Source organism: Halomonas heilongjiangensis (genome assembly GCF_002879645.1).
Classification (GTDB): domain Bacteria; phylum Pseudomonadota; class Gammaproteobacteria; order Pseudomonadales; family Halomonadaceae; genus Halomonas; species Halomonas heilongjiangensis.
This window is the reverse complement of the sequence record NZ_PNRE01000090.1, coordinates 83,318-139,201: the sequence shown is the minus strand read 5'-3', so window position 1 is coordinate 139,201 and position 55,884 is coordinate 83,318. Positions and strand designations below refer to the sequence as shown.

53 protein-coding genes (1 of these 53 running past the window's edge) are annotated in these 55,884 nt (G+C 66.7%); 31 read left to right on the top strand and 22 right to left on the bottom strand.

Annotated features, from left to right (window positions below; translation table 11 throughout):
* Both glnE and C1H66_RS19545 read left to right on the top strand, forming a co-directional pair.
* Positions 1–2,903, top strand: the 3' portion of a protein-coding gene (gene glnE / locus C1H66_RS19550) for a bifunctional [glutamate--ammonia ligase]-adenylyl-L-tyrosine phosphorylase/[glutamate--ammonia-ligase] adenylyltransferase (RefSeq protein ID WP_102629573.1). It extends 85 nt beyond the left edge of the window; the window shows 2,903 of its 2,988 coding nt (coding positions 86–2,988); its start codon lies beyond the left edge, outside the window; it ends in the stop codon at positions 2,901–2,903.
* Between the two features lie 87 nt (positions 2,904–2,990).
* Positions 2,991–3,914, top strand: a complete 924-nt coding sequence (locus C1H66_RS19545) for a branched-chain amino acid transaminase (protein WP_102629543.1) — start codon at positions 2,991–2,993, stop codon at positions 3,912–3,914.
* Between the two features lie 95 nt (positions 3,915–4,009).
* On the opposite strand, the gene C1H66_RS19540 is transcribed toward C1H66_RS19545, so the two are convergent.
* The 4 genes from C1H66_RS19540 to C1H66_RS19525 form a co-directional block, all read right to left on the bottom strand.
* The gene (locus C1H66_RS19540; RefSeq protein WP_102629542.1) at positions 4,010–4,672 is read right to left on the bottom strand and encodes an HAD family hydrolase; all 663 of its coding nucleotides are present in this window, start codon (positions 4,670–4,672) and stop codon (positions 4,010–4,012) included.
* 73 nt (positions 4,673–4,745) lie between these two features.
* Positions 4,746–6,248 (bottom strand): tripartite tricarboxylate transporter permease, encoded by a 1,503-nt coding sequence (locus tag C1H66_RS19535; RefSeq protein WP_102629541.1) that lies wholly within the window; start codon positions 6,246–6,248, stop codon positions 4,746–4,748.
* 15 nt (positions 6,249–6,263) lie between these two features.
* Positions 6,264–6,740: a tripartite tricarboxylate transporter TctB family protein gene (locus C1H66_RS19530; protein WP_102629540.1), complete on the bottom strand. Its 477-nt coding sequence runs from the start codon at positions 6,738–6,740 to the stop codon at positions 6,264–6,266.
* Between the two features lie 58 nt (positions 6,741–6,798).
* Positions 6,799–7,806, bottom strand: coding sequence for a tripartite tricarboxylate transporter substrate binding protein (locus C1H66_RS19525; RefSeq protein ID WP_102629539.1), 1,008 nt, complete (start codon positions 7,804–7,806; stop codon positions 6,799–6,801).
* A 441-nt stretch (positions 7,807–8,247) separates the two neighbouring features.
* On the opposite strand from C1H66_RS19525, the gene C1H66_RS19520 reads away from it, so the two are divergent.
* The 9 genes from C1H66_RS19520 (at position 8,248) to C1H66_RS19480 (ending at position 16,207) form a co-directional block, all read left to right on the top strand.
* Positions 8,248–10,092, top strand: a complete 1,845-nt coding sequence (locus C1H66_RS19520) for a bifunctional sugar phosphate isomerase/epimerase/4-hydroxyphenylpyruvate dioxygenase family protein (RefSeq protein ID WP_102629538.1) — start codon at positions 8,248–8,250, stop codon at positions 10,090–10,092.
* Between the two features lie 21 nt (positions 10,093–10,113).
* Positions 10,114–10,980 (top strand): shikimate dehydrogenase family protein, encoded by an 867-nt coding sequence (locus C1H66_RS19515; RefSeq protein ID WP_102629537.1) that lies wholly within the window; start codon positions 10,114–10,116, stop codon positions 10,978–10,980.
* On the top strand, positions 10,977–11,426 hold the full coding sequence (aroQ, locus tag C1H66_RS19510) for a type II 3-dehydroquinate dehydratase (RefSeq protein ID WP_102629536.1): 450 nt from the start codon (positions 10,977–10,979) through the stop codon (positions 11,424–11,426). The genes C1H66_RS19515 and aroQ overlap by 4 nt, the downstream gene beginning before the upstream one ends.
* A gap of 156 nt (positions 11,427–11,582) precedes the next feature.
* On the top strand, positions 11,583–11,756 hold the full coding sequence (gene napE / locus C1H66_RS19505; protein ID WP_102629535.1) for a periplasmic nitrate reductase, NapE protein: 174 nt from the start codon (positions 11,583–11,585) through the stop codon (positions 11,754–11,756).
* 12 nt (positions 11,757–11,768) lie between these two features.
* Positions 11,769–12,287 (top strand): ferredoxin-type protein NapF, encoded by a 519-nt coding sequence (napF, locus tag C1H66_RS19500; RefSeq protein WP_102629534.1) that lies wholly within the window; start codon positions 11,769–11,771, stop codon positions 12,285–12,287.
* Positions 12,277–12,558 (top strand): chaperone NapD, encoded by a 282-nt coding sequence (locus tag C1H66_RS19495; protein WP_102629533.1) that lies wholly within the window; start codon positions 12,277–12,279, stop codon positions 12,556–12,558. Before napF ends, C1H66_RS19495 begins: the two co-directional genes overlap by 11 nt.
* Entirely contained in the window at positions 12,555–15,059 is a 2,505-nt protein-coding gene (gene napA / locus C1H66_RS19490) for a nitrate reductase catalytic subunit NapA (protein ID WP_102629532.1), read from the top strand. The genes C1H66_RS19495 and napA overlap by 4 nt, the downstream gene beginning before the upstream one ends.
* A gap of 24 nt (positions 15,060–15,083) precedes the next feature.
* Positions 15,084–15,569, top strand: coding sequence for a nitrate reductase cytochrome c-type subunit (locus tag C1H66_RS19485; RefSeq protein WP_102629531.1), 486 nt, complete (start codon positions 15,084–15,086; stop codon positions 15,567–15,569).
* Positions 15,566–16,207, top strand: coding sequence for a NapC/NirT family cytochrome c (locus tag C1H66_RS19480; protein WP_102629530.1), 642 nt, complete (start codon positions 15,566–15,568; stop codon positions 16,205–16,207). The genes C1H66_RS19485 and C1H66_RS19480 overlap by 4 nt, the downstream gene beginning before the upstream one ends.
* Positions 16,208–16,380: 173 nt before the next feature.
* Here the strand turns inward: C1H66_RS19480 and C1H66_RS19475 are convergent, their stop codons facing one another.
* Both C1H66_RS19475 and C1H66_RS19470 read right to left on the bottom strand, forming a co-directional pair.
* A complete protein-coding gene (locus tag C1H66_RS19475; RefSeq protein ID WP_240618405.1) occupies positions 16,381–17,397 on the bottom strand; it encodes a Bug family tripartite tricarboxylate transporter substrate binding protein in 1,017 nt (338 codons plus the stop codon).
* Between the two features lie 21 nt (positions 17,398–17,418).
* Positions 17,419–18,219 (bottom strand): shikimate dehydrogenase family protein, encoded by an 801-nt coding sequence (locus C1H66_RS19470; RefSeq protein WP_102629529.1) that lies wholly within the window; start codon positions 18,217–18,219, stop codon positions 17,419–17,421.
* Positions 18,220–18,391: 172 nt separating this feature from the next.
* Between C1H66_RS19470 and C1H66_RS19465 the strand changes: the two genes are divergently transcribed.
* The 4 genes from C1H66_RS19465 to C1H66_RS19450 are packed head-to-tail and all read left to right on the top strand — an operon-like array spanning position 18,392 to position 22,658.
* Complete coding sequence (locus C1H66_RS19465) at positions 18,392–19,195, top strand: IclR family transcriptional regulator (protein ID WP_102629528.1); 804 nt, start codon at positions 18,392–18,394, stop codon at positions 19,193–19,195.
* A 28-nt stretch (positions 19,196–19,223) separates the two neighbouring features.
* Positions 19,224–20,999, top strand: a complete 1,776-nt coding sequence (locus tag C1H66_RS19460; protein ID WP_102629527.1) for an FAD-dependent oxidoreductase — start codon at positions 19,224–19,226, stop codon at positions 20,997–20,999.
* 15 nt (positions 21,000–21,014) lie between these two features.
* A complete protein-coding gene (locus tag C1H66_RS19455) occupies positions 21,015–21,845 on the top strand; it encodes a sugar phosphate isomerase/epimerase family protein (RefSeq protein WP_102629526.1) in 831 nt (276 codons plus the stop codon).
* Positions 21,846–21,869: 24 nt separating this feature from the next.
* The gene (locus C1H66_RS19450; RefSeq protein WP_102629525.1) at positions 21,870–22,658 is read left to right on the top strand and encodes an SDR family NAD(P)-dependent oxidoreductase; all 789 of its coding nucleotides are present in this window, start codon (positions 21,870–21,872) and stop codon (positions 22,656–22,658) included.
* A 110-nt stretch (positions 22,659–22,768) separates the two neighbouring features.
* On the opposite strand, the gene C1H66_RS19445 is transcribed toward C1H66_RS19450, so the two are convergent.
* From C1H66_RS19445 to C1H66_RS19435, 3 genes are all read right to left on the bottom strand, one after another.
* A complete protein-coding gene (locus C1H66_RS19445) occupies positions 22,769–24,517 on the bottom strand; it encodes an FAD-binding protein (RefSeq protein ID WP_102629524.1) in 1,749 nt (582 codons plus the stop codon).
* A 135-nt stretch (positions 24,518–24,652) separates the two neighbouring features.
* Positions 24,653–25,693, bottom strand: a complete 1,041-nt coding sequence (locus tag C1H66_RS19440) for a Gfo/Idh/MocA family protein (RefSeq protein WP_102629523.1) — start codon at positions 25,691–25,693, stop codon at positions 24,653–24,655.
* A 29-nt stretch (positions 25,694–25,722) separates the two neighbouring features.
* Positions 25,723–26,577 (bottom strand): sugar phosphate isomerase/epimerase family protein, encoded by an 855-nt coding sequence (locus tag C1H66_RS19435; RefSeq protein ID WP_102629522.1) that lies wholly within the window; start codon positions 26,575–26,577, stop codon positions 25,723–25,725.
* Between the two features lie 190 nt (positions 26,578–26,767).
* On the opposite strand from C1H66_RS19435, the gene C1H66_RS19430 reads away from it, so the two are divergent.
* Complete coding sequence (locus C1H66_RS19430) at positions 26,768–27,775, top strand: tripartite tricarboxylate transporter substrate binding protein (protein ID WP_102629521.1); 1,008 nt, start codon at positions 26,768–26,770, stop codon at positions 27,773–27,775.
* 76 nt (positions 27,776–27,851) lie between these two features.
* Here C1H66_RS19430 and C1H66_RS19425 read toward each other — a convergent pair whose 3' ends face one another.
* Positions 27,852–28,736, bottom strand: a complete 885-nt coding sequence (locus C1H66_RS19425) for a helix-turn-helix domain-containing protein (protein ID WP_102629520.1) — start codon at positions 28,734–28,736, stop codon at positions 27,852–27,854.
* A gap of 188 nt (positions 28,737–28,924) precedes the next feature.
* Between C1H66_RS19425 and C1H66_RS19420 the strand changes: the two genes are divergently transcribed.
* The 10 genes from C1H66_RS19420 to C1H66_RS19375 all read left to right on the top strand — a co-directional run bounded on the left by C1H66_RS19420 (position 28,925) and on the right by C1H66_RS19375 (position 38,683).
* Positions 28,925–29,746 (top strand): SDR family NAD(P)-dependent oxidoreductase, encoded by an 822-nt coding sequence (locus C1H66_RS19420; RefSeq protein WP_102629519.1) that lies wholly within the window; start codon positions 28,925–28,927, stop codon positions 29,744–29,746.
* Positions 29,747–29,779: 33 nt separating this feature from the next.
* Positions 29,780–31,567: an FAD-dependent oxidoreductase gene (locus C1H66_RS19415; RefSeq protein ID WP_102629518.1), complete on the top strand. Its 1,788-nt coding sequence runs from the start codon at positions 29,780–29,782 to the stop codon at positions 31,565–31,567.
* Positions 31,545–31,880: an NIPSNAP family protein gene (locus C1H66_RS19410; protein WP_102629517.1), complete on the top strand. Its 336-nt coding sequence runs from the start codon at positions 31,545–31,547 to the stop codon at positions 31,878–31,880. The genes C1H66_RS19415 and C1H66_RS19410 overlap by 23 nt, the downstream gene beginning before the upstream one ends.
* Positions 31,877–32,641 carry an SDR family NAD(P)-dependent oxidoreductase gene (locus tag C1H66_RS19405; RefSeq protein WP_102629516.1) on the top strand — a complete coding sequence of 255 codons (765 nt, stop codon included), beginning with the start codon at positions 31,877–31,879 and terminating at the stop codon, positions 32,639–32,641. The genes C1H66_RS19410 and C1H66_RS19405 overlap by 4 nt, the downstream gene beginning before the upstream one ends.
* A gap of 129 nt (positions 32,642–32,770) precedes the next feature.
* On the top strand, positions 32,771–33,772 hold the full coding sequence (locus tag C1H66_RS19400) for a tripartite tricarboxylate transporter substrate binding protein (RefSeq protein WP_240618404.1): 1,002 nt from the start codon (positions 32,771–32,773) through the stop codon (positions 33,770–33,772).
* Positions 33,773–33,931: 159 nt separating this feature from the next.
* Positions 33,932–35,014 (top strand): TRAP transporter substrate-binding protein, encoded by a 1,083-nt coding sequence (locus tag C1H66_RS19395; protein WP_102629515.1) that lies wholly within the window; start codon positions 33,932–33,934, stop codon positions 35,012–35,014.
* A gap of 114 nt (positions 35,015–35,128) precedes the next feature.
* Positions 35,129–35,638 carry a TRAP transporter small permease subunit gene (locus C1H66_RS19390; RefSeq protein ID WP_102629514.1) on the top strand — a complete coding sequence of 170 codons (510 nt, stop codon included), beginning with the start codon at positions 35,129–35,131 and terminating at the stop codon, positions 35,636–35,638.
* A complete protein-coding gene (locus C1H66_RS19385; RefSeq protein ID WP_102629513.1) occupies positions 35,631–36,947 on the top strand; it encodes a TRAP transporter large permease in 1,317 nt (438 codons plus the stop codon). Before C1H66_RS19390 ends, C1H66_RS19385 begins: the two co-directional genes overlap by 8 nt.
* A 23-nt stretch (positions 36,948–36,970) precedes the next feature.
* Positions 36,971–37,714 (top strand): SDR family NAD(P)-dependent oxidoreductase, encoded by a 744-nt coding sequence (locus C1H66_RS19380; RefSeq protein WP_102629512.1) that lies wholly within the window; start codon positions 36,971–36,973, stop codon positions 37,712–37,714.
* Positions 37,715–38,683: an NAD-dependent epimerase/dehydratase family protein gene (locus tag C1H66_RS19375; RefSeq protein WP_338066470.1), complete on the top strand. Its 969-nt coding sequence runs from the start codon at positions 37,715–37,717 to the stop codon at positions 38,681–38,683.
* Positions 38,684–38,727: 44 nt separating this feature from the next.
* Here the strand turns inward: C1H66_RS19375 and C1H66_RS19370 are convergent, their stop codons facing one another.
* The 9 genes from C1H66_RS19370 to dctP form a co-directional block, all read right to left on the bottom strand.
* The gene (locus C1H66_RS19370; protein WP_102629511.1) at positions 38,728–39,612 is read right to left on the bottom strand and encodes a DMT family transporter; all 885 of its coding nucleotides are present in this window, start codon (positions 39,610–39,612) and stop codon (positions 38,728–38,730) included.
* Positions 39,613–39,755: 143 nt separating this feature from the next.
* Positions 39,756–40,580 carry a sugar phosphate isomerase/epimerase family protein gene (locus C1H66_RS19365; protein WP_102629510.1) on the bottom strand — a complete coding sequence of 275 codons (825 nt, stop codon included), beginning with the start codon at positions 40,578–40,580 and terminating at the stop codon, positions 39,756–39,758.
* A 22-nt stretch (positions 40,581–40,602) separates the two neighbouring features.
* On the bottom strand, positions 40,603–41,226 hold the full coding sequence (locus C1H66_RS19360) for an NIPSNAP family protein (RefSeq protein WP_102629509.1): 624 nt from the start codon (positions 41,224–41,226) through the stop codon (positions 40,603–40,605).
* The gene (locus C1H66_RS19355; RefSeq protein ID WP_102629508.1) at positions 41,223–42,983 is read right to left on the bottom strand and encodes an FAD-dependent oxidoreductase; all 1,761 of its coding nucleotides are present in this window, start codon (positions 42,981–42,983) and stop codon (positions 41,223–41,225) included. The genes C1H66_RS19360 and C1H66_RS19355 overlap by 4 nt, the downstream gene beginning before the upstream one ends.
* Positions 42,984–43,122: 139 nt before the next feature.
* Positions 43,123–43,272, bottom strand: a complete 150-nt coding sequence (locus C1H66_RS19350) for a hypothetical protein (protein WP_240618403.1) — start codon at positions 43,270–43,272, stop codon at positions 43,123–43,125.
* A 319-nt stretch (positions 43,273–43,591) separates the two neighbouring features.
* Positions 43,592–44,038, bottom strand: a complete 447-nt coding sequence (locus tag C1H66_RS19345; RefSeq protein ID WP_102629569.1) for a type II 3-dehydroquinate dehydratase — start codon at positions 44,036–44,038, stop codon at positions 43,592–43,594.
* Positions 44,039–44,060: 22 nt separating this feature from the next.
* Complete coding sequence (locus tag C1H66_RS19340) at positions 44,061–45,353, bottom strand: TRAP transporter large permease (RefSeq protein ID WP_102629507.1); 1,293 nt, start codon at positions 45,351–45,353, stop codon at positions 44,061–44,063.
* Positions 45,354–45,355: 2 nt separating this feature from the next.
* Positions 45,356–45,877 (bottom strand): TRAP transporter small permease, encoded by a 522-nt coding sequence (locus C1H66_RS19335; protein ID WP_102629506.1) that lies wholly within the window; start codon positions 45,875–45,877, stop codon positions 45,356–45,358.
* Between the two features lie 56 nt (positions 45,878–45,933).
* Positions 45,934–46,923: a TRAP transporter substrate-binding protein DctP gene (gene dctP, locus C1H66_RS19330; protein WP_102629505.1), complete on the bottom strand. Its 990-nt coding sequence runs from the start codon at positions 46,921–46,923 to the stop codon at positions 45,934–45,936.
* 215 nt (positions 46,924–47,138) lie between these two features.
* Here dctP and C1H66_RS23080 point away from each other — a divergent pair, with 215 nt between their 5' ends.
* Positions 47,139–48,512 (top strand): GntR family transcriptional regulator, encoded by a 1,374-nt coding sequence (locus C1H66_RS23080; protein ID WP_205738700.1) that lies wholly within the window; start codon positions 47,139–47,141, stop codon positions 48,510–48,512.
* Between the two features lie 83 nt (positions 48,513–48,595).
* Here C1H66_RS23080 and C1H66_RS19315 read toward each other — a convergent pair whose 3' ends face one another.
* From C1H66_RS19315 to C1H66_RS19305, 3 genes are all read right to left on the bottom strand, one after another.
* Complete coding sequence (locus C1H66_RS19315) at positions 48,596–49,552, bottom strand: AEC family transporter (protein WP_102629504.1); 957 nt, start codon at positions 49,550–49,552, stop codon at positions 48,596–48,598.
* An 80-nt stretch (positions 49,553–49,632) separates the two neighbouring features.
* The gene (locus tag C1H66_RS19310; RefSeq protein ID WP_102629503.1) at positions 49,633–50,412 is read right to left on the bottom strand and encodes an IclR family transcriptional regulator; all 780 of its coding nucleotides are present in this window, start codon (positions 50,410–50,412) and stop codon (positions 49,633–49,635) included.
* Between the two features lie 72 nt (positions 50,413–50,484).
* Complete coding sequence (locus C1H66_RS19305) at positions 50,485–51,273, bottom strand: IclR family transcriptional regulator domain-containing protein (RefSeq protein WP_102629502.1); 789 nt, start codon at positions 51,271–51,273, stop codon at positions 50,485–50,487.
* Positions 51,274–51,402: 129 nt separating this feature from the next.
* Here C1H66_RS19305 and C1H66_RS19300 point away from each other — a divergent pair, with 129 nt between their 5' ends.
* The 4 genes from C1H66_RS19300 to pcaF all read left to right on the top strand — a co-directional run bounded on the left by C1H66_RS19300 (position 51,403) and on the right by pcaF (position 55,760).
* The gene (locus C1H66_RS19300) at positions 51,403–52,740 is read left to right on the top strand and encodes a class-II fumarase/aspartase family protein (RefSeq protein WP_102629501.1); all 1,338 of its coding nucleotides are present in this window, start codon (positions 51,403–51,405) and stop codon (positions 52,738–52,740) included.
* A gap of 185 nt (positions 52,741–52,925) precedes the next feature.
* Positions 52,926–53,771, top strand: a complete 846-nt coding sequence (locus C1H66_RS19295) for a CoA transferase subunit A (protein WP_102629500.1) — start codon at positions 52,926–52,928, stop codon at positions 53,769–53,771.
* Entirely contained in the window at positions 53,771–54,544 is a 774-nt protein-coding gene (locus C1H66_RS19290) for a CoA-transferase subunit beta (protein WP_102629499.1), read from the top strand. Before C1H66_RS19295 ends, C1H66_RS19290 begins: the two co-directional genes overlap by 1 nt.
* Positions 54,545–54,557: 13 nt before the next feature.
* Positions 54,558–55,760, top strand: coding sequence for a 3-oxoadipyl-CoA thiolase (pcaF, locus tag C1H66_RS19285; protein WP_102629498.1), 1,203 nt, complete (start codon positions 54,558–54,560; stop codon positions 55,758–55,760).
* Positions 55,761–55,884 lie beyond the last annotated feature (124 nt).

Here is a 55,884-nt window from a genome sequence, read left to right as displayed (position 1 = left end):
CGGCGTCGCTCGAGCAGGCCGACAACCTGGCCGGCATGAGCGACGGCGACTCGCCGCTGGAGGACTGGCTGGCGCTCTCGGCGTCCCGGCGCGAGCAGCTGGCCCGGGTACTGGCGATCTCCAGCTTCGTCGCCGAGACCCTGGTGCGCCACCCCGAGTGGTTGCTCCATCTCGATGCCAGCGGCGAGCTGGAGGTCGCCCCCGATGCCGAGACCCTGCGTGAGTGGCTCGGTGAACGGCTCGAGGCCGTCGAGGACGAGCCGGCCCTGCAGTCCGTCATGCGCCGCTTCCGGCGCGCCCGGATGCTGGGCATCGTCTGGCGCGACCTGACCCGCCCGCCGGGCATCGACATGTGGGCCACCGCCGGGGCGGTCTCGCGGCTCGCCGAGACCTGCCTGGAAGGCGCCCTGGGGTGGCTCGAGCGCCATCTCGAGCCGCGCTGGGGGCGTCCCGCGCGGCGCCGCGACGGCGGCGAGCAGCGCCTGGTGGTGCTCGGCATGGGCAAGCTGGGGGCCGGCGAGCTCAACCTCTCCTCCGATATCGACCTGATCTTCGCCTTCCCCGAGAAGGGCGAGACCGAAGGCGGTCGCAAGTCCCTCGAACATCAGGAGTACTTCACCAAGCTGGGCCAGAAGCTGATCGCCGCGCTCGACCCGGTGACCGCCGACGGCTTCGCCTTCCGCGTCGACATGCGCCTGCGCCCGCTGGGCGACGGCGGGCCGCTGGTGGGCAGCTTCTCGTCGCTGGCCGGCTACTACCAGGACCAGGGCCGTGAGTGGGAGCGCTATGCCATGCTCAAGGCGCGGCCCGTCGCCGGCGACCGCGAGGCCGGGGCCGAGCTGCTGGCCGGCCTGCGCCCGTTCGTCTATCGCCGCTACCTGGATTTCGGTGCCATCGAGTCGCTGCGCGAGCTGAAGGCGCTGATCAATCGCGAGGTGCGCCGCAAGGGCATGCAGAGCAACATCAAGCTGGGCCCCGGCGGTATCCGCGAAGTGGAGTTCGTGGTCCAGGCCTTCCAGTTGATCCGCGGCGGGCGCGACACCGAACTTCAGGTGACCTCGCTGAAGACCGCCCTGGAGCGCCTGCCCGAGCTCGGCCTGCTGCCCCGGGAGGTGGTCGACGAACTGCTGCCCGACTACCTCTTCCTGCGGGACCTGGAGCACGTCCTGCAGGCGCTGGAGGATCGCCAGACCCAGCGCCTGCCCGACGACGACCTGGATCGGGAGCGCGTGGCGCTGGCGCTGGACATGGAGGACTGGCCGGCGGTGATGGGGCGGCTCGACGAGGTGCGTGGGCGGGTGCGCCAGCACTTCGATGCGGTGATCGCCGATCCGGAAGAGGAGGTGGAAGAGGCCGACGACGGCGCCGCGGCCGCGGTCAGCCTCGAGGAGTGGCGCGCACTCTGGCGTGGCGAGCTGGAGGACGACGAGGGCCAGGCGCTGCTGGGTGACGCCGGGTTCGGTGACCCGGCCACCGCCGGCCGGCGGCTGCACTCCCTGCGTCACTCCCGCCAGGTCCAGACCATGCAGCGCATCGGCTACGAACGCCTCGAGGCCCTGATGCCATTGCTGCTCGATGCCGTGGCCGCCAGCGAGCAGCCGGATACCGCCCTGGAACGCGTGTTGCCGCTGATCGAGGCGGTGTTGCGGCGCACCGCCTACCTGGCGTTGTTGCGCGAGAATCCCGATGCCCTGGGACACCTGATGCGACTCAGTGGTGCCAGCCCCTGGATCGCCGAGCAGCTCGCCCGCTATCCGATCCTGCTCGACGAGCTGCTGACCCCCGACACCCTCTACACCCCGGCCGACAAGGCGCGGCTCTCCGACGAACTGCGCCAGGCGCTGGGGCGGCTGCCCGAGGACGACGAGGAGGCCCAGCTCGAGGCGCTGCGGGTGTTCAAGCACGCCCAGACGCTGCACGTGGCGGCCTCGGACATCGTCGGTACCCGACACCTGATGAAGGTCAGCGACTACCTCACCTACATCGCCGAGGTGATCCTCGAGGCGGTGCTGGCCATGGCCTGGAAGCACCTCACCCGCAAGCACGGTTTCCCGCAGCGCGGCGACGGCGAGCGGGCCGGCGTCGACCCGGAGTTCCTGATCGTCGGCTATGGCAAGCTCGGCGGGATCGAGCTCGGCTACGGCTCCGACCTGGACCTGGTATTCATTCACGACGGCGCGCCCCAGGGCAGCACCGACGGCGAGCGGCCGCTGGACAACGCCGTCTTCTTCACCCGCCTCGGCCAGCGGATCATCCATCTGCTCACCGCGGTGACCCCGGCCGGCTCGCTCTACGAGGTGGACATGCGCCTGCGTCCCTCGGGCAATTCGGGGCTGCTGGTCAGTTCGCTCGGTGCCTTCGCCGACTATCAGCGCGACCAGGCCTGGACCTGGGAGCACCAGGCGCTGGTGAGGGCCAGGGTGGTGGCCGGCCATGAGCGGCTGGCCGAGCGGTTCCAGGCGATCCGCAGCGAGATCCTCGGGCGCTCGCGTGACGGCGGGGTGCTGCGCGACGAGGTGGTGAAGATGCGCCACAAGATGCGCGAGCACCTGGCCAGCAAGAGCGAAGGCGAGGACTTCGACCTCAAGCACGACCCCGGTGGCATGGTCGACATCGAGTTCCTCTGCCAGTATGCGGTGCTCTCCATGGCCGGCGACACGCCCGATCTATTGGCGTGGAGCGACAATATTCGTATTCTGGAGACCTTGGAAGCGACCGGCCGCCTGCCGGGGCGCGACTGCCAGCGCCTGCGAGACGCCTACCTCGCCTATCGCAGTGCGGCGCACCGGGCCTCGCTGACCCGCGCGGCGGGGCGCGGCCGGAATGCGGATTTCCATGCGCACCGTCAGGCCGTCATCGAGCTCTGGCAGCGACTGCTCGAGCCGCAGGACGACCCGCAATGATCCCGTCCCGAGTGTGGCGCCACGAGGCGCCGCGTCGCCGGCAGGTTCTCTGATTCAACACGACTAGAAGACGAAAGGACGTAGATTATGTCGATGGCTGACCGTGACGGTCTCATCTGGTTCGACGGCGAACTGGTTCCCTGGCGCGATGCCCAGGTGCACGTGCTGACCCATACCCTGCACTACGGCATGGGTTGCTTCGAGGGGGTGCGTGCCTACGCCACCGACAGGGGCACCGCCATCTTCCGCCTCAAGGAGCACACCGACCGCCTGTTCGACTCCGCCAAGATCCTCGGCATGGAGATGCCGTTCGACAAGGAGACGATCAACGAGGCCCAGCGTGCCGCGGTGCGCGAGAACGGTCTCGAGGAGGCCTACCTGCGCCCCATGGTGTTCTTCGGCAGCGAGGGCATGGGGCTGCGTGCCGACAACCTCAGGACCCATGTGATCGTGGCCGCCTGGGAGTGGCCGTCGTACATGGCGCCGGAGGCCCGCGAACTGGGCATCAAGGTGCAGACCTCCTCCTTCACCCGCCATCACGTCAACATCTCCGTGACCCGGGCCAAGGCCAACGGCCAGTACATCAACTCGATGATGGCACTGGCCGAGGCGCAGCGCGGCGGCTACGACGAGGCGCTGCTGCTCGACCCCCAGGGCTATGCCGCCGAAGGCTCCGGCGAGAACCTCTTCGTGGTCAAGAACGGCGTCATCTACACCCCGATGCTGACCTCCTGCCTCAACGGCATCACCCGCAACACCGTGCTGCACATGGCCGAGCACCTGGGCTATGAACTGCGCGAGAAGCTGATCACCCGCGACGAGATCTACATCGCCGACGAGGCCTTCTTCACCGGCACCGCCGCCGAGGTGCTGCCGATCCGCGAACTCGACGGCCGTGCCATCGGGGCGGGCCGGCGTGGCCCGATCACCGAGAAGATCCAGTCGCTCTACTTCGACCTGGTGCGCGGCAAGCAGACGCTCGACGACAACTGGCTGACGCCGGTGGCCTGAAGTCCCGGCCCGGCTCGCCCGGGAGCGTGATCACGGCGCCCCGCCTGTCGACGACAGGCGGGGCGCTTGCATGGTGGGGAGCCCTCGGTGCAGGACTAGAGCCTTCCCAACGCCTCTTCCAGGCCGTGCAGGTCGACGGTGGTGACGACATCGTTCGGGAAGGGGGAGCTGGCCGGGTCGGCGGTCACGCCGACGAAGAGCGTGGCGTTGGAGCGGGCCGCGCGGTAGTCATTGTAGGAGTCGCCGATCATCACCGTGTCGCGGGCGGCGTGCTGGCGCCGGGCCAGCAGGTTGCGCAGGCCGGTGACCTTGTCCGGCGGCGCCCCGATCACCTCGAGGAAGTGGCCGGCCAGCCCCCGGCGCTCGACGATCGCCCGGAGCTCGGGCTCGGGTGTGGCGGAGAGCAGGTAGAGCGGCAGCCGTCCCTGCCAGCGGTTCAGGAACTCGAGCGCGCCGGGAATCGCCGGGGCGTCCAGCAGGCGCTGCTCCACGCTGGCCTTGAAGCGTCGGCAGAGCGCCTGGATACGGGCCTCGCCGGCCTCGCGACCCAGGATATGCCCCTCGATGTGGCGGAACTTGACCTCCCGCGGCTGGCCGCCGCGGCGGTTGAGGTAGGCGGCCACGGCACGCCGGCTCTCCTCCGGCTCGTCGTCGTAGAGATCGGCGAAGGCCTGGCGCTTGAGACGGGCCGAGTCGAGGATGACCCCGTCGAAGTCGAAGACCAGAACCCGGTGGTGTCGGGAACAGCAAGCACTCAATGGGCGTTCTCCGCATCCTGCCTGAAGCGAGAACGCGGCCCCGGGGGCCGCGTCGTTGCCTGTGGCCTCGAATTCAGTTTCTCGCGAACCTGGCCATGATCCAACCCTTGAGCGGGGTGTTGCCGAGCAGCACCAGGGTGATCACCGTGGTCAGCGCGAGCGACAGCGGGTTGGCCACCAGCGCCAGCAGGAAGTCGCTACTGCTGTCGCCCACCGAGGACATCGCCTGGCGATAGGTCTCGTCGAGCAGCGGCCCGAGGATCACCCCGAGGATGATCGGTCCCATCTGGAAGCCGTACACCTTGAGCCAGTAGCCCAGGATGCCGAAGCCGAGCATCCAGTAGACCTCCATCATGTTGCTGTTGATCGAGTAGGTGCCGACCACGCAGAGCACCAGGATCAGGGGAATCAGGATGGCCTTGGGGATCTCGACCACCTTGGAGAAGACCTTGATGCCGGTCATGCCGAAGATCAGCAGGAAGATGTTGGCCAGCGCGAGGTTACCGACGGTGAACCAGAAGATGTGGGGAGTCTCGATCATCAGCATCGGCCCCGGATTGAGGCCGTGGATGACCAGGGCGCCGATGATCACCGCGGTCACGGCATCGCCCGGCATGCCCAGCGTCAGCATGGGCACGTAGGCGCCGCCGACCGCGGCGTTGTTGGCGGTCTCCGGCGCCACCAGCCCCTCGTAGGCACCCTCGCCAAACGGGCTCGAGGGATTCTTGACGGTGCGCTTGGCGTGGTCATAGGCGAACAGCGAGGCGATGTCGCCGCCGGTGCCGGGCAGGGCGCCGACCACGACGCCGATGATGGAGGTGCGGATCGACAGTGGCAGGAACTTCAGCACCATGTTCAGCGGCGGAATGATCTTGTCGACGTTCTGCTTGACCGGCACCTTGGCCATGTTGTGCAGCTGATAGAAGGCCTCGGCGACGCCGAACAGGCCGATCATCACCACGACGTAGTGGATGCCGCCGAGCAGCTCCATGCTGCCCATGGTCAGGCGCGGCTGGGCGGTGACCATGTCCATGCCCACCAGGCCGATGGTGGATCCCAGCGCCACGGAGAAGATGCCCCGCGCCAACGACTTGCCGGAGAGCGTGCTGACCAGCAGCAGGCCCATGATGGCAATCAGGAAATAGTCGCGGGGGGCGAACTGCAAGGCCAGGTCGGAGAGATAGGGGGCGGTGCCGGCCAGTACGGCCACACCGATGAAGCCACCGATCACCGACATCACGGTGCTCAGGCCGATGGCGCGACCGGCTTCACCGCGCTGGGCCAGGGGATAGCCGTCGAAGGCGGTGACCACCGCCGAGGGTGCACCGGGAATGTTGAGCAGGATGGCCGTGCGCGAGCCACCGTAGACGCCACCCACGTAGATGCCCACCATCAGCGCCAGGGCATTGTTGATGTCCCAGGAGAAGGTGAAGGAGATCAGGATCGACACCGCCATGGTCACGGAGAGACCGGGGATGGCGCCGATATAGATGCCGGCCAGGACGCCCAGGGCGGTCAGGCTCAGCAGGCCCGGGTCCAGCCAGGCCATGAGCAGAAAGGAAAACGTATCACTCATCGGGAGCCTCGAGGATCAGGGGAGGTAGACGCGGAAAACCATGGTGAACAGCCCATAGATCACGGCGATGGCCGCGGAGGTGATGATCAGCGAGCTGATGAACTTGCCCTGGCGGAAGTAGATGAACAGTGCCGCGAGGAAGACGAAGGTGCTGACGTAGAAGCTCGCCCAGACGATGGCGGCCAGGTAGAGCACGGCGACGACCGAGAAGATCACGATATGCGGCTGGAAGTGTTCGTGCAGGAACACCTCGGCCTCGTGTCGGGCGCTGCGGATGCGCGGATCGCGCCGCTTGCGGCGGTGGCTGAAGAGGATGGCCACGGAAGAGGCCAGCATCACCAGGGCCAGACCGACAGGAAACGAGCCGGCGGAATTGAGGCGAATCTCGCCATCGATCCGGAAGGCTTCGATCAGCACGCCGATGCTGAACAACAGCAGCAGCCAGTCGAAGGCCTTCTCGCCTGCCTGGACCCTTTCGAATTGCTTGCTCATGACAAGACTCCAAGGGGTGAAGGGCCATGCCCTTCACCCCCTGCTGCGGTGGGTGGAGTTACGGGCGCGGAATACCGAGCTCTTCCGGCGACACCTTGACCGTTTCTGCCTCGGCCTCATGCATGGACCAGGCGGTGACGGACTGCCAGTTGTCGAGGTACGCCTGGGCCTCGTCGCCGCTCAGGTTGAGGGTCGCACCACCGAAGTTGGTGAGGAACTCCTGGAACTCGTCGCCGGCCACGGCCTGCTCATAGGCGTCTTCCAGGGTGCTCTTGATGTCGTCCGGGGTGTCCTGATGGACGAAGACGCCCCAGAACGGGCCCCAGGGCAGGAAGGCCTCGATATCCGGGAGTGCCTGGGTGATGGGCGGCACCCCCGGCAGCGACTCGAGCTCCTCGCTGGTCAGCACGGCGAGGCCCTTGAGACGGCCGCCACGGATCTGCTCGGCCACGGCCGAGAGGCTCAGCGGCATGAAGTCGATATGCTCGCCGAGCAGCGCCGTCACGCCGGGGCCATCGCCACCGAAGGTCACGTCGCGCACGTCGAGCTCGTCCACGGCATTGATCATGGCATGCACGGTGCTGGGCAGGCCGCCGGCGCCGGTGCCGCCCATGCGCAGCTCGCCTGGATTCTCCCTGGCGTACTCCATCAGCTCGGCGAAGGTGTCGAAGGGGCTGTTCGGGTGGGCGGCGATCACCACCAGGCCCTGGCCGATGATGTTGACGGCATGCATGTCGTCATAGGTGAAGTCGGCCAGGCCCATCAGCGGGTAGAGCTGCGGGTTCTCGGCACCATAGAGCAGGTTGTAGCCGTCGGCACGCTGGCGCATCACGTGGTTCATGCCGATCACGCCGGTGCCGCCGGGGCGATTGGTCAGCACGATGGTGGTGTCGAGGATCTCCTCGACATGGGGCGTCAGGCTGCGGGCGACGTTGTCGGTGGCGCCGCCGGCCCCCCACTGGATGGTGCCCTGGATGTTGCGCTCGGGGTAATCGGCCAAGGCGCTACCGGCCACGGCCAGTGAACCGACGGCCACGGCGAGGCTGGTGAGCAGTGGTTTGAACATGCTGGATCCTCCGGAGTGCTTGTTGTGATCGCTGCCCGGGTCGGGCAGCGGCCCCTCTCTGGTGGAGGGGCTGTTGGGCAAGCGATGTTCGCTTGTCGAACGTAAGTGCTAGTAGCGAACACTAGAACTCCCTTCCAGTAGTGTCAATGGGGATGTGGCCATCTACGACGAAGGTTGAAGGCCTGGAAAGGGCGAGCCCGGGTGCCGGCGGGCGCGGCGGCCTTCCGGGCGGGGCAGGACCAGCGTGTCCTTCTATAGTAGTCGTCAGTGACCGTGATGGCCGTCATCGTGCATCTTGCGAACTAGCGGTCGCTATGCGAACATCGAAACCGAGTTCTAGATAATGTGGCCCAGGTCCGGATGCCGGTCGCCACGTCACAAGAGGAGACCCGGGTCGGCCAGGTTGGCTGACCGGTCCCGCGGTACCTTGGGAGAATGAGGATGCGTGCCATTGCGACGGTCTGCCTGAGCGGCGACCTCAGGACCAAGCTGGAAGCCATCGCCCGTGCCGGCTTCGATGGCGTGGAGATCTTCGAGAACGACCTGCTCTCCTTCGACGGCTCCCCGGAGGAGGTGCGTGAGCTGTGCGAACGGTTGCAGCTGAAGGTCGTCGCCTTCCAGCCGTTCCGCGACTTCGAGGCCATGCCCGAGCCACAGCGCAGCCGTAACCTGCAACGTGCCGAGCGCAAGTTCGATCTCATGGCACAGCTCGGCACCGATTTCCTGCTGGTGTGCAGCAATGTCTCGCCCCAGGCCGTCGACGACATGGATCTGGCCGCGGCGGACCTGCGGGAACTGGCCGAGCGTGCCGCCAGGCGGGGCATTCGCGTCGGCTTCGAGGCACTGGCCTGGGGGCGGCACATCTCCGATTATCGCGATGCCTGGGAGGTGGTGCGGCGCGCCGATCACCCCAGCCTGGGCGTGGTGCTCGACAGCTTTCATATCCTCTCGCGGCGCCACGACCTTTCCGCCATCGGCAAGATTCCCAGGGAGAAGATCTTCTTCGTCCAGGTCGCCGATGCCCCGCTGCTGGACATGGACATCCTGCAGTGGAGCCGCCATTTCCGCTGCTTCCCGGGGCAGGGGCGCCTGCCGCTCGAGGCGTTCATGGCGGCGCTGGCGAAGTCCGGCTATGACGGCCCGCTGTCGCTGGAGATCTTCAGCGATGCCTTCCGCGCCGCCCCCACCGAGGTCACCGCGCTGGACGGCCTGCGTTCGCTGGTCCTGCTCGAGAACCTGATCGAGGACGGGCCCTGGGCCAGCCATATTCCCCCGGCACCCCGCTACAACGGCATCCACTTCATCGAATTCACCCTCGACGAGGAGAGCGCCGCGCCCCTGGGCGAGTTCATCGACGCCCTGGGCTTTCGCCACGTGGGGCGCCATCGCTCCAAGAACGTGGAGCTGTGGAAGCAGGGCGAGATCCACCTGGTGCTCAACTTCGAGACCGACAGCTTCGCCCACACCTTCCGCCTGCTGCATGGCACCTCGGTGTGCGCCGTGGGCTTCCGCGTCGACGACGTGGAGCGGGCGCAGGATCGCGCCCGTGCCTTCAAGGCCCGGACCTTCCGCGGCCAGGTGGGCGAGGGCGAGATGGAGATCCCGGCGCTGCGCGGCATCGAGGGCAGCCTGATCTACCTGGTGGACGACGAGGCCGCCGCGGATCTGCAGTGGCGCACCGACTTCGAGCTCTTCGACCAGGAGAGCCGCAACGAGGCCGGCCTGACCCGGGTCGATCACCTCTCCTACGTGCTGCCGGCTACCCAGTTGCTCGGCTGGCAGCTCTTCTACCGCACCGTGTTCGGCTTCGAGGCCGAGGCCGAGCACGAGATCGTCGACCCCCGCGGCATGATGATCAGCCAGGCGGTCAACAGCCCCGATCGCAGCATCCGCCTGCCGCTGACCGTCTCCCAGGCCCAGGAGACCCAGCCGGGGCGCTTCCTCAGCGAGTTCCGTGGCGGCGTGCAGCAGCTCGCCTTCGAGAGCCGCGATATCTTCGCCACCGTGGACGAGCTGCAGGCCCGGGGCCTGCCATTGCTGCGGATTCCCCGCAACTACTACGACGACCTGGAGGCCCGCTATGGCCTCGACGAGTCCCTGCTGGAGGCGATGCGGACGCGCAACATCCTCTACGATCGCAACGACGAGGGTGAATTCTTCCACGCCTACACCGAGACCTTCTCGGGCCGCTTCTTCTTCGAGATCGTCGAACGCCGTGGTGGCTACCAGCAGTTCGGTGCGGCCAACGCCGGTATCCGTCTCGCCGCCCAGGCCGCCCAGCGCTAGCCCTTGAATCAGGAGATAACCATGCAGCTCGGTCTTATCGGCAAGGCCATCATGAACTCCAGCTCCCCGGACCTGCACGTGCGGCTCGGCCAGCTGACCGGCATCCCCACCACCTATGACCTCTTCGACGCCAACGAACAGCCCATCGTGTCGCTCGCGAGCCAGGTGAAGAAGGTGATCGACGCGGGCTATCGTGGCGTCAATGTCACCTATCCCTGGAAGGAGGAGGCGGTGAGGCTCGCGACTCGACCCAGCGAGGGGGCGCGGATGGTCGGCGCGGCCAATACCCTGGTGTTCGAGGGCGGCGAGATCATCGCCGAGAATACCGACTTCACCGGCTTCATGAGCGGCTTCCGGGCGACCCTCGGCGAACGCGAGCCGGGCCGGGTGCTCCTGATCGGCACTGGTGGGGTGGGCAAGGCGGTGGCCTTCGGCCTCGGCAAGCTCGGCGCCACGGAGGTGATCCTGATGGACCTCGATCCGGCCAAGTCGCACCAGCTGGCCGGCGAACTCCAAGCCCAAGGCTTCACGGCCTCCACCATCACGCCCGAGCGGCTCGCCGAGACGGTGCCGCGTTGCGATGGCCTGGTCAACTGCACTCCGATCGGCCACGAGAAGAGCCCCGGCTGGCCGCTGCCCAAGGAGCTGGTGGCGGCCCACCACTGGATCTTCGATGCGGTCTACGTGCCGGCGGTCACCGAGTTCGTCGCCGCGGCCAAGGCCGCCGGCGCGGCGGTGATGAGCGGCGTCAGCCTGTTCGTCTTCCAGGGCGTCGACGCCTTCAAGCTGTTCTGCGAGGATGAGGCCAAGCGCGCCGCCGCCGACGAGCAGGCCGCCACCCTCTTCGCCCACTACCGCCGCGAACTGCTGAAGGAGACCGACTCATGAGCCAGGGCAAGGTACTGGTCCTGCACGGCCCCAACCTCAACCTGCTGGGCACTCGCCAGCCGGAGATCTATGGCTACGAGACCCTGGACGACGTCGACAGCGCCCTGCGCGAGAAGGCGATCCTGGCCGGCTGGGATATTCACTGCCTGCAGAGCAACCACGAGGGCGAGCTGATCGACGCCATCCATACCGCGCGCCTCGACGGCACGGTGGCGATCATCATCAACCCGGCGGCCTATACCCATACCTCGGTGGCGATCCTCGACGCGCTCAATGCCTTCGAGGGCAAGGTCTTCGAGGTGCACATCTCCAACGTGCACCAGCGCGAGAGCTTCCGCCACCACTCCTACGTCTCGCTGCGTGCCGACGGCGTGATCGCCGGGCTCGGCACCCGGGGCTACCGGGCGGCACTGGACGCGGTGATCGAGGCCACGCAGCCGACCTGACCGATCGCCAGCCTTCTGCCTCCCTGCCGGGCCCACCGATCGGTGGGCCCGTGGCGTTGCACGGCCGAGAGCCCCGTCGTGAACTGACAAACCGCTAATGTTGGCTACTCTGAAGGGCAGCGGGAGGGAAGTTCCGTCATCGTGAGGGGGAGTCCCATGGAGGAGCCGGATACCGCCGTGCCGGAGGTCCGCAGGAAACAGGAGCTCAAGCTGTTCCTGTTCATCGCCGTCCTGTTGTTTCCGATCCTGGCGATCGCCGTGGTCGGGGGCTACGGCTTCGCCGTGTGGATGTACCAGCTCTTCGTCGGGCCGCCCGGGCCGCCGGCCTGACCCGGGGGTGGCATGCACAATCCGGACAACAACAACCATCGCGGCAATGACGGCAGCCGTCGCCAGTTCTTCCGCTCGCTGAGCGGACGCGGCCCCGTACGCCGCCCGCCCTGGACCGGCGACGACTTTCTCGAGCACTGCACGCGCTGCGATGCCTGCATCGACGCCTGCCCGGAAGGCGTGCTCCACCGCGGTGGCGGCGGCTACCCGGAGATCCGCTTCGAGCGCGACGGCTGCTCGCTGTGTGGCGCCTGCGTCGAGGCCTGCGAGGCGCCCGTCTTCGATGCCGCGCGCCGGCCCTTCCCCTGGCGGGCCGAGCTCCGGTCGCACTGCCTGGCCCTCGCGAACATTCACTGCCAGAGCTGCCAGGACGCCTGCGAGTGGCGTGCCATCCGCTTCCTCCCCGAGCTCGGCCGCCCCCCGCGGCCGCGGATCGACAGCGACGCCTGCACCGGCTGCGGGGCCTGCCAGGCGCTCTGTCCCAATGATGCCATCGCCATGTCCTCGCCGGAGATGCGCCATGTCCAGTGAGCACCTGCACATCGCCAGTTTCCTGGTGCATGTGCGCCCCGACAGGCTGGCCGCGGTGGCCGGCTGGCTGGCCCGCCAGCCCGATGCCGAGCTCGGCGGCGAGGATCCCGCCGGCAAGCTGGTGGTGGTGATGGAGAGCCGCCATGAGGGGCGCATCCTCGCCCTGATCGATGCGGTACAGCAGCGCCCCGGCGTGCTCGGGGCGGCGCTGGTCTATCACCAGCTGCTCGACCCGCAGACCGCCGACGATCCCCAGGAGGCCACGCCATGAAACTGACGCGTCGTGAGTTCGCCAAGGCCAATGCCCTCGCCGTGGCCGCGGCCACCGCCGGCATGACCGCTCCCGCCGGCGCCAGCAACCTGATCACCAACGCCGAGCTGACCCGTATCGCCTGGAACAAGGCGCCGTGCCGCTTCTGCGGCGTGGGGTGCAGCGTCATGGTCGGCACCTACGACGGCCGCATCGTCGCCACCCATGGCGACAATCAGGCCGAGGTCAACCGCGGCTTGAACTGCGTGAAGGGCTACTTCCTGTCGAAGATCCTCTACGGCGAGGATCGCCTGCGCCAGCCGCTGCTGCGCAAGCGCAACGGCGTCTACGACAAGGACGGCGACTTCGAACCGGTCTCCTGGGACGAGGCGCTGGACCTGATGGCCGACAAGTTCAAGGCCGCCATCCGCGAGCATGGCCCCGAGAGCGTGGCGATGCTCGGCTCGGGCCAGTGGACGATCTGGGAGGGCTATGCGGCGAGCAAGCTGTTCAAGGCCGGCCTGCGTTCCAACAACATCGACCCCAACGCCCGCCACTGCATGGCCTCGGCGGTGTTCGCCTTCATGCGCGCCTTCGGCTCCGACGAGCCCATGGGCGTCTACGACGACATCGAGCACGCCAACGCCTTCGTGCTGTGGGGCTCCAACATGGCCGAGATGCACCCGGTGCTCTGGACCCGGGTCACCGATCGGCGGCTCTCCCGTCCGGACACCCGGGTGGCGGTGCTCTCCACCTATGAGCACCGCAGCTTCGACCTGGCCGACATCCCCATGGTCATGCATCCCAATGCCGACGTGGTGATCCTCAACTACATCGCCAACCACATCATCCAGTCCGGCCGGGTCGACCGGGACTTCGTCGACAGCCACACCAATTTCGTGCGCGCCGTGGACGATATCGGCTACGGCCTGCGCGACGAGGACCCGCGGCAGCAGGCGGCCGCCAATGCCGATGACCCCAACCGCTGGACGGAGATGAGCTTCGACGAGTTCGCCGAGCACGTCGCCGACTTCACCCTGGAGCGCGCGGCCCGGGAGTCCGGGGTTACGGAGAGCCGCCTCGAGCAGCTCGCCGAGCTCTACGCCGATCCCGACGTCAAGGTGATGAGCTTCTGGACCATGGGGGTCAACCAGCACACCCGCGGGGTCTGGGTGAACAACCTGATCTACAACCTGCACCTGCTCACCGGCAAGATCTCCGAGCCGGGCAACAGCCCCTTCTCGCTGACCGGCCAGCCCTCGGCCTGCGGCACCGCCCGCGAGGTGGGCACCTTCGCCCACCGCCTGCCGGCCGATCGGGTGGTCACCAACCCCGAGCATCGCCGCTTCGCCGAGGAGGTCTGGAAGCTGCCGGAGGGGACCATCCCCGAGCGGGTCGGCTTCCATGCGGTGGAGCAGAGCCGGCGGCTCAGGGATGGCGACATCAAGGTCTACTGGACCCAGGTCTGCAACAACATGCAGGCGGGCCCCAACACCCAGCAGGAGACCCTGCCGGGCTGGCGCAACCCCGAGGCCTTCGTGATCGTCTCGGACATCTATCCCACGGTGTCGGCCCAGTCCGCCGACCTCATCCTGCCGGCGGCGGGCTGGGTGGAGAAGGAGGGGGCCTTCGGCAACTCCGAGCGCCGCACCCAGTTCTTCCACCAACTGGTCGAGGCCCCCGGCGAGGCGCGCTCCGACCTCTGGCAACTGGTGGAGTTCTCCAAGCGCATCCGCGTCGATGAGGTGTGGCCCGAGGCGCTGCTGGAGCGAGCCCCGGAGTATCGCGACAAGACCCTGTTCGAGCTGCTCTACGCCAACGGTCAGGTGGACCGCTTCCCGCTCGCCGACATGGAGGAGGGCTATGTCAACCGGGAGGCGGAGGACTTCGGTTTCTATATCCAGAAGGGGCTGTTCGAGGAGTACGCCCGCTTCGGCCGCGGCAAGGGCAAGGACCTGGATGATTTCGATGTCTACCACCGGGTGCGCGGCAAGCGCTGGCCGGTGGTCAACGGCGAGGAGACCCTGTGGCGCTACCGCGAGGGGTTCGATCCCTATGTCCAGCCCGGCACCGGGGTGCAGTTCTATGCCAAGCCCGACGATCGGGCCCTGATCTTCGCCGTGCCGGACGAGCCCGCCCCCGAGCGGCCCGATGACGACTATCCGTTCTGGCTCTGCACCGGGCGGGTGCTGGAGCACTGGCACACCGGCTCCATGACGCGTCGGGTGCCGGAGCTGCACCGGGCGGTGCCCGAGGCACTGCTCTACCTTCACCCCGAGGACGCTCGGGAGCAGGGCATCCGGCGTGGCAGCGAGGTGCGGGTGGTGAGCCGGCGCGGCGAGGTGCGCCTGCGTGCCGAGACGCGGGGGCGTGTCAGGCCGCCTCGGGGGTTGGTCTACGTGCCCTTCTTCGACGCCAACCGGCTGATCAACAACCTGGTGCTGGATGCCACCGATCCCATCTCCAAGCAGACGGACTTCAAGAAGTGCGCGGTCCGCCTCGAACTGGTCAGCCTCGCCTGACGGCACCCGGCAAGGAGAGTGACGATGAAATGGCTCGCAATCGCAAGCGCGATGGTCGCCCTGGCCATGCTCGGCATGGGGGTGGCCGACGAGGGGCGCGATGCCTCGGCGCCGGACGGCCTGCGCCCGGGGGGCACCGTCGGCCAGAGCCTGCCGGCGCCGCCCATGGCCGGGCAGTCCCGGGAATCCGGGCGCGAGGTGCTCAACTACCCCGAGCAGCCGCCGGTGATTCCGCACAACATCCGCGACTACCAGGTGGACCTGCGCAGCAACCGCTGCCTGACCTGCCACAGTCGCGAGAACGCCGTGGACGCCGGGGCGCCCATGGTCAGCATCACCCACTTCATGGACCGCGACAAGCAGGTGCTGGCGGCGGTCTCGCCGGATCGCTACTTCTGCACCCAGTGCCATGTGCCCCAGACCGACGCCTCACCGATCGTGGGCAACACCTTCCGCACGGTGGACGAGGTGCTCACCGAGGCGCTGGAGCGTGAGGGAGGTGGGCAATGAGACGTTGGCTCTGGCGCTACTGGAGGCTCCTGACCCGCCCCAGCCTGCACTTCAGCCTGGGGTTTCTGACCCTGGGCGGCTTCATCGCCGGGGTGCTGTTCTGGGGCGGCTTCAACACCGCGCTGGAGGCCACCAACACCCAGCAGTTCTGCGTCTCCTGTCACGAGATGGAGCGCAACCCGCTGCAGGAGATGCAGGACACCATCCACTACAGCAACCGCTCCGGGGTGCGGGCCCAGTGCGCTGACTGCCACGTGCCCCACGACTGGACCCACAAGATGGCGCGCAAGATGGAGGCCTCCAAGGAGGTGTGGGGCTGGGTCTTCGGCTCGATCCGCACCGAGGAGCAGTTCGAGGCCAAGCGCCGCGTGCTGGCCGAGCGGGAGTGGGCGCGGCTCAAGGCCAACGACTCCCTGGAGTGCCGCAACTGTCACGAGTTCGAGCACATGGACTTCACCCAGCAGAGCTCGCGGGCCTCCAGGGCCCATTCCACCAGCCTGGCCAGCGGCGAGGCGACCTGCATCGACTGCCACAAGGGCATCGCCCACGAGCTGCCCGACATGGGGCCGGACTTCCAGGCCGGCAGCCCGGGGCTGCCGGGGGTCGACTCCTGGGTGGCTCACCTCGAGCGCGATTGACGAGGGGTGTGCCGCCTGGAGTGGCCAGGCTGTCAACACGTAACCATGCGTGACCTCAGTCAGCTGATCGAGTTCGGCCTGAGCGCAAGTTGGGCTAATGAGTGGCACCTGGTGTCCATGTCCAGCATGCCAACGGTCATGCCGCTGGCATTACGCTGCGTTCGCGATCCCGATCAGGGGCGCGGAATGCCCAGTGATTCCGGCGAGACCTTGGCCGAGCCGGCGTCTTCCATGGCCCAGGCGGTCACCGACTGCCAGCGACTCAGGAACTCCGCGGCCTCCTCGCCCTGCAGGTTGAGCGAGGTGGCGCCGTTGCGGGTCAGGAAGGCCTGGAATTCATCCTGGGCGATGGCCTCGGCGTAGGCGTTTTCCAGAGTGGCCTTGATGTCGTCCGGAGTATCCTTGTGGACATAGGCACCCCAGAACGGCCCCCAGGGCAGGTAACTCTCCATCTCCGGCAAGAACTCAGTGATTAGCGGCACCTCGGGAAGCTGCTCCACCGGCTCGGTGCTCAGCACCGTCAGTGCCTTGAGTTTGCCGGCACGGATCTGCTCCTGGGCCGAGGCCAGGGCCATTGGCATGAAGTCGAGGTGGTTGCCGAGCATGGCGGTAATGGCGGGTCCGTCGCCACCGAAGGTCACTGAGCGTACGTCCATCTCGTCCACGGCGTTGAGCATCGCCAACACGGTGCTGGGCAGGCCGCCGGCGCCGGCATCACCCATGCGCAGCTCGCCCGGCTTGGTGTGGGCCTCGGCGAGCAGGTCGCCGAAGTCGTTCCAGGTCTTCTCGGTCGGCGCCACGATCAGCACGATGCCCTGGCCGATCAGGCTCACTGGGTGCAGGGCGCCATAATCGAATTCGGCCAGTTCCAGGACCGGGTAGAGCTGGGCGTTCTCGGCTCCATAGAGCAATGAATAGCCGTTGGATGGTCGGGTGCGCACTACGTTGGTGCCGATCACCCCGGTGCCGCCGGGACGATTGTTGATCACGATGTCGGTACCCAGGATCGCCTCCGCATGGGGCGTCAGGCTCCTGGCCATGTTGTCGGTGGAGCCGCCCGCGCCCCAGGGCACCACGGCATCGATGCGTCGTTCGGGGTAGTCGGCGGCGGCCTGGCTGGCCAGGGTCAGGGTGCCGGCCATCACCAGCAGGCCGGTGGCGAGGTGGGGAAGTGCGTTGCGCATTTTCATGGGGATCTCTCGCTGGTTGGGTCAGTGGCTGGTGTCGAGCAGGAACTCGACCATAAGCTCGCGCACGGCGGCGAACATCTCGACGCCGCGCAGGGTGGGGCAGCCCCGCTCGCTGGCGGCCGCCAGCCAGGGGGTGACCTCGGGCGCGGTGATGACATCGCCGGCCAGGGTCTCGGGGGCTAGCCCCGCGAGATCGAAAGGCAGCGGATCGCTTTCGGCCATGCCGCAGGGGGTGGCGTTGATCACCAACGCGAATCCGGCGGGGTCGCGGCTACCGGCGGTGACCTCGCCAAGTTCAAGGCTGGCCAGGCGGGCGATCAGGGTGTCGCGGCGGTCGGGGTCCTCATCGTGGATCGCGAGGCTTGCCACGCCGGCGCGGATCAGTGCCTCGGCAATGGCCGAACCGGCACCGCCGGCACCGGCCAGCAGAGCGCGGCAGCCGTGCGGCTCGAAGCCTTTCTTGCGCAGTGCCTCCACATAGGCGAGCCCGTCCACCTGGTCGCCGTACCAGCCTCCGTCGGCATTCCGGCGCATCACGTTCACCGCACCCAGTAAATCAGCCCGTGCCGTGGCGCTGGCGCAATGGCGGTGGGCGGCGAACTTGTGGGGCACGGTAACGATCAGGCCGTCCAGATTGCGTGCCCTGGAGGTGCCAGTGATGAAGTCGCCCAGGTCGTCGGGCCCGATATGCAGGGGAGACAGCAGGGCGTTGTGGCCGCGCTGCTGGAACGCCTGGGTCACCCCCAGTGGCGATTTCACCTGGGCGATGGGGTCGCCGAGGATCAGATAGAGGCGGGTAGCGCCGTCGAGTCGTTCGATCATGGCAAGGCTCCGGCGTGATGGTGAGGAGATTATAGTAGAACATATCTTTAAAATGGAATACTATTCAATTAATGGCCATTGTTCTGTAGTGGCCAAGTTTCGCTATGCTCACCACAGGGCGGCCCGGACATGGCACTCTATGGGCCTCGACTGCTATCGGAAGGAAACGCCCATGGCTGGTGTGATGGAAAGAACTCTGGGAATTCTGGAACTGCTGGCGCGCGAGGCCGAGGGGCTGCCGCTGGCGGTGATCGCCGAACGGCTCGGCATGCCGCGCAGTGCGGCGCATCGCCTGCTGACCGACCTGGCCCGCTACGGCTATGTGCGGCAGGTACGCGACCAGGGGGACTACATGCTGACCACCAAAATGGTCTCCCTGGGACTCGGTTTTCTCGGCGAGATGGGTATCCTCGACGCCGCCCAACCGCTGCTCGACCGTCTGGCGGAACGCAGCGGCGAGCTGGTGCGACTGGCGGTGGTCGACGGCCGCTGCCTGACCTGGGTGGCCAAGGCCCAGGGCGCCACCCGCGGGCTGCGCTACGACCCAGACATGGGTGCCGTGGCCAAGCTCTCCTGCAGCTCCTCGGGGCTTGCCTGGCTGAGCACCCTGAGCGATGAGGCGGCCCTGGAACTGGTCGCGGAGCAGGGGTTTGGCAATGTCGAGGAGTATGGCCCCAACGCGCCGACCACGGTCACCGCCCTGCTGGAGTCATTGCGCAAGACACGCGAGCGCGGCTTCAGCCTCACCCTGGAGACCTTCGCGCCGGGCATGAACGCCATTGCCGCGCCGGTGCGGCGCGGCGACCAGGCCGCCTTAGGTACCCTCAGCATCGCCGGCCCCAGCATCCGCTTCACCGAGGAACGCATGCTGGCGATGGGCGATACATTGCTCAACGTGGCCGATGAACTGGCCGCATCCACTTCGGCCTCCAGCTTGCTGCGTACCGGCCGCCCCTCCACCGCCTCGCAGCTGTAGCGGGGCCCGACGACCCAGGAGTGATCTCATGCCCCCCGAGCCCCTTACCTTCTCCGCCTCCAATCTGGAGTGCGACCTGCTGGTGATCGGTTCGGGGGCCGGGGGGCTCGCCACGGCGGTCACCGCGGCCCACCTGGGGCTCGAGGTGGTCGTCGCCGAGAAGGCTCCCGTGCTGGGCGGCACCACCGCCTGGTCCGGCGGCTGGATGTGGATCCCCCGCAGTCCACTGGCACGGGAGGCCGGCATCGACGAGTCCCCGGAGGCGCCGCGGGCCTATCTACGCGAGGAGCTGGGGGAGGGGTACGAGCCGGCCCGGGTCGAGATGTTCCTGGCTCAGGGGCCGGCCATGGTCGACTTCTTTCGTCGCCACACGGCGCTGGACTTCGTCGACGGCAGCCGGGTGGCCGACTTCCACGGCCACCAGCCCCATGCCGCCACGGGCGGCCGTTCGGTATGTGCAGCGCCATTCGATGGCCGCCGCCTGGGGCGCGCTATCCGCCTGCTGCGTCCGCCTCTGGACCTGCACTCCCTGTGGGGCATGGGCATCTCTGCCGGCGCGGACCTGGGGCATTTCCTCAAGGCGATGCGCTCTCCGGTCTCCTTCGCCCATGTCGGCCGCCGCGTGGCGCGCCACTTTCTCGATCTGGCGATTCACCGCCGCGGCATGCAGCTGGTCAACGGCAATGCCCTGGTCGCCGCGCTGTTGAAGAGTGCCATTGATCGGGGGGTGACACTTCTGCCGTCGAGTCCCGCGCGACGGTTGGTCGCGCGGGAGGGGCGGGTCGCCGGGGCGCTGCTCGACACGCCGAGCGGCGAGTGTCGGGTGTGGGCACGGCGCGGCGTGGTGATGGCGGCCGGAGGCTTTCCCCACGACACTCGCCGGCATCTCGCGCTACTGCCCCATGTGGCCGCTGGCACCCCGCACCGCTCGGCGGCGCCGCTCACCAACAGTGGCGATGGTCTGCGCCTGGCCGAGGCGGTCGGCGCGCGGGTGCGGACCTTCGACTTCTCCAACGCGGCCTGGGCGCCGGTGTCGCTGGTGTCGCGCCGCGACGGCAGCGTCGGGCGCTTCCCGCATTTGATCGACCGCGCCAAGCCAGGGCTGATCGCGGTGACCCGCGACGGCCGACGCTTCGTCAACGAGGCCGGCTCCTATCACGATTTCATGCGGGCCCTGTTCGCCGCCGTGCCGGAAGGGGAGCCGGTAGAGGCCTGGCTGATCTGCGACCACCGCTTCCAGCGTCGCTACGGCCTGGGCATGTCGCGGCCGGCGCCGCTGCCGCTGTCACCATGGCAGCGCAACGGCTACCTCAAGAGCGGCACGACCCCGGATGCACTGGCCGAGGCCTGCGGCATCGATCCCGCGGGTCTCGCCGCGACGCTTGCAACCTACAACCACCATGCGGCTCACGGGGAGGACCCCGCCTTCGGGCGCGGCGAGATCCCCTACCAGCGTGGCATGGGCGATTCGGACCAGACGCCCAACCCCTGCGTGGCACCCATCGCTCGGGGGCCCTTCCATGCGGTGAAGGTGCTGCCCGGCAGCCTCGGCACCTTCGCCGGACTGGCGACTGACGAACACGGTCGAGTGCTGGGCGAGGACGCCACTCCGATTCCTGGCCTCTACGCCGCCGGCAACGACATGGCCAGTGTGATGGCCGGCCGCTACCCCGGCGGTGGCATTACTCTTGGGCCGGCCATGACCTTCGGCTATGTGACCGCGCATCATGCCGCCGGCCTCGCCCTGGCGGCCACCGGGCCGTCGCTCTCATCCTCGCCGGTCGGCGAGCGATCCGTTGGCTAGCAGAGGAGCCTGAGCATGGCACGAGTCTACTCGCTGTCGCACCTGACCACCGAAGGCCTGCGCCCACCCGAGATGCTCGAGGTGGCCGCGCGTACGGGTTACCGTTATGCCGGTATCCGTCTGCTGCCGGCCGCGCCGGGAGGCCTGGCCTTTCCGCTGATGAAGGATACCGCCCTGCGGCGCGACACACGGGCGGCCATTGCCGCCACGGGGGTTGGCATCTTCGATCTGGAAATGGTCCGGCTGGATGCCCGCTTCCGGGCCGAGGAGTACCTGGACTTCTTCGAGACCGGCGCCGAACTGGGCGCTCGGGTGATCCTGGTGGCCGCCGACGACCCGGACCCCGGCCGTCTGGTCGCTTCCTACGCGGCGCTCTGTGAGGCGGCGCGCCCCTTCGGGCTCGCCTGCGACCTGGAGTTCATGCCCTGGACCCGAGTCCCCGACCTGGACGCAGCGCGACGGGTTGTGGCACAGGCTGCCCAGCCCAATGGCGGCATCATCGTCGATGCGCTGCACTTCGACCGTTCCGGTGGCCGGCCGGAACAGCTCACCGAGCTGCCGCGCGACTGGTTGCACTATGCCCAGCTTTGCGACGGCCCGGCGGAGCGCCCGGCCGACGACGCCGAGCTGATCCGCGCGGCCCGCTGCGAGCGTTGGCTGCCCGGCGAGGGAGGCATCGATCTGGCCGGTTTCTGGCGCCAGCTGCCGGGCGACCTGCCGGTCAGCGTCGAGGTGCCGCACCAGCGGCGCATCGCTGAACTCGGTCACGAACGCTGGGCCCGGGAGGCCCTGCGCGCCAGTCGGCGCTTGATCGAGAACCTAGATCCCCGACACCCGACCCCCTGATCCCCGAGAAGAAGGAGAGAACCCATGCGAGTCCTGATCACCGGCGCGAGCCGTGGCATTGGCGCGGGCATCGCCCGCCAACTGGCGAGTGATGCCCTGGCCAGGGGCGAGACCCCGTACCTGGCGCTGACCGCCAGCCGCGAGAGCGAGGCGTTCAGCGCCTTGGTGGCGGAACTCGAAGCACAGGGGGCCAGGGTAACGGTGCTGGTGGGCGACATGGCCGATCCCGCTGTGCCGTCGCGGCTGGTGGAGGAGGCGCTGGCCTTCTGCGGAAGCCTGGACGGGGTGGTGTCCAACGTCGGCATCATGGCGCCCGGCCGTCTCGTCGAGCTGGACCAGGCCGAGTGGGATCGGCTGTTCGACGTCAATGCGCGGGGCCCCTGGCTGCTGGCCAAGGCGGCCTATCCGGCGCTCAAGGCCAGCCGTGGCAGCCTGGTGAACATTGCCTCCATGGTGGGTGTTCACCCCCATCCGGGCAGCGGTGCCTATTCCACCAGCAAGGCGGCGGTCATCATGCTTACCCAGCAACTCGCCCAGGAGTGGGCGGCGGACGGCATCCGGGTCAACAGCATCTCGCCGGGCATGATCCACACCTCGGCCACCGATAGGCTGTACCAGCATCCGGAGGTGGCCGAGCGGCGTCAGCAGGTGATTCCTCTGCACCAGATTGGCCAGCCGGCCCAGATCGCCGGCATCGTCGCCTTCCTGCTCGGCGAGGGCGCGGCCTATGTGACCGGCCAGAACCTGCTGGCCGACGGCGGATTCGCCGACTCCATCATGGCGCATATCCCTGGCCTGCCGCCCAAGGGCTAGCCTCCCGGGCCTCTCTGACCCCCCCCCCCCCCAGACGACCAGGCCCCCGGTGGAAACCGGGGGCCTGGTCGTTCATGGAGGGGGCGTTCAGGCAGGCATCTGGCTTCGCGTCATACCGCGGTCCGTTGCGACGTGCGGGCGTTGGCCCGGCCCTCCCCGTCTGCGGCGTGTTGGACGAGCCGCCAGGCCATCACCATGGCCGGCCCCAGGGTGGTGCCGGGGCCCGGATAGGTGCCGCGGAACATCGAACCCAGGTCGTTGCCGCAGGCGTAGAGCCCGTGGATCGGCCGTTCGTCCGCATCCAGCACCCGGCCGTCCTCATCGCCCTTGAGGCCGACGCTGCTGGCCAGGTCAGCCGGCCATACCGCCAGGGCGTAGTAGGGACCGGGGCCGAGCGGGCGCACGCAGGGGTTGGGGGTCTGCTCGGGGTCGCCGTTAAAGCGGTTCATGGCGCTCGTGCCGCGGCCAAAGATGGGGTCTTCGCCGCGTTCGGCATCGCGATTGTAGTCGGCCAGGGTCTGCTCCAGGGCGGCCGGGTCGACGCCGATTTTGCCGGCCAGCGCCTGGGGGGATTCCCCCTCGATCAGGTAGCCGGCCTTCAGGAACGGCTTGAGGCGACGGCTCCCGTGGAACACCATGCCCAGGATGTACTTGTCGAGGAAAGCCCTGTCGCAGATCAGGTGGGCGGGCTTGTCCGGCGCCTGCTCGGGTGAGCGCAGCATGCCCATCACGAAGTCGTGGTAGGAGTCCGACTCGTTGACGAAGCGCCGCCCGGCGCTGTTCACCGCGATCAGCCCTGGCTTGGCGCGGTCGAGGATGATGTGCGGCCACATCAGCTCCGTGCCGTCCTGGCGCTTGAGAATCGAGCAGGGCATCCACAGGCCGGGGCTATCGAGCCCCTCGGTCAGGGCTGCGCCGCCGGCCAGCGCCATCTCGACCCCGTCGCCGGTATTGGTCTCCGGGGCCAGGCAGTAGCGGCGCGCGGCCTCGGGGTAGAGCTGCTGGCGTAGCCGGGGGTGGCGGGCGATACCGCCGGTGGCCAGGACCACGCCGTGGCGCGCCCAGATCCGGCGATGCCCATCGGGGCCTGCCATGATGGCACCGACCACGGCATCCCCCTCCTTGACCAGTTCGACCAGGCGCGTCTCGAAGCGCAGCGGGACGTCCTGCTGGCGCAGGCTGTAGAGCAACTGGGCGACCAGGGCATTGCCCATCACCAGGCGGGTACCGCGCGGGTAGCGCAGGCGGTCGAAGGCGTAGCGCAGCACCGTGGTTGCGGCCAGGCGGAAGTTGCCCAGCGAGGCCAAGGGGTGCAGCAGGGCGTCGATCTCGTTGCGTGCCGTCATCATGCCGCCCAGGGCCAGGAACTCGCGCCGCGGCGGACGCACCCGGATGAAGTCGGCCTTGTCCAGCCGGCGGCCGTCGAAGGGCAGCGGGGCTAGGGCGCGCCCGCCGTAGGCTTCACCGGGCTGGTTGCCGATGTAGTCCGGGTGAGCCTGGGCAGCGGCCAGTTTCACCGCCGTCTTCGACTGCAGGAACTCGACCACCTGTGGGCCGGCCTCAAGGAAGGCGGCGCGCTGGGCGTCGCCACCGCGCTCGCCCACCACGGCGTCGAGGAAGCTAGCGGCGGCCTCGGTGGTATCGGGCACCCCGGCCTCCACACTGAGGTGGGTGCCGGGTATCCAGATGGTTCCGCCGGAGGTGGAGGTGATGCCGCCCACCATCTCGGTCTTCTCGCACAGCAGCACCTCGAGCCCCTCCAGGCTGCCGACCAGGGCCGCCGTCATGCCACCCGCTCCAGCGCCAACGACCAGCAAGTCGACCTCATCGTCCCAGGGGGACGTCGTCGTGTCCGGCATATACCACCTCACAGCATCATCAGGCCGCCGGCGTTTGGCGGCAATTTTCAGAATTAATTCCAATATCTGAATAGTGTTCCATTTTTTTCTATTCGGCAAGCCCCTGCCGCCCATCGTATGCCGTGGATGCCGAGCTCACGGCGAGCGCGGTATCTGTCGTTGGCCGGTGCGGGCGGCCTCCTGGATGGCATCGATCACCGCCAGGGTCCAGGCGGCATCCTCCACGCTGACCAGCGGTTCGGCCTGGCCGCGGGCGACTTCGATGAAATGGGCGAGCTGACGCTGCTGGGCGCTGCCCTCGGTGAAGCGGTGTGACTCGCAGACCAGTTGATGCTGCCAACCGCGAGCCTCGCCATATCGCCACAGCGAGAGTTGCGGCACGCTTAGCGCACCTTCGCTGCCGGCCAGGAAATAGCAGCTCTGATCGAGGTGTTTGGCATAGAGCGGTACCTCGTTGACGTTCTGATCCCAGCCCCAGGGGGACACCACACCGTCCGAGCCGGTCAGGCTGCCCAGGGCACCGTTCGCGAACTCCAGTTGGACGATGGCGCTGTCCTCCACCTCGAAACCGCGCAGGGCATTGTGGGTCATGGCCTGCACGGCCGAGATCTCGCCACAGAAGTGGCGCAGCAGGTCCAGGTCATGGACCAGGTTGATCAGCACCACCCCGGCTCCCGGTTGGCGGCGCCACTCCATGGAAAAATAGTCGTCGGGCTTGCAGGTTTGCCACATGCCGGTGACGGTGGCCAGGCGACCGAGACGGCCCGCGTCGATGATCGCCTTGGCGCGCTCGGCCACTGGGTTGTGGCGGCGGTGATGGCCGACCAGGATCGGCACGTCGTACCGATGTTGGGCGGCGATCAGCTGGCTCGCTTCTTCACGCGAGCAGGCCACCGGCTTCTCCAGCAGGGCGGGGATGCCGCGCTCCAGGCAGTCGATGGCGGTGGTGACGTGGAGATCGTTGGGGTTGGCGATGATCACGGCATCCGGTCGCACTTGGTCGAGCATCTCTCGGTGGTCGGTGAAGTGCTCGATGCCGGTCTCGTCGGCCAGCGCCGAGCTGAAGGGATCGGTGCTGGCCACCAGCGTGGCGGCGGATTCCCTGGCGATATAGCCGGCATGCTGGCGCCCCATGGCGCCGGCGCCGATCAGGGCGATCTTCAGGGGTGTCGTCATGGTCGAGGATCTCCGATGGGAATGGGGCGTCACAGCTTGGCCAGGGTATGACGCAGGTAGTCGAGGCTGGTGCCGATGGCGCTCGCTTCGTCACCGTGGGCCGGGTGCAGGTAGTCGATCTCCAGGGCTAGCAGGCCCTGATAACCATGCTGTTTCAGCAGCCGCAGCGTGGCCGGGATGTCGATCAGGCCCTGCCCCAGGGGCACGCTGGGCCAGAAGCCGAAACTCTTGGGGTCGCCACGGTAGGCGGTGATGTCCTTGAGGTGGGTGGCCCGGGCGTAGGGGGCGAGCGTCTCGATCGCCCTCATGGGGTCCTCGAACAGGCGCAGGTTATTGGCGGTATCGAGGCAGACGCCCAGGGCCGGACTGTCGACCGCCTCGATGAGCTCCACCAGTTCGTCGGCCAGCAGGTCCACATGGTTCTCCACGGCCAGCACCAGCCCTCGCTCTTCGGCACGCTCGGTGGCGCGCCGCAGCAGCGGCAGCAGGTCGCGTCTATGGTCCGCCCAGCTGGTCGGTCGGGTCCGCCGTCCCCCGGCGCAGATGCGCATCACCCCGGCCCCCAGGGCACGGGCCACCTCGATGTGGACGAAGAGGTCCTCCAGGGCCTCGGGCCGGCTGCCCGAGCCCAGGCCATCCGGATGTCCCCAGGCCCAGACCCGGGCGAGGCCCGCCTCGTCGAGCCTCTCGCGCAGCGCGGTGAGCCGCTCCGGGGAGGCGTCATCGAGCATGAAGGACTCCAGCGACACGCCCTCGACGCCGAAGGCGATGGCCCGGTCGATGACCTCGTCCAGCGTCATGGCCTGCTGCGGAGGGGACTCGAGACCGGGATAGACCTCGCCGAAGTAGCGGTGATAGCAGTAGGAGTCGATGGCGATCTGCATGAGGCTCCCTCAGGTGGTGATGACCAGACGTTTGGACTTGGTGCTTTGTTCTTTAGTGGAACTGTGTTCAAGTTTTTGTTGTGTGGTTATCAAGACATGGTCTAGGGTGCTCGTCAAGGGGCCGGCGAGTTCGAAGGACAGCACCGGTCTCCCTGCCATAGCGACAACAACGATTTGGAGTCCTGGAACCATGAACAAGCCGCTTTCCGCCCTCGCTCTCGCCGCCGTCCTGCTCCCCTTGACGGGTGCGGCCCATGCCGCCTACCCCGATCGGGACATCCATGCCACCATCCCGTGGGGAGCAGGAGGCTTGACCGACCTGGTGGCCAGGACACTGATTCCGCTGGCCGAGGACGTACTGGGAGTGTCCGTCATTCCCCACAACCGCCCCGGCGGTGGTGCAGTCATCGGGGTCAACTACGTGCGTCAGCAGCGGCCCGATGGCTATAACCTGCTGGTCGGCACCCAGGACACCACCCTCTATCCAGTGCTGGACGTCGCCGACTTCGCCTACGAGGACTTCACGCCCATCAATGTGATCGGCCAGGGACTGGTGGTGATCGCCGTGCATCCCGACAGCCCCCACGACACCTTCGGTGACCTGCTGGCCGCCATCGAGGCCGAGCCGGGTAGCCTGCGCATGGGCGATGTGGGCACAGGGGCGACGCCACATATCACCCACACCATCCTCGACGCCGTGACCGATTACGACCTCGACGTGCGCAAGGTGACCTTTGGCGGTGACGGCCCCGGCATCACCGCCTTGATGGGCGAGCACATTGATTTCATGCCGCTCAGCCTGCCGCCGGCGGTGGAATACCTGAAGTCCGGAAAGCTCAAGGGGCTCGCGATCCTGGCGGAGGAGCGCATCGATTTGCTGCCGGACATTCCCGCGGTCACCGAGGACTTGCCCGAGGCGGAGACGTATCTGCCCTGGGGGTCTTTCCAGGGCATCTACGTCCACAAGGACACTCCCGAGGAGGCCAAAGCCACCCTGGCCGACGCCTTCGAGGCGGCGGTGGGCAGCGAAGCCTTCACGGAACGCTACAACAGCGACTTCGGCGGCGTGACGCTGAACTTGCGCGGCGACGAGGCCCAGGAGTACATCGATCGCTGGCAGGCACTGACCAGCTGGCTACTCGAGGATGCCGGCGCCGCCAAGGTGTCGCCCGAGTCGCTGGGCATCCCGCGCCCCTGAGAGACCGAGACCGGCGTTCCCTTTCCTCCGTAGGAACTTGCGCCTCCGCGCCGATGCCGGAGGTGCCTTTTTGTGCTCACTGCTGGCGTTGGCGGAAGGCCTTGGGCGAGAGCCCGGTGTGCCGCTTGAAGAAGCGGGTGAAGTAGGCCGGCTCAGAGAAACCCAGGGCATTGGCCACCTGGCTGACGGTCATGCGGGTGTAGGTGAGCAGTCGCTTGGCCTCGAGCATCACCCGCTCATGGAGGAGTCGCTGGGCGCTGGCGCCGGCCAGGCGCTGGCAGAGGGTGTTGAGGTAGGTGCCGGTGATGCCCAGCCGGTCGGCCAGCGAGGCCACCGAGGGCTGCTCCCGGTAGTGCCGTTCCACCAGCGTCTGGTAGCGCACCAGGTGGGCGTAGCCCTTGTCGCGGTTGGGCAACTGATGGATGCGGCGCCGCTCGCCGCGGCGTGCCACCAGCACCGCCAGGGCCTGGATCATGGCGTGCAGCATCGGTTCGCGTCCCGCGGCGGGATAGCGATACTCCGCGTGCAACTGGGTGACCAGGGTATCGATGGCGGCGGCCTCGGGCTGGTCGGCCAGGGGGAAGTGGGCCGCCTGGAAGAAGGTCTGCCCCCGGCTGCCGAGCCGTTCGGCGAGCTCGCCGATTAGCGGCCGGGAGAGGGTGATGGCATAGCCGTCGGTATCCCGCTCGAAGTCGAAGCCATGGATCACCATGGCCGGCACCACCAGCACATTGGGCCCGGCGATGGGGTGCCCGACGCCCTCCAGGTGCAGTTCGCCCTCGCCGCGACGGATATAGAGCAGGTGCATCAGGTCCGCGTGGCGATGGGGCGGGATGTGCCAGTCGTGGGGGCCGCTGCGCTCGCGGATCAGCTCGCAGTGCAGCAGGTCCGGGGTCGGCCAGTGCTGGGTCTCGCCATACAGCTTGAACACCGGCACGGCCCGTTCCAGGGCATCGCTCATCGCTATCCTCCCCTACCCAGCGCTTCTTTCGCCCGAGCTTAGACCAAAGAGTGAAGGAAGTTAGAAATCGTCCAACTTCTGTTGGTCAATGTGCCTTATTTCGCCCCTCCCTCCAATGAAAAATACAAGCCATCCATCGCCATCGGGCGCCCCGGCCGGGTTGCCCTCACCATCAGAGGAGGCATCGGATGGCAGCACAGACGACGACAGCGGGCGATTGGCTCGGCCTGGCCGGCACGGTCCAGGTGGTCACCGGGGCGGCCAGTGGCATCGGTGCCGGTGTCGCTCGCGCCCTGGCCGAGGCCGGCGCCGACGTGGCCCTGCTGGACCGCAACCTGGCGGACTGCGAGGAGCTGGTGCGAACGCTGGACGACCTGCCCGGTCGGCGCATCGCCCTGGCCTGCGATATCGCTGACGAGTCGCAGGTCCGCCAGGCGGCGGCGGCGGTGGAGGAGGCGCTGGGGCCCTGCCGGGGGCTGGTCAACGGCGCCGGCATCCTGCGCCCCGGCGGGCTCGCCGAGGTGTCGCTGGCCGACTGGAATGCGGTGCTGGCGGTCAACCTCACCGGCTACCTGCTCTGCGCCCGGGCCTTCGGCCGGCCGATGCGCGACCGGGGCCGCGGCAGCATCGTGCACATCGCCTCGGTCTCCGCCAACCAGCCCCAGACCTGGAGCGGCGCCTACAGCCCGAGCAAGGCGGCGGTGGCGATCCTCTCCCGCCAGCTGGCCGCCGAGTGGGGGCCCCTCGGCGTGCGCAGCAACGCCGTCTCCCCTGGGATGATTCGCACCGAGCTCTCGGCGGCCTTCTACGCCCGGCCCGGCGTCACCGAAGCGCGCGAGGCCTTCACCGCCAGTCGTCGCATCGGTGAGGCCGAGGACATCGCCAACGCGGTGCTCTTCCTGCTCAGCGAGCGTGCCGGCTATGTCAATGGCGCCGAGCTCGGCGTCGATGGTGGCCTGCCCTGCATGCTGATGGACAAGGTGCCGCGTCCCGGCTTCTCGGCCGACTGATTTCCTTTCATTTCCGACCCAGGAGGGCCAGCCATGACCCCCAACCACACCTCATATCCGGAGGATCGTCAGTGCGATGTGCTGGTGATAGGCGCCGGCGCCGGCGGCCTCTCCACCGCCATCACCGCCGCCAGGCAGGGGCTCGAGGTCGTCGTTCTCGAGAAGACCGATGTCTTCGGCGGCACCACCGCCTTCTCCGGTGGCGTGCTGTGGATTCCCGGCAACCATCACGGCCGGGCCCAGAATCCCGACGACTCACGTGAGGCCGCCCGCGACTACCTGCGCACCGAGGCCGGCGATTTCTTCGACGCCGAGGCCGTCGAGGCCTTCCTCGACAAGGGACCGGAGATGGTGGATTTCTTCGAGCGGGAGACCGCCGTCCAGTTCGTGCCGACCCTCTATCCCGACTACCACCCGACGCGACCGGGTGGCGTCGATATCGGCCGTTCGATCCTGGCCGCCCCCTTCGACCTGCGCGAACTCGGCAAGGAGATGCGGCGGATGCGCCCGCCGCTCGAGACCATCACCTTCATCGGCATGATGTTCAACTCCTCCAATGCCGACCTCAAGCACTTCTTCAATGCCACCCGCTCACTGACTTCCTTTCGTTATGTGGCCAAGCGCCTGGCCATCCACTTGAAGGAGCTCGTGCTCTACCGCCGCGGCGTCAATGTGACCAGCGGCAATGCCTTGGCCGCGCGGCTAGCCAGGAGTGCCTTCGATCTGGGCATTCCGATCCACACCGGCGCGCCGGCCCGCGAACTGCTGCATGTCGAAGGCCGGGTCCGTGGCGCCCGGGCGCTGCTCGAGGGGCGCGAGGTGACCATCGAGGCACGCCGGGGGGTGGTGCTGGCCTGCGGCGGTTTCGCTCAGGACGTGGCGCGCATCCGCCAGGCCTATCCGCACCTGAGGCGGGGCGGTGAGCATCACTCGCCGGTACCGGAGAGCAACACCGGTGATGGCCTGGCCATGGTGGAGGCGCTCGGCGTGCCGGTGACCTGCGAGTACCCCCAGCCCTCCGCCTGGATGCCCACGTCCCTGGTACCCAGGAAGGGCGGCGGGACAGGCAAGTTTCCCCATCTGCTCGACCGCTACAAGCCCGGGGTGGTCGGCATCGGCCCCGATGGCCGGCGCTTCTGCAACGAGTCCGATTCCTACCACGACGTCGGTACCGCCATGCTCGAGCACTGTCAGGACGACAGCACCCATATGTGGCTGATCTGTGACCAGACCTGCCTGAGCAAGTACGGCCTGGGCTACGTCAAGCCGGCGCCGATGCCGGCCGGGGGGCTGATCCGCAAGGGGTACCTGAAGCGCGGCCGCACGCTGACCGAGCTGGCGCGTGAAATCGGGGTCGAGCCCGGCCAGTTGGAGCACACCGTCGCCGAGTACAACGCGGGCGCCGCGGTCGGCGAGGATCGCCAGTTTGGCCGCGGCACCACCAGCTTCAACCGCTACCTGGCCGACCCCCAGCACGGATCCAATCCCTGCGTGGCGCCGATCCACAAGGGGCCCTTCTACGCCGTCAAGGTCTACATGGGCGACCTCGGCACCTTCGACGGCATCAAGACCGACGTCTACGGGCGGGTGCTGGACGGTAACGGTGAGTGTATCCAGGGACTCTACGCCGTGGGCAACGACCGGCGCAGCATCATGGGCGGCAGCTATCCCGCTGCGGGGATCACCCTGGGACCGATCATGACCTTCGGCTACATCACCGGCCGCCATCTGGCCGGCATCGACGACGAACTGGCGCAGCGAGCGCCGGCCGCCGAGACACCGGGAAAGGAGAAGGCTCATGGCCATCAAGCCGCTGATTGACCACCGCGTCTACACCATCGCACCGCGCAGGATGGGCGAGTTCGTCGAGGTCTTCCATCGCCTGGCGATGCCGATCCTCAAGGAGACCCTGGGCACGCCGCTGGGCTTCCACACCAGCGTAGTGGGCCCCCAGAACCAGTTCGTGCACCTGTGGGGATACGACTCCCTGGCCGACTACGAGCGACGCTGTGCGGCGCGCGATGCGCACCCCGCCTTCGCCGAGTACCTGGCGGCCTCCGGCCACCTGATCGTGGCACAGGAGACCCGCCTGATTCGCGGCATCGATCGCCTCAATGAATGGGTGGCGTCATGAGTGCGGTGGCGTTGGTCACCGGAGGCGCCCAGGGCATCGGCTGGGCTACCGCTCGGCGCCTCGCTCGGGACATCCCCCATGTGGTCGTCATCGACCTCGACGGCCAGGCTGCCGTGGCTCGGGCCAAGGAACTGGGGCCGGGTCACCTGGGCATAGAGGCCGACGTTACCGACACGGAACAAGTCAGCGCCATGGTCGAGCGGGTAATGGCTGCCTTCGGTCGCATTGACGTGCTGATCAACAATGCCGGTATCGCCGAGCAGCCGGGGGAGACCCTGGGGCAGTCCGGGGAGGGCTTCGAGCAGGTGCTCAGGGTAAATCTGTGCGGCACCTTTCTGGTCACCCAGGCGGTCGCTGGCGAGATGCTGGCACGGAGGCAGGGAGCCATCGTCAATCTTAGCTCCATCGCCGCTCTGGGCGGCATTCCAACCCGTAACGCCTACGGTGCGGCCAAGGCCGGGATCCTTGGCATGACTCGCTCCATGGCCTGCGAATGGGCTCGACACGGGGTGCGCGTGAATGCCATCGCCCCCGGCTATGTGCGTACCACCCTGATCGACGAACTGGAACGGCGCGGCACCATCGATACCGCGGCCCTCGAGGCCAGAACCCCGATGGGACGGCTGGCCGACCCGGCGGAGATCGCCGAGGCGATCGCCTTTCTCACCTCGCCGCAGGCCAGCTTCATCACTGGCAGCGTGCTGGTGGCAGATGGTGGCTGGAGTGCCCTCGGGGCGCCGGAGGCGAGCCTGCAAACCTGATGCTTTCCCGGCCACCGATCAAGGAGGGCGGTGGCTATTCACCGTAGGGCAGGGATGAGCCGGCGCAGCGTGCTCGAACACGGCTGCGCAGTGCCCAGCGCAACCACAACCACAATAGAGGTGTACATCATGAAAAGCCTGACAACCGCGAGTCTCGCCATCTCCACCGCCGCCATGCTGATGGCCGGTACGGTCCTGGCCGACTACCCCCAACGCAATATCCAGGGCACCATCCAGTGGGGGGCCGGTGGTTCCACCGACGTGATCGCCCGCGGCCTGACGCCCCATGTGGAAGAGCTTCTCGGCACGACGGTCATCCTCACCAATCGCCCGGGGGGGACCGGGGTGATCGGCACCAATCACGTGCTGAACCAGCGAGCCGACGGCTACCACATCCTGTATGGCGCCGAGAATCCGCAACTCTTTCCCCTGCTGGGACTCGCCGACTTCGATTACAGCGACCTGCATCCGGTGAACATCACCAGCGTCGACATCGTGGTCTTCGTGGTACCGGCCGATAGCCCCTTCGAGACCATGGAGGAACTGGTCGCTCATATCCGGGAGAACCCGGGCGAGCTGCGCATGGGCAACCAGGGCGCGGCGAGTCTGGCCGCCACCACCCATGCGCTGGTCAGCAGTCTGATCGACTTCGACGTGCGCCATGTCACCTTCGCCGGCGAGGGCCCGGGCATTTCCGCCTTGCAGGGAGGGCATATCGATTTCATGCCCTCGAGCCTCTCCTCTACCCGCGAGTACATCAACTCCGGGCGTCTTCGGGCCCTGGCGGTACTCGATGCCGAGCGTCTCGAGGCTTATCCGGACATGCCGGCGCTCACCGAACTGATTCCCGGCCTGCGGCCCTACATGCCCTATGGCTCCTTCAAGGGCGCCTACGTGCATAAGGATACCCCCGACCACATCAAGGCGATCCTCGAGGATACCTATGCCGAGGCCGTGGAGACCGAGGCCTTCCAGGCCTTCCTGGACAACGTAGGGGCCACGGCACTGAACCTCTCCGGCGAGGCGGCTCGGGAGTACCTGCAGCGCTGGCAGTCGATCACCGCCTGGGCGATGTACGAGGCGGGGTCGCTGGACGACTCGCCACAGGTGCTCGGCATTCCCCGCCTCTGAATCTTGGGTAGACTAAAGTGGGGTATTGTTTGTTTTTGGAATAATGTTTCAAATTAGAACCTTGTTCCGGCTTTAGGATGGCCTGCCAAGAGCGACACACATCAGCGGTGCGGGCCCGAACACCGTCACCAAAATAACGCCAACAAGACGAGGTGTAGCATGCAAGAACTGAACGCAAGTCCACGGGCCACGAGGTCCCTCGCTCCCCTTTGCCTGAGTGTCCTGCTCGGTGCCGGGTTCGCCTTATCTCTGCCGGGCCTGGCAGGAATCACGCAGCAGGCCCAGGCGAGTGATACCAAGACCCTGCGGGCGGTGGCCCTGCATCGCACGGGGGAGAGCTACAAGAAGTGGCATTGGCTGGACGAGCGACTCCAGGAGGAGACGGATGGCCGCTACTCGCTTGAGATCGTCACCGCAGACGAGCTCGGGATGTCGGGGACGGAGTTCCTCCGAGTGCTGAGCTCAGGGATGATCGACTTTGCCGAGATCACCACCGGCTATGTGGCAGGCGATTTTCCGATGATCGAGGCATCGGAGCTTCCTGGATTGGCGTCGAGTTATGACGACTACCGAGCGATCACCGATGCCTGGATGACCCATGTGGTTGCGGAAAACGAGGACCGGATGGGGGGCAAGGTAATATCCAGCTTCGCCTGGGGGCCCATGCACCTCTACTCGACCTTCCCTGTTGACGAGTTGAGTGATCTGGAAGGCAAGAAGATCCGCGTCTTCTCTTCTAGTCAGGCCAAGTACCTCGAAGAGCTTGGCGCTGAGCCCATGAGCCTGCCGATGTCCGAGCTCTATGGCGCCCTGCAGAGGGGCCTGATCGACGGCATGGTAACCGGGGCCGAGCATATCGGCAGGATGAGCCTTTGGGAAACCACCGATCACGTCTCGGATATCGGCATCGCTCCGGCCACGGGGTACATCGTCGTCAGTCAGCGCACCTGGAACGACCTACCCGACGAAGTCCAGGCCACCATCGAGGAATTTTCCGACGAGTTCAGTGACGAGGGCTGGCGTCTCGGTATGAAGAATGCCGAGCTGGGCTTCGAGATCGCCCAAGAGAATGGCATGAATCTCGATCACGCTCAGCTGCCCGAGGCGTGGTGGAACGATATCCAGAATATTTCACAGGAAGTGGTACTGCCCTGGTGGCCGGGGCGCGTCTCTGACAGCGAAGGAGCCGCGCAGAGCTTCAATACCCATATTGCTCCCTTGAGTGGCATTCGCATCGAATAAATTTTCGCACCCTTAGCCGAGGGGATATCCTCATCCCCTCTCCCTACCCCCGGGTCACCACGCCGATCAACAGTATATGGCTGGCCCCAGTTCCTGGCATGGAGTGACATCACGATGAATCATAGAGCCAGCCAGACTTCAGTTCCTCTGACGTATTCCCTGTCCTTGTTGAGTGGGGCGGCGGTACTCTTGTTGGCCTTCTTCATGACCATCGACGTGACCAGTCGGCGCTTGGGCGGCCCTTTCTCCGGAATTTCTGACACAGTGGCGTCCTTCGTCATCGTCATGGTGGGCACTCTGCCGCTGGCCTATGCCCTGGCGATGAATGCCCATGTCAGGATCGATGTGCTGAAAACCATCTATCCCCAAAGGCTCAACTGGATATCGGACGTCTTCGCCTTCGTCAGCATGCTGGGACTTGCCACGGTGCTCGCCTGGCAGGCACTCGGCAATGCCTACGAGTCCTACCGAATCGGATCGCATATTCCCCAGGCAATCGTATCGCTACCGCTCTTCATTCCCCAGAGCATCATGGCGTTGGGCTATGTATTGCTGAGTATTCAGGCCACCAGACTGATTGTCGCCTTACTCCGGCCTTCCAAGGGAGGGATTTCTCATGCTTGAGATTGCCGTTTCTCTTACCATTTTCCTGCTTATTGGTTTTGTGATTGGGCTGCATGTGGCTGTCGTTCTTGGGATGGCTGCCCTGGTGGTGGGGTTGGTCTTCATCGGCCCCATCTGGGGTTTTTTTGGCCATGTTTCCTGGGCTTCCCACAGTACCCTTACGATCATCGTCGTTCCCTTGTACATCATGATGGGCGAGATCCTGTTGCGTAGCGGTATGACCGACGATCTCTACGAGACCTTCTCGAAGATGCTGAGCCGCCTGCCGGGCGGGCTGATGCACACCAACATCTTTGCCTCTGGGGTCTTCGCGGCCGTCTCCGGCTCCAGCGTGGCCACGACCTCGACCATCGGCTCCGTGGCGATGCCAGCGATGCGCAAGCATGGTTACAGTGAAAAGATCTCACTGGGCTCCATCGCCTCGGGTGGGACACTCGGGGTGCTGATTCCGCCGAGCATCATCATGATCGTCTATGGTCTCGTCGCTGAGGTGTCGATCGGACAACTCTATATCGCCGCCATTGTTCCTGGCCTTATCATGCTGGCCTCCTTTCTCGGTGTCGTGGCGGTGTTCTCCTTTGCCTCTCCCCACCGTGTGCGTAATTCTGGTGGCGAGGTCAGCGTGAAGGGGCTGGTGACGGGCATTCTCAAGATCCTGCCTATCGTCGGCCTGATTGGCGTCGTCCTCGGCTCGATCTACACGGGGGTGGCGACCTCCGTCGAGGCGGCAGCCTACGGCGTTACCGGAGCCTTCCTGATCGCCTGCTTCAAGCGGCGTGTCTCACTACGCATGCTGTCAGAGACCTTCGTGTCGACGGCAGTGACCAGCTGCATGGTGATACTGATCGTCGTCGCCGCCTTCCTCTTGCAGTTCGTTCTCTCCTTCGTTGGCATTCCAGCGGCCATCTCTGCTTGGGTTGCCGAACTCGGGCTGACCCAATTGCAGTTGATCATCCTGCTCTGCGTGGTGTTCATCCTCCTCGGCACGGTGATGGATGGCCTGGCCATCGTAGTGTCCACGCTACCTATCTTCCTGCCGGTGCTGGTGGCGGCCGATGTCGATCTGGTGTGGTTCGGCATCATCGTGGTCATTCTGGTGGAGCTGGCCCTGATCACCCCGCCGGTGGGCATGAATCTCTTTGTCCTTCAGGGCGTGAGGCAGCGGCTTGCCGGTGATGGACCCGTTGGGCCGATCACCGACGTTGTGCTCGGCGTCATGCCCTTCCTGATGGCCATGCTGGCGGTATTGGCGATCATCATCGCCTTCCCGGATATCGCGCTTTCCCTGGTCGGATCCCACATCAAGTAGCCTCGCTCGGAGTCGATTTCGCAATGAACCATTATGACTTTCAAGACCAGGTCGCCGTCATCACCGGCGGTGCCAAAGGCATCGGAATGTCGATCGCCAGGAGGCTCGCCGAATCCGGCGCCCGAGTCGTGATTTGGGACAGGCACCCCACTGCACCGGAGGAGACTCTGGGTAACGAGAGGGGGCACGCTGTGCTCGAAGTCGATGTGGGTGATTATCGGTCGGTCCAGCGCGCGCTGGACAGCACCCTGAAGATAGGCGGCGGAGTGGATGTGCTGGTGAATTCCGCGGGAGTGGTGGGGCCGGATTGTCCCTTGTGGGAGTACCCGCTGGACCAGTGGGAGAGGGTGCAGCGCGTGAACCTGGATGGCACCTTCTATGCCTGCCGAGCGGTCGTGCCCGAGATGATTCGGCGGGGCTATGGGCGGGTGCTCAATATCGCTTCGATTGCCGGTAAGGAAGGCAATGCCAATGGCTCGGCGTACAGTGCTGCCAAGGCGGCCGTGATCGCGATGACCAAGTCACTCGGCAAAGAGCTCGCCGGCCATGATATCGCGGTGAACTGCATCACGCCTGCTGCGGCCAAGACTGACCTGATGCTGGAGATGTCGGAAGACTATATCGCAGCAGTGCTCGCCAAGATCCCACGGGGCCGGTTCGTTACCGTCGAAGAGATCGCGGCGCTCTCTGCCTGGCTCTGCAGCCGTGAGAACTCGTTCACTACCGGTGCCGCGTTTGATATCAGCGGAGGGCGGGCCACCTACTGAATGGGGAGCGGCACCGAAAGAGGCCATTGGCACCTCCTCGGCGGTGCCATCATCTGGCAGTCCCCGGAGCACCTGGGAGGCAGCATGAGAGTTCTGATCAGCGGTGGCAGTGGTTTCCTTGGGGCCTGGATCATTCGGCGGCTGCTGAAAGGAGGGCACGAGGTTCGCGTTCTCGATCGTAGAGGCGACTCCCGACTGGTCGAGAGTATTGCGGGGTCTCTCGATGGGGTCGAATGGCGGTTGGGAGACGTAAGTGTGAGTGAAGACGTCATGGCAGCCGTCGCGGGCTGTGACGCCGTCATCCATCTGGCGGCCCTGCTGACGCCAGCGTGTCGCGACGACCCTCTTCTCGGTGCACGGGTCAACCTGGTCGGTACCCTGAACCTTTTCGAGGCGGCCAGGCGACATGGCTTGTCGCGCTTGGTCTATGCCAGTAGCGCGGGGGTGTTCGGTCCCGACGATGGGGGCACCCCGAACCCAATGACCCATTACGGTGCCTTCAAGCTGGCGTGTGAAGGCTGTGCCCGGGCCTACTTCCTAGACGCGGGCATCGACAGCGTCGGCTTTCGTCCCCTGGTGATCTATGGCCCGGGACGGGAGAGGGGGCTGAGTGCCGGCCCGACCCTGGCTTGTCGCGCCGCCGTGGCGCGACAGCCCTACACGATTCCCTTCACTGGGATGGCCGATTTCATCTTCGTCGGCGATGTAGCGGCGGCCTTCGAGGCGGCAGTTACACGGGACTATTCGGGCGCCCATGTCTTCAACCTGCGCGGTGAAACGGCGAGTGTTGCGGCGTTGATTGCCGAGATCCGCCGACAGGCACCGGAGGCCGCGCTGGAGGCGGCCGGAGAGGCGTTACCGATCCATGCCGAACTCGAGGCAAGCGAGCTGTCGCCGGTACTGGGAGACTTGCCACGCACGACCCTGCGAGATGGGCTATCGAGGACCCTCGACTTCTACCGTCAATAACAGGTCCTCGTGAACGGGTAGTGCCAGCTCCACGTTGCGATGCGTCAATGCTTGCGACTGGCCAGGAAGATCCCCGCGGCGATGATCAGGGTCGCACCCAGGTAGGTGGTGAGGGGCGGGAGGTCGCCGAACAGCACGAAGCCGAACAGCGAGGCCCAGACGATCTGCACATAGAGGAAGGGTGAGGCCAGGGAGGCGGGGGCGTGGCGCATGGCCAGGATCAGCGCCAGCTGGCTGGTGGCACCGATCAGGCCGATGCCCAGGAACAGCGGCAGCTCGGCGAGGCCGATTGGGGTCCAGAAGAAGGGCAGTGCGATCGAACTGGCCAAGGCGCCGGCCAGGCCGGCGTACCAGAGTGAGGCCAGCGGATGGTCGTGGCGCCCGAAGCGCCGAGTGGTGAGCTGGTAGAGGGCGAAGCAGAATGCCATGCCGAGGGGCAGCAGGGCCATGGGCTGGGCGCGCCAGTCCACCGGGCCCACCGCCACCAGTACGCCGACGAAGCCCACCATCACCGCCAGGCCGCGGGGCGCGTCGACCCGCTCGCCCAGCAGCGGCATCGCCAGCAGGGTGACCAGCAGCGGCGCGCCGAAATGGAAGACATAGACCTGCAGCAGGGGCAGCTCACGCAGCGACAGGTAGGCCAGCAGGCTGGCCAGTGCCAACAGCAGGCCGCGCAGGCACTGGCCGCCGGGGGACTCGGTGGCGAGCAGTGAGCGGCTTCTCGCCAGGCCCAGCCACACCAGGTAAGCGGCCAGGATCACCATATGGCCGGCGTAGCGGGCCCACAGCACCTGCACCGGTGAGTGGGTCTGGGTCAGCCACTTGGCGGTGCTGTCCAGCATCACGAACAGTAGGCCGGCGATCAGCATATAGCCGATACCGCGCAGTGGACGGTCGCTGGACACGGCCGCGGCGGGAGATGACGGCATGGAGGCTCCGGCGAGGAATGGGAATGAACTTTGGGAGCGGAACTGGGTTCTGATTCTAGCAGATGATAAGCTAGCAGGCTAAGAAAATCGCCGCCCGGCTGTGGCTTGTCGGGCGACGCGATGCGGATGTGCCGAGTGTCGGCTCAGTCACCGACCAGGGCGCGGGCCTTCTCCAGGGCCGTGCGGGCTCGCTCCAGGGCGCTGACCCCCTGCTGGCGCAGGGCGTCGGTGGGGATCTCCAGGCTGAGCGGCACAGTGGGCGATATCACCGCGAGCAGGCCCTTGAGATCCGCCTGGCCGTCGCCGGGGAAGCGCCGTTCGCAGCGGGCCTCGCGAAGGATCTCGTCCATGCTGGCGGGGATCGGTCCGGGCACGTCGCATAATTGCACGTAGCGCATCCAGTCGGCGGGCACCTGGGCCAGGTCCTCCAGGCGGCTGCGTGAGCGGTCCAGGTGGAAGGCGTCGACCAGCAGGCAAGCGTTGGCATGGCCGGCCTCGCGCACCGCGCCGACGATGTGGCGCGCCTGGTTGAGGTCCTTGACCCCGGTCCAGGGCATGAACTCCAGGTGGGGATGCAGGCCGTTGGGAGCGGCCAGCTCGCAGAGGGCGGCGAAGTTGTCGATCAGGCGCGCGTGGTCGTCGTCGTTGCCGGCGACCAGGATGTCGCTGGCGCCCAGTTCCGCGCCCACCTCCACGAAGCGAGCGAAGTCGTCGCGGACCCGGGTGTCGGGCTTGAGGCGCAGGATCTCGATATCGGCCACCTTGACGCCGGTGTCCCGGATGCGGCGCCGGGTCTCGCGCAGCAGGGCGGCATCGGTGAGCAGCGGGAAGCTCGGCTCCTCGGGAGTCGCCGGCGTGGGCCGCAGGCCCACGTAGTCGTAGCCGGCACGGGCCGCGGTCTCCACCATCTCCGGGGGCGACAGCTCCAGCACGGTGAGGGCGGCGAGGGAGTAGGGGTGTTGGCTCATGGGACAGGTCTCGGTGGGCGCCTCACTTCAGGGGCGAGAAGTCGGCCGGCATGTAGATGGTGGAGTGCATGTCGAGCAACTGGGCGGGCCCGCCCTTGGGGGGCCAGACGCCGTCGCTGACGGTACGGGTACGGATCTCGAGGCGCTCCTCCAGGGTCCGGTAGGGCCAGAGGTGCATGATGCGCGGCGTCTTGCCGTTGGTGGCGTAGAAGGCGGCGGCGAGCGGCGAGTAGGCGTCGGTGGTGCGCGGTGGCACGGCGTCGGTCCAGCCATCGAGGGTGGCCTTGAGCCCCGAAGGGCGCACGTCGTAGACGCGCAGCTCGTAGAAGGGGCCGAAGTCACCCGGGGTGATGCCGTCGAGGAAGGGGAAGAGGCTATAGTCCTCGATCCGCATGTTGGTCATGAACTCCTCGACACCGAGCGGATCGCCGGCCAGCAGCAGACGCTCGCGCTCCGCCTGGCGTGCCTCCAGGCTGTCGAAACCTCGCAGCACGGCCACCTGGTTGAGCGGCCCCAGTTCGGAATACCAGCAGCCGAACAGCTGTCCACCGACCCTGTCGGCCTGCAGGGCTTCCTGGATGCGCGCCATGGCCTTGCCGTGGGTGGCGACGCAAACGGTGAAGGTGATCAGTTCGAAGTGCTTCATGCAGTCTCTCCTGGGGTCGGGGAACCGGAATCGCTGAGGGCGGATGCCGTCTCGTGGCGCTGTCCGGCGGCGTGCAGGCCGGCGATATGGCCGAAGGTCATGGCCGGGCCGAGGTTGATGCCGCCGGCCGGGTAGAAGCCGCCCATGATGCTGGCCATGTCGGTGCCGGCGGCGTAGAGGCCGGGGATCGGTGTGTCGTCGCCATCGAGCACCTGAGCGTGCTCGTTAGTCTTGAGGCCGGCGAAGGTGCCGAAGCAGCCGGGCACCACCTTCACCGCGTAGAAGGGGCCCTGGTCCAGGGGGGCCACGCAGGGGTTGGGGCCATGGGACGGGTCGCCGTTCTTGCGGTTGTAGGGGGTGGCGCCGCGGCCGAACTCGGGGTCCTCGCCCCGGGCGGCGTGGCGGTTGTAGTCGGCCACGCTGGCCGCGAGCCCGTCCGGGTCGATACCGCACGCTTGCGCCAACTCGGCGAGCGTCCTGCCACGCTTGAGATAGCCCTTCTTGATCCAGTGCTTGAAGGGCAGTGGCGCCGGGCGGGTGATGCCGATGCCGTAGCGGCGCTGGAAGCGATGGGTGCAGACCAGCCAGGAACAGACCTCCTCGCCCCCCGGTACCGCCTTGACCATGGCATCCACGTAGTCGTAGTAGCCCCCGGCCTCGTTGACGAAGCGCCTGCCGTTGCTCAGCACGCCGATGAGGCCCGGCTTGCCGCGATCGATGATATGCGGGAAGTGACCGACCCGGCCGTCCCTGTAGGGCACCAGCGACACCGGCGCCCAGGCCACCGGGGAGTAGAGGCTGGTGTCGACCTCGCCGCCTGCCGACTCGCCCAGCCGCAGGCCGTCGCCGCTGGCCGAGGGCGGCGGCAGCGGCCAGTGTTCCTCGCCGGTCGGTGTGCGGGGAAAGAGCTCCCGGCGGCGTCCGGTGTCCCAGGGGAAGCCGCCGGCGGCCAGCACCACGCCGCGCCGGGCGGTCAGGGTGATCTCACCGTCGGGGGTCTCGACCACTACGCCGCCGACACAGCCGTCCGGCTCGGTGATCAGGCGTTTCGCCGGGGACGAGACCCGGGTCTCGACGCCCAGGTCGTCGGCGGCCTTGGCCAGCCGGCCGACCAGGGCCACGCCGTTGACCAGCTGCATGGCACGGCCGTAACGGGCCAGGTCATAGAGGTGCCGGGTGAAGCGCTTCGTCACATGGAGGAAAGACTTGAAGGAACGGGTGACGGTCAGGAAGGCCATAAGGTCCGGCCCGGCCTGGATCGGCATGCCCAGGAAGGCGGTCTCGGGCATGGTCTTGCGCAGCTTGGACAGCGTCCGGCGATCCAGCTCGCGGGCGTCGAAGGGCGCGGCGATCACCGAGCGGCCGCCGGTACCGGCGCCGGGGGTATCGCCGTGGATGTCGGCGATGGCATTGCCGTCGGCGAACCGCAACGCGGTCTTCTCGTGGAAGAAGGCGACCATCCTGGGGGCGGCATCGAGGAAGGCGTCGATCTTGGCCGGATCGTAGCGCTCGCCCAGCTCGTGGCGCAGGTAGGTGCGCACCGTCTCCGGGTCCTCGTCGATACCGGCGGCCTTGGCCAGCGGATTCAGCGGCGTCCACATCCAGCCGCCGGACCAGGCGGTGGCGCCGCCCAGCGTCTCTGATTTCTCCACCACCGCCACCTCGAGGCCCTGGTAGGCGGCGGTGACGGCGGCGGAGAGGCCGGCGGCGCCGGAGCCCACCACCACCAGGTCGTAGTCGTGCTGCATGTCGGCCATGTCGAGCCTCACTGGAACTGTGTTCCAGAACAATCTAGAACATAGTTCCAGTTTTTTCAATGGCCAGACGAATATATCGCCACGTCGCGGAAGAGGACGCGCCAGGGAGAGCCGCAGTCATGTCCGATACGTCGGCGAGCTAGCCGGTCGGCAGCAGGCCGTAGCCCTTCATCAGGCCGATGGCCAGGTTCAGGGTAACGAAGGCGGCCAGGGTGGCGACCATCAGCGCGGCGGCGCTGACACCGGCCATGCCGTAGCGCTGGCCGAGCAGCGGGTAGATGCTGATCATGGTGACGCAGGGCCATTCAGCTATTCACTACCGCGCAAGGCGTGCTGGCCATTCAGGAAGAGGGGATGCAGGTCTATACCCCGATACCGAGGAGCTCGAGCAGTTTCGAGATCGTGCCCAGCTTCGGGTAAAGGGGCGACTAGCCGATGACCTGGGCCCTGGGGCCGAGTGATTGGCAGCAGTCACTGGAGCCGGCCGCTGAGCGCAAGCGATGACTGACCGAGGACCATACCGGTGTGGCCCTCGGCTCCTGATGGGGCCGCGTTTGGGTGCTTGATTCACCCAGATCCGATGGCCTGCCCGGAATGAATGGCGCCGATCATTGGTCAGTGTCTTCGATCAGGCGTAGCGCGGCCTCGACGGCTGTCCCATAGCCGGACGGCCCCAGGCCCGCAATCACTGCCGTGGCGATGCGCGAGACAAGCGAGCGATGATAAATCTCCTCGCGCCGGTGGATGTTGGAAATATGCAGTTCGATGATCGGCCCGGGAAACATCTTGAGCGCGTCGAGGATCGGAATCGAGGTGAAGGTCAACCCCGCCGGGTTGATGACGATGGCGGCGGCGGGCTCATCGATGGCCTCGTGAATCCAGTCCACCAACTGCCCTTCGTAGCCGGACTGACGAAACACCACCGGCCGGGTGCCGGCGGCCTGCCGGCACAGGGACTCCACCTCCGCCAGCGTCGTATGGCCGTAGATCTCTGGTTCGCGCTTGCCGAGCCGGTTCAGGTTCGGGCCGTTGAGAATGTGAATGGGGCTGGACATGGACATTACCTCTTATCGTTATTCAGCCCTGGTAGCCGAACTGCCGCGGTAGCCAGAGAACCAGATCGGGGAAAAGCGTGATGACCGCCAGCGACAGGAAGAGCGCGGCGATGAACGGGACGAGATCGAGGAACAGGCTGCGCAACGGGGCGCGGGTAATGCTTTGCATGATGAAGATCAATAGTCCGTAAGGCGGTGTCACCAGCCCGATCATGATGTTCACCACCGCGATTACGCCGAAATGCACCAGATCTACGCCCAGGGCGTTCGCCGTGGGGATGAACACCGGCACGATGATCAGAATGATGGCCGTTCCCTCCAGCAAACAGCCCAGCAATAGCAGCACGAGGTTGACGAGCAACAAGAACTGCAGCACCGAAAGGTCGTAATCGGCCAGGAACAAGCGCAGTGCCTGAGGGATGTTCTCGGATGTCACCACGTAGTTGAACACCAGTGCCCCCGCGATCAGCATGCCGATGGCGACGGAAGAGCGGGCGCTGTTGACGAGCGAGCCGTAAACCTGCCGCACATTGATGTTGCGATACAGCAGAACCGAAATCAGGAAGGCATAGGCCGCGGCGACGGCGGCTGCCTCGGTGGGCGTCATCGCCCCGCTGTAGATCCCACCCAGCAGTACCACCGGTAGCATCAACGCCGGGAAAGCGCGGACGGTAATGCCCGGCAATTCCCGCACGGGTGTGGGCTCCTCCACCGGAAATCGCCGGCGACGCGCCGTGACCATCACCACGATCATCAGCATGACCCCCATCAACAACCCGGGAATAATACCGCCGAGAAACAGGTAACCGATGGACGCATTGGAAACCAGGGCATAAAGCACCATCGGAATCGATGGTGGAATGATCGGCCCGATGACCGCCGCGCTCGCCGTCAGGGCGGCAGCGAAACTGCGGGTGTAGCGCCCGTCCTGGATCATCATGTTGGCGATGATCCGGCCACTGCCGGCCGCGTCGGCGAAGGCCGACCCGGACATGCCGGAGAAGATGATCGACTGCACGATGTTCACGTAGGCCAGGCCACCGCGAAAGCGTCCGACCAGGGCATTACAGAAATGCAGCAGGCGATTGGTCATGGTGCCGATGCTCATCAAGTCCGCAGCGAGGATGAACAGTGGTACCGCGAGGATCACGTAGCCGGTGAACATGCTGTTCAGCAACCGTTCGGCCACCAGCCCCATATCCATCCCGTTCGTGAAAAGATAGACGACGGAGCCCGAAATCATCGACAGCCCGATGGGCAGGCCCAGCAGCGCCAAGGCGATGATCACCAGAAGCGTGAGCGTGAAAGGATCCATCCTTAACCTCTCTGTGTTTCGTCGTCGGCGTCACTGGTGGCCATCGGGTCGTGCCCCAGTGCGGCGCGAATGCCAATCCAGCTGTAGCGGATGACGATGGCTAGGGCGAAGACCACGTAAATCGAGTACAGCAAGTCGTAGCGGATGCGCAGATAGGACGTGCGCTGCACTTTCATGAAGGTCACATAGTCATAAACTGCGGGCAGCGAAACCAGGAAAAGGCCGACGATGCCAATGGAGAAAAACACCGTCATCACACGGCGGATAGAAGGACGAACATTGCTGTAGAATATGTCGAAGCGGATCTCGTCACGCTCGCGTGGAATGAAGGCCGCCCCGAACAGCACCAGCCAGACCCACATGACGGTGCTGAGTTCCGAGGCCCAGCCCGCTGGCCAGTTCAGAACGTAACGGAACAACACCGTGACCAGAAATGAAATGAACATGACGGCGAGCATGGCGGCCGCAATGGCCTCGGCGCCATGACGTAGCCAGGTCGCCAACCGGAGAATCTTTTGATGCATCTTCGTACCTCTAGGGTGGAGCGGAATCGGCCGCAACGCGGCCGATCCATCAGCCGTCAAAGGTTGTTGATGCGCTCAAGCATGCCTTCCGGCCATGCATCGGAGATTGACGATTCAAGATAGAGCTGCTGCGCATACTCGCGGAAGGCGTCCACATCCGGTGTGTAAAGGTCGAGTCCTTGTTCGCGGAAGAAGTCGGCCAGTTCCTGCTCATTGCGCTGATGTTCAGCCGTACTCCAGGCGATCGCTTCATCGGCGGCGGCCTGGAATTCTTGCTGTTGCTCCGGCGTCATGTCGTTCCAGACGCTAGAGGAGACCATCAGCAGGTCGAACGCCACGAGATGCGACGTCAGTGCGATCTGGTCCATCACTTCGTAGAAACGCATGTTCTGGACGTTCGGCAGGGGGTTGTCCTGACCGTCGATGGCGCCGGTCTGCAGGCCCGTATAGACCTCGGCATAGGCCATGGCGGTCGGATTGGCCCCCAGCGCCCGGCCCAGGAACTGCCACGACTCGCCAGGCGGCATGCGCAGCCGGACGCCGGACATGTCCTCGGGGGTTTCGATCCGCCTATCGTTCACCAGCCCCACATGGCGGGTGCCGAAGAAGGTCGGGCCCAGGATATGGACACCAAGCTGCTCCTCTGCCATGGCCTTCATTTCCTCGCCCGCTTCGCTGTTGAAGAACGCCACCAGGTGTTCGGCATCACGGAAGAGGTAGGCGGACGTCAGAATGGACCAGGCCGGGATCTGGTTGGCGACGTCCTGGGGCGCGACATTGCTCATTTCCAGGTTGCCGCGCTGGATTGCGACCAATTCCGAGCCCTGGCTGAAGAGCGTGCCGCCGTAATGCAGTTCCATATCGAAGTCGTCGGCGATGGCGTCTTCGAAGCGCTGCATCATCTCGGCACGGATGTCCTGCTCGGAGAACACAGCCGAGAAACGCAGCGTGGGATTGTCTTGCGCGACGGCCACGGTTGCCGTGGTTGCCGCGATCATCATGGCACTGGCGGCAAGAATGCCGCGGCATTGGGCGGTAATGGGCATGGAGTGCCTCCTTCATCTTGTCGTTGTGATGCGCCCGCAGCGAGATGGCTTGCTTCCCACGCTGGACAGTATCCATGCTACATCATGCATTTCATCGATCAACAGCTTTTAGCGTCTTTTCCATATATTTTTAATAATATCAGTTAAAGAGTGCGTTTCTCTTGCCGGGCTGGCTAGCGAGGGACACAATGCTCAGTACAACGAGGAGGTGAGACTTGCTGCCTGCACCACAGGAAACGGCGGGTGAAAGCGCCTACCGCTCGATCCGCAGCGACATCATCGGCGGTCGTCTAGCGCCGCGCTCCCGGCTGCGCCTGGAAGCGTTGAAGGAGCACTACTCGGCCAGCGTCAGCACCCTGCGCGAGACCCTCTATCGGCTGTCTGCCGAAGGCCTGGTCCGTTCCGAAGGTCAGCGAGGCTTCGAAGTCGCCGCCGTCACCCAGGAGGAGTTCCAGCAACTCGCCGATCTGCGCGAACTGCTGGAGGGCCACGCCCTGCGCGAGGCATTCCGCAAGGGCGACCTGGAGTGGGAAGGGCGGGTTGTCGGCGCGTACCACAAGCTCGAGACCATGGAGCGCCTGATGATGACGGGCGATACCAGCCGTAGCGCCGAATGGAAGCACTATGACCGCGAATTTCACCATACCCTGATTTCCGCATGCGGCTCGGTGGAGCTGCTCCAGGCTTATGGCGCGATCTTCGACCGTTACCAGCGTTATCAGATCGTCGCCGTCATCTTCCGCGGCAAACCGGCGGCGCAGGAACACCGCGTGCTGAGGGACGCGGCCCTGTCGCGCGACGCCGATCGCGCCATTGCCGTATTGCACCAGCATATCGCGGCCTGCGTGGCACATACGGTGCAGACCGGCCGGCTCTCCTCCGCCAGTCTGTCCCCAGCGCCTCAAACGCTTGGGATGCAGGACAAGCCAGAGGCGCTGACATCGGTGGGCGAGACGGCCTGGCGCCGCATACGCGCCGACATCATCGCCGGCAAGCTGTCCCCAGGAAAGAAGTTGAAGCTGAGCAACCTGCGGGACGACTACGGCACGAGCGTGGCCACGCTGCGCGAAGTTCTCAACCGGCTAACCTCGGAAGGGTTCGTCGTTGCCGAAGGCCAGCGTGGCTTCGAAGTCGCGCCGGTATCGGTCCAGAACATGCGCGAGCTGGCCGAGTTGCGATTACTGGTGGAGGGCCGGGCGCTGGAAGACTCCTTCGCGCACGGGGACATGGACTGGGAAGCGCGAGTCGTGGCCGCCTACCACAAACTCACCACCATGGAGGCGGGCATGGCGAGCGGCGACCGCCGGGTCGCCGAGCTATGGAAAAAGTATGACTGGCAGTTTCACCAGGCACTGATCTCGGCCTGCGGCTCCCAGGCGCTGATGCACCTGCACAACGCGGTCTTCGACAAGTACCTGCGCTATCAGCTCATCGCCCTGTCCTACCGGGGCCGCATCGCCGCCGACGAGCACCGGGCACTATACGATTGCGCCCTGCGGCGGGATGCCGAGGGCGCACGGGATATCCTGCAACGCCACCTGCGGGGCGGAACGGAGCATGCCTTGGCGACGGGGACCATCGCCGCCTGACGATTCATGCGTCTGGAACGGCCTCAGGCGCTCTCGTGCCGCTCCTGAGAGTGCGTGGCCTGGGCGGGATTCCGCAAACACCGCTACCTGGTCGGCAGCAGACCGTAGCTATTCATCAGGCCGATGGCCAGGTTCAGGGTCACGAAGGCGGCCAGGGTGCCGACCATCAAGGCGGCGGCGCTGACACCGGCCATGCCGTAGCGCTGGCCGAGCAGCGGGTAGACGCTGATCATCGGCGCGCAGGCGAACAGCAGGGCCCCGGCCAGAAGCATCGGGTCCGTCTGGGGCATCAGCAGGAAGAAGCCGAGCACCGCCAGGGGGTGCAGGATCAACTTACCGCCGACGATCTGCCCCACATCCCCCAGCATGCCGCGCACCTGGAGCCCGAACAGGGTGCCGCCGATCACGAACAGCGCCGCGGGGCCGGCGGCGTTGGCCAGCATGTCGACGACCTGGGCCAGGGGGCGGGGCGGGGCGGTCTCGGTCACGGCCAGCAGCAGGCCCAGTGCCAGGCCGATCAGGATGGGATTGCGCGCCAGCCGCACGAAGGTCTTGCGGGCGGCGGTGACGATCCCGGCGCCGCTCTGGCGCCCCGCCTCGGCGAGGATCAGCGCCGCCGGGATGATCAGCAGGTTCTCGATCAGCATGTTGAGGGCCAGGAAGACCGCGGCCGGCGAGGTACCGAGCACCATGGCGGCCACGGGGTAGCCGACGAAGCCGCTGTTGGAGGCGGCCATGCCCAGGGCGTGGATGGCGCCCTCGCTGAGCGGCTTGCGCTGCAGGGCCAGGGTCAGCAGCAAGGCGAAGGCGAACACCGCCAGCGAGCCGAGGCCATAGGCCAGCAGGTAGTGGGGCTGGAAGACCTCGTCCAGGGGGTTCTGGGTCAGGGCCCGGATCACCAGGGCCGGCAGGGCGAAGTAGAGTACGAAGGTGGCCACGCCCTGCATCTGCTCCCGATTGATCAGGCGGGTGCCCATGGCCAGGTAGCCGGCACCGATCAGCAGGAAGATCGGCGTGGTGATGGAGAGTATCTCGAACATGGGGGCCTCCTTGCCACGGGAGCCCGGCCGGGGCGAGGAGGGGATCCTGTGGCCCGGCCGTGCTCAGCGGGGTTGGCGATTCAGGTGAAGAGTCGCGAGGTAGGGGTGGCCTGGGAGAGCTCCTCGGCGGCGGTCACCAGCGCCGGCCCCAGTGCCTTCACCCGCTCGGCGTCGAGACGCACGCTGGGGCCGGCGATGCTCAGCACGCCCTGGGGATGGCCATCCAGGGGGTGGCGCACCAGGGCCGCCATGGCGGCGGTGCCGGGCCCCATGCTGTCGTGGGTCCAGCTATAGCCGCGCTCGCGGGCCCGGCGCAGGTGCTCGAGAAGTGATGCCTTGCTGCGCGGGGCATTGGGCCCCAGCGGGTGGTCGGTCTCCATGCCCTGGGTATCCACCAGGGCCAGGGCCTCCTCGTCGCTCAGCGCGGCCAGCCAGGCGTGGCCGCTGGCGGTACAGAACAGCGGCGCCTCCTTGCCCATGTCGGGGTCGTAGCGCAGGCCGCTGCGCGCCCCCTGGGCCTTGGCGATCCAGGTCAGTCGGTTGCCCTCTATCACCGAGAGCCGCACCAGTTCACCGCTCTGCTCGGCCAGGCGATCGAGGATCGGCTGGATGATGTCGCTTGCGCCGGTGCTGGCCAGGTAGCGAAAACTCATGGCCACCAGCCGCGTGGTCAGCTGGTAGCGCTGGCTGACCGGATCCTGGCGCACGTGGCCCAGGCGGATCAGCTCGTTGCAGATGCGGTGTGCCGCACTCTTGGGGATCTCCAGTCGCTCGGCGATGACCAGCAGTGGCAGGCCGCCGGCGTCTGCGGAGAGGGCTTCCAGCACCCCGAGGGTGCGTTCGATCAGGCTGCCCGCCATGGTGACGTCTCGCTATCCAAAATCGTTATTCTAGAATCTTGTTCAAAAAAAATCATCGTGCGCGTCGGACGCTCAGCTGATGGTGGCGCGGATCTCGCGGGCCTTCCGCTGCAGCAGTGGCAGGTACTCCTTCATCAGGGTGTCGAGATCGACCCGGGCGGCGTTGGTGCTGATGTTGATGGCGCCGAGCAGCTTGCCGTTGGCGTCGAAGGCGGGAACCGCCAGGGAGCGCAGGCCGGAGTCCAGCTCCTGGTCGGCGATCGAGTAGCCCTGCTGGCGCACCTTGAGGATGCACTTCTTCAGCTCGGCCTTGTCGGTGACGGTCTTGTCGGTATAGGCCTCGAGCACCACCCGCTCGAGATAGGCCCCGAGGTCGGCATCGCTCAGCTGGGCCAGCAGCACCCGGCCCATGGAGGTGTGCGCGGCGGGCAGGCGGGTGCCCACCGACAGGGTGATGGCCATCAGCCGGTGGCGCGACGAGGAGCGGGCGACGTAGATGACATCGTCGCCGTCCAGTACCCCCAGCGACGAGGACTCGCCGCTCTCGGCGGTGATGTCCTCCAGCACCTGCTGGATCACGCTACGATAGTTGTTGGCGGAGAGAAACGCATAGCCGAGCTGCAATACCCGCGGCGCCAGTTCGAACGACCGGCCCTGCTTGCGTACGTAGCCGAGTGCATGCAGGGTCAGCAGGAAACGCCGCGCCCGGGCGCGGTTCATGCCGGTGCGGCTGGCCACCTCGCTCAGTGTCATGCGTGGGTGGGCCTCGTCGAAGGCCAGGACCACCTCGAGGCCGCTGGCCAGCGCGGTGACGAAGTCACGGTCGTCCGGGCTGAGTACCTCTTCCTGTGCTGCTTCCATCCCGTCTTGTCCTTGGTCGAGTTGCTCGTGATCTGGCCTACAATCTAGCATAGTGTTCGAATTGCGAACACTTGTGCGACCATTGGGGGAGGCGTCGAGCCGCCTCCCGAGGCCCATCAGGAGAGACCCATGCCCGCCGCCCTGATCCAGCACCCGTTCATGAGTCAACCGGCCCTGGCCCAGTGCAACGCCCAGGCCATGGTCGATGCCATGCTGGCCTTCGAGCTGGCCCTGGCCGAGGTCCAGGAGGCCAGGGGGGCGGTGCCCGAGGGGGCCAGCCGCACCATGCGCGCGACCCTGGAAGCCTACGCCTTCGATTGTGACGCCATTGCCGCCGGCATCGCCAGCGGCGGCAACGCCGCCATTCCCTTCGTCAAGCAGGGGCGGGCCGCCCTGCCGGAGGCATTGAAGCGCTACTGGCACCAGGGCGCCACCAGCCAGGACGTGGTCGATAGTGCCCTGATGCTGCTGCTGGGGCCGCGGCTGGCCTCCCTCGACGCCCTGCTGGTGCGCTGCCGGGCCGCGGCGATCGACCTGATGGCCGCCCATGAGGGTACCGTGATGGTGGGCCGCACCCTGATGCAGCAGGCGCTGCCGATCACCTTCGGCGTCAAGGTCGCCCACTGGGCGCTGGGCCTGGAGCAGGCGCGCCGACGGCTGGCGGCGCTGGCCGAGACCGGCCTGCCGGTGCAGTTCGGCGGCGCCGTGGGGGTGCACTCCGGCTGGGACGACCTGGGGCTCGACTTCATGGACGCGTTGGCCGAACGGCTCGGCTTGGGTCGTCCAGTGCTGCCCTGGCATACCGATCGCCAGCCGATTCACGCCCTGGGCACCGCCCTGGATGCGGTGGCCGGTGCCGCCGAGAAGCTGGCCCTGGATGTCGCCCTGCTGACCCAGACCGAGCTGGGCGAGGTGGCCGAGCCGGCGGCTCCCGGCATGGGCGAGTCCTCGTCGATGCCCCACAAGCGCAACCCGGTGCGCTGCGCGCTGATCCGTGGGGCGGCCCGTCAGGTCCATGGCCACGCCACGGTACTGCTCAACGCCGCCGCCCAGCCGCTGGAACGGGGGCTCGGCGAGTGGCACGCCGAGTGGGCGCCGCTGATCGACAGCGCCCTGCTGCTCGAGGGCGCCCTTGAGCAGGCGGCGGTGCTGCTCGAGGGGCTGGAGGTCCATCCCGAGGCGATGCGGCGCAACCTGGCGGCGACCGGTGGCGGCATCATGGCCGAGCCGGTGTCGCGGCTGCTGGCGCCGGTGGTCGGCCCGGACGCGGCCAAGCGCATCAGCGCCGAGGCCGCGGAGACGGCCCGCCGCAGTGGCCGCGGCTATGCCGAGGTATTGAACGAGCATGCCGAGGTACAGGGGCGTCTCGACCCCGCCGCCGTGCACCGCGCCACGGATCCGGCCTTATACCTTGGTAGTGGCAGGGCCCAGGTGCAGCGAGCAATTAACTGGCTAACTAATTTTTAGTCATCTGATTTCATTGGATAAAGCTTCACCCTCAAGGGGGCTGGCTCGGTCAGCCCCCTTTTTCATGGTTTGACGGCGGTGGCGGGAGGGATTATTTTGTTCGTATCACAAACCTATGTTCACATAGCGAACTACGATGATCGGCTCTACCGGCATCGGCTTGAATCCCCAGGAGGCGAACCAAGATGGCCGAGTTTCTCAGCCTGCATGATGCGGTCGCGCGCTACGTCGAGGACGGCGCCACCGTGGCCATGGAAGGCTTTACCCACCTGATTCCCTTTGCCGCGGGTCACGAGGTGATCCGCCAGCGCAAGCGCGACCTGACCCTGATTCGCATGACCCCCGACCTGGTCTACGACCAGTTGATCGGTGCGGGCTGCGCGAAGAAGGTGATCTTCTCCTGGGGCGGCAACCCCGGCGTGGGCTCGCTGCATCGCCTGCGCGATGCCGTGGAGAAGGGCTGGCCGCACCGGGTCGAGATCCTCGAGCACAGCCACGCCGCCATGGCCTGCGCCTTCGAGGCCGGTGCCGCCGGCCTGCCGCTGGCCGTGCTGCGGGGCTATGTGGGCAGCGAGCTGCCCAACGTCAACGACCAGATCAAGTTCATCGAGTGTCCCTTCACCGGCGAGCGCCTGGCGGCGGTGCCCGCGGTGCGCCCGGACGTCTCCATCGTTCACGCCCAGAAGGCCGACCGGAAGGGCAACGTGCTGGTGGAGGGCATCGTCGGCGTGCAGAAGGAAGCGGTGCTGGCGGCGAAGCACAGCATCGTCACCGTCGAGGAGATCGTCGACGACCTGACCGCCGAGCCGGACTATCACCCCAACGCCTGCGTGATCCCCGGCTGGGCGATCAGCGCCGTGGCCGTGGCCGAGAAGGGCTCCTATCCCTCCTACACCCACGGCTACTACCCGCGCGACAACCGCTTCTACAAGGAGTGGGACACCATCGCCCGTGACCGCGACGCCTTCAGCCAATGGCTCGACGCGAACGTCTACCAGCAAGTGACCAACCCGGCAGGAGGAGCATCCTGATGAGCCTCGACTACACCTCCTCGGAGATGATGACCGTGACCGCCGCCCGGGCGCTGGAGAACGGCATGACCTGCTTCGTCGGCATCGGCCTGCCCAGCGAGGCGGCCAACCTGGCGCGCCTGACCCATGCCCCGGACGTGGTGCTGATCTACGAATCCGGCACCCTGCAAACCAAGCCGGACGTGCTGCCGCTGTCCATCGGCGACGGCGAGCTGTGCGAGTCGGCGCTGACCACCGTCTCGGTGCCGGAGATGTTTCGCTACTGGCTGCAGGGCGGCAAGGTCAGCGTCGGCTTCCTGGGCACCGCCCAGATCGACCGCTTCGCCAACCTCAACACCACCCTGATCGGCGACTACCATGATCCCAAGGTGCGCCTGCCGGGCGGCGGCGGTGCGCCGGAGATCGCCACCAACGCCGGTGAGGTGTTCATCACCCTCAAGCACTCCAGGCGCGCCTTCGTCAAGGACGTGGACTTCGTCACCACCCTGGGCTTCGGCCGCGACGGCAAGGGCCGCGACGGCGTGCCCAATATCGGCCGCGGCCCGACCCGGGTGATCACCGACCTGTGCGTGATGAAGCCCGATCCCGAGACCAAGGAACTCACCGTGGTCTCGCTGCACCCGGGGGTGACCCGCGAGGATGTGGTCGAGGCCACCGGCTGGGAGATCCGCTTCGCCGAGCACCTCGAGTCCACCCCGGAGCCCTCGGCCCATGAGCTCGAGATCCTGCGCGATTTGAAAGCGCGTACCGATCGCAAGCACGCGGGTGAATGAACCAGGAGTTGTTATGACCGACGTCTACCTTTGTCATCCGCGGCGCACCGCCGTGGGCCGCTTCGGCGGCACCCTGTCCAGCGTGCGCCCCGACGACTTCGCCGCCGCCATCTTCAAGGCGGTGCTGGCCGAGGCACCGGACCTCGATCCGGCCGCGATCGAGGAAGTCTTCATGGGCTGCGCCAACCAGGCCGGCGAGGACAACCGCAACGTGGCGCGCATGTCGGCGCTGCTCGCCGGCCTGCCGGTATCCATCCCCGGCACCACGATGAACCGCCTGTGCGGCTCCGGCATGGACGCGGTGGGCACCGCCTTCCGTGCCATCAAGGCCGGCGAGATGGACCTGGCCCTGGCCGGCGGCGTGGAGTCCATGTCCCGCGCCCCCTTCGTGCTGGGCAAGGCCGAGAGCGCCTTCTCCCGCACCCAGAAGATCGAGGACACCACCATCGGCTGGCGCTTCGTCAACCCGCTGATGAAGAAGGCCTATGGCGTCGACGCCATGCCGGAGACCGCCGAGAACGTGGCCGAGCAGTTCGCGATCTCCCGGGAGGACCAGGACGCCTTCGCCCTGCGCTCCCAGCAGAAGGCCGCCGCCGCCCAGCAGGCGGGCCGCTTCGCCATCGAGATCACCCCGATCGAGATTCCCCGGCGCAAGCAGGCACCGCTGCTCTTCGACCGGGACGAGCACCCGCGCGAGACCACGCTCGAGAAGCTCGCCGGCTTGCCGACGCCGTTCCGTGAGGGCGGCAGCGTCACCGCCGGCAACGCCTCGGGGGTCAACGACGGCGCGGCCGCCATGCTGGTGGCCAGCCAGGCCGCCGTCGACAAGCACGGCCTCACGCCCATGGCCAGGATCCTCGGCATGGCCACCGCCGGCGTCGAGCCGCGCCTCATGGGCTACGGCCCGGTGCCGGCGGTGAACAAGCTGCTCGAGCGCACCGGGGTGTCCCTCGACGAGATCGACGTGATCGAGCTCAACGAGGCGTTCGCCGCCCAGGCGCTCGCCTGTATGCGGGACCTGGGCCTCGAAGACGACGACCCGCGGGTCAACCCCAACGGCGGCGCCATCGCCCTGGGGCATCCGCTGGGCATGTCCGGCGCCCGCCTGCTGATGACCGCCGCCCATGAGCTGCAGAAGAGCGGCAAGCGCTATGCTTTGTGCACCATGTGCGTGGGCGTGGGGCAGGGCATCGCGACCCTGATCGAGCGGGCGTAAGCGCCCGCGGTACCGGCCTCGTGACGCATCCATGACCGCCGAACGAGTCCTTAAGCTTTGTCCGAAAAGTCGTCGAGCGATGGTCAGACAAGGCAAAAATCGGCGAAAAGACGGAGTTTACGCG

Coding starts and splice junctions, on each gene's coding strand:
- C1H66_RS19460 (WP_102629527.1), top strand. CDS start 19,224: ATGCCCCCCGAGCCCCTTACCTTCTCCGCCTCCAATCTGGAGTGCGAC.
- C1H66_RS19405 (WP_102629516.1), top strand. CDS start 31,877: ATGAGTGCGGTGGCGTTGGTCACCGGAGGCGCCCAGGGCATCGGCTGG.
- C1H66_RS19430 (WP_102629521.1), top strand. CDS start 26,768: ATGAACAAGCCGCTTTCCGCCCTCGCTCTCGCCGCCGTCCTGCTCCCC.
- C1H66_RS19410 (WP_102629517.1), top strand. CDS start 31,545: ATGGCCATCAAGCCGCTGATTGACCACCGCGTCTACACCATCGCACCG.
- C1H66_RS19345 (WP_102629569.1), bottom strand. CDS start 44,038: ATGTCCAGCCCCATTCACATTCTCAACGGCCCGAACCTGAACCGGCTC.
- pcaF (WP_102629498.1), top strand. CDS start 54,558: ATGACCGACGTCTACCTTTGTCATCCGCGGCGCACCGCCGTGGGCCGC.
- C1H66_RS19305 (WP_102629502.1), bottom strand. CDS start 51,273: ATGGAAGCAGCACAGGAAGAGGTACTCAGCCCGGACGACCGTGACTTC.
- C1H66_RS19465 (WP_102629528.1), top strand. CDS start 18,392: ATGGCTGGTGTGATGGAAAGAACTCTGGGAATTCTGGAACTGCTGGCG.
- C1H66_RS19480 (WP_102629530.1), top strand. CDS start 15,566: ATGAGACGTTGGCTCTGGCGCTACTGGAGGCTCCTGACCCGCCCCAGC.
- C1H66_RS19385 (WP_102629513.1), top strand. CDS start 35,631: ATGCTTGAGATTGCCGTTTCTCTTACCATTTTCCTGCTTATTGGTTTT.
- C1H66_RS19485 (WP_102629531.1), top strand. CDS start 15,084: ATGAAATGGCTCGCAATCGCAAGCGCGATGGTCGCCCTGGCCATGCTC.
- C1H66_RS19350 (WP_240618403.1), bottom strand. CDS start 43,272: ATGATCAGCATCTACCCGCTGCTCGGCCAGCGCTACGGCATGGCCGGT.
- C1H66_RS19470 (WP_102629529.1), bottom strand. CDS start 18,219: ATGATCGAACGACTCGACGGCGCTACCCGCCTCTATCTGATCCTCGGC.
- C1H66_RS19495 (WP_102629533.1), top strand. CDS start 12,277: ATGTCCAGTGAGCACCTGCACATCGCCAGTTTCCTGGTGCATGTGCGC.
- C1H66_RS19375 (WP_338066470.1), top strand. CDS start 37,715: ATGGGGAGCGGCACCGAAAGAGGCCATTGGCACCTCCTCGGCGGTGCC.
- aroQ (WP_102629536.1), top strand. CDS start 10,977: ATGAGCCAGGGCAAGGTACTGGTCCTGCACGGCCCCAACCTCAACCTG.
- napA (WP_102629532.1), top strand. CDS start 12,555: ATGAAACTGACGCGTCGTGAGTTCGCCAAGGCCAATGCCCTCGCCGTG.
- C1H66_RS19545 (WP_102629543.1), top strand. CDS start 2,991: ATGTCGATGGCTGACCGTGACGGTCTCATCTGGTTCGACGGCGAACTG.
- C1H66_RS19435 (WP_102629522.1), bottom strand. CDS start 26,577: ATGCAGATCGCCATCGACTCCTACTGCTATCACCGCTACTTCGGCGAG.
- C1H66_RS19395 (WP_102629515.1), top strand. CDS start 33,932: ATGCAAGAACTGAACGCAAGTCCACGGGCCACGAGGTCCCTCGCTCCC.
- C1H66_RS19310 (WP_102629503.1), bottom strand. CDS start 50,412: ATGGCGGGCAGCCTGATCGAACGCACCCTCGGGGTGCTGGAAGCCCTC.
- C1H66_RS19445 (WP_102629524.1), bottom strand. CDS start 24,517: ATGCCGGACACGACGACGTCCCCCTGGGACGATGAGGTCGACTTGCTG.
- C1H66_RS19425 (WP_102629520.1), bottom strand. CDS start 28,736: ATGAGCGATGCCCTGGAACGGGCCGTGCCGGTGTTCAAGCTGTATGGC.
- C1H66_RS19365 (WP_102629510.1), bottom strand. CDS start 40,580: ATGAGCCAACACCCCTACTCCCTCGCCGCCCTCACCGTGCTGGAGCTG.
- C1H66_RS19380 (WP_102629512.1), top strand. CDS start 36,971: ATGAACCATTATGACTTTCAAGACCAGGTCGCCGTCATCACCGGCGGT.
- C1H66_RS19290 (WP_102629499.1), top strand. CDS start 53,771: ATGAGCCTCGACTACACCTCCTCGGAGATGATGACCGTGACCGCCGCC.
- C1H66_RS19390 (WP_102629514.1), top strand. CDS start 35,129: ATGAATCATAGAGCCAGCCAGACTTCAGTTCCTCTGACGTATTCCCTG.
- C1H66_RS19455 (WP_102629526.1), top strand. CDS start 21,015: ATGGCACGAGTCTACTCGCTGTCGCACCTGACCACCGAAGGCCTGCGC.
- C1H66_RS19450 (WP_102629525.1), top strand. CDS start 21,870: ATGCGAGTCCTGATCACCGGCGCGAGCCGTGGCATTGGCGCGGGCATC.
- C1H66_RS19315 (WP_102629504.1), bottom strand. CDS start 49,552: ATGTTCGAGATACTCTCCATCACCACGCCGATCTTCCTGCTGATCGGT.
- C1H66_RS19360 (WP_102629509.1), bottom strand. CDS start 41,226: ATGAAGCACTTCGAACTGATCACCTTCACCGTTTGCGTCGCCACCCAC.
- C1H66_RS19400 (WP_240618404.1), top strand. CDS start 32,771: ATGAAAAGCCTGACAACCGCGAGTCTCGCCATCTCCACCGCCGCCATG.
- napE (WP_102629535.1), top strand. CDS start 11,583: ATGGAGGAGCCGGATACCGCCGTGCCGGAGGTCCGCAGGAAACAGGAG.
- C1H66_RS19515 (WP_102629537.1), top strand. CDS start 10,114: ATGCAGCTCGGTCTTATCGGCAAGGCCATCATGAACTCCAGCTCCCCG.
- C1H66_RS19535 (WP_102629541.1), bottom strand. CDS start 6,248: ATGAGTGATACGTTTTCCTTTCTGCTCATGGCCTGGCTGGACCCGGGC.
- napF (WP_102629534.1), top strand. CDS start 11,769: ATGCACAATCCGGACAACAACAACCATCGCGGCAATGACGGCAGCCGT.
- C1H66_RS19300 (WP_102629501.1), top strand. CDS start 51,403: ATGCCCGCCGCCCTGATCCAGCACCCGTTCATGAGTCAACCGGCCCTG.
- C1H66_RS19520 (WP_102629538.1), top strand. CDS start 8,248: ATGCGTGCCATTGCGACGGTCTGCCTGAGCGGCGACCTCAGGACCAAG.
- C1H66_RS19525 (WP_102629539.1), bottom strand. CDS start 7,806: ATGTTCAAACCACTGCTCACCAGCCTCGCCGTGGCCGTCGGTTCACTG.
- C1H66_RS19295 (WP_102629500.1), top strand. CDS start 52,926: ATGGCCGAGTTTCTCAGCCTGCATGATGCGGTCGCGCGCTACGTCGAG.
- C1H66_RS19415 (WP_102629518.1), top strand. CDS start 29,780: ATGACCCCCAACCACACCTCATATCCGGAGGATCGTCAGTGCGATGTG.
- C1H66_RS19340 (WP_102629507.1), bottom strand. CDS start 45,353: ATGGATCCTTTCACGCTCACGCTTCTGGTGATCATCGCCTTGGCGCTG.
- C1H66_RS19440 (WP_102629523.1), bottom strand. CDS start 25,693: ATGACGACACCCCTGAAGATCGCCCTGATCGGCGCCGGCGCCATGGGG.
- dctP (WP_102629505.1), bottom strand. CDS start 46,923: ATGCCCATTACCGCCCAATGCCGCGGCATTCTTGCCGCCAGTGCCATG.
- C1H66_RS19475 (WP_240618405.1), bottom strand. CDS start 17,397: ATGAAAATGCGCAACGCACTTCCCCACCTCGCCACCGGCCTGCTGGTG.
- C1H66_RS19355 (WP_102629508.1), bottom strand. CDS start 42,983: ATGGCCGACATGCAGCACGACTACGACCTGGTGGTGGTGGGCTCCGGC.
- C1H66_RS19335 (WP_102629506.1), bottom strand. CDS start 45,877: ATGCATCAAAAGATTCTCCGGTTGGCGACCTGGCTACGTCATGGCGCC.
- C1H66_RS19530 (WP_102629540.1), bottom strand. CDS start 6,740: ATGAGCAAGCAATTCGAAAGGGTCCAGGCAGGCGAGAAGGCCTTCGAC.
- C1H66_RS19420 (WP_102629519.1), top strand. CDS start 28,925: ATGGCAGCACAGACGACGACAGCGGGCGATTGGCTCGGCCTGGCCGGC.
- C1H66_RS19370 (WP_102629511.1), bottom strand. CDS start 39,612: ATGCCGTCATCTCCCGCCGCGGCCGTGTCCAGCGACCGTCCACTGCGC.